Annotated in this window: 58 protein-coding genes (2 of these 58 running past the window's edge); 19 read left to right on the top strand and 39 right to left on the bottom strand. The window is 72.6% G+C overall.

From position 1 onward, the window contains the following. The 11 genes from QJ852_03945 to purD form a co-directional block, all read right to left on the bottom strand. Positions 1-1114: the 5' portion of an AMP-binding protein gene (locus tag QJ852_03945; protein ID WGX97594.1), read on the bottom strand. Its footprint begins 728 nt before the window's first position; 1114 of the gene's 1842 nt are visible here — the first part of the coding sequence; it begins with the start codon at positions 1112-1114; the stop codon falls past the left edge of the window. Continuing rightward, positions 1111-1893 carry an ABC transporter ATP-binding protein gene (locus QJ852_03940; protein WGX97593.1) on the bottom strand — a complete coding sequence of 261 codons (783 nt, stop codon included), beginning with the start codon at positions 1891-1893 and terminating at the stop codon, positions 1111-1113. The genes QJ852_03945 and QJ852_03940 overlap by 4 nt, the downstream gene beginning before the upstream one ends. Beyond that, complete coding sequence (locus QJ852_03935) at positions 1890-2678, bottom strand: ABC transporter ATP-binding protein (protein ID WGX97592.1); 789 nt, start codon at positions 2676-2678, stop codon at positions 1890-1892. Before QJ852_03935 ends, QJ852_03940 begins: the two co-directional genes overlap by 4 nt. Before the next feature lie 128 nt (positions 2679-2806). Beyond that, positions 2807-3301 carry an SRPBCC family protein gene (locus QJ852_03930; GenBank protein ID WGX97591.1) on the bottom strand — a complete coding sequence of 165 codons (495 nt, stop codon included), beginning with the start codon at positions 3299-3301 and terminating at the stop codon, positions 2807-2809. Beyond that, on the bottom strand, positions 3229-4668 hold the full coding sequence (gene purB / locus QJ852_03925; GenBank protein ID WGX97590.1) for an adenylosuccinate lyase: 1440 nt from the start codon (positions 4666-4668) through the stop codon (positions 3229-3231). Before purB ends, QJ852_03930 begins: the two co-directional genes overlap by 73 nt. A 65-nt stretch (positions 4669-4733) precedes the next feature. Next, complete coding sequence (locus tag QJ852_03920) at positions 4734-5300, bottom strand: Uma2 family endonuclease (GenBank protein WGX97589.1); 567 nt, start codon at positions 5298-5300, stop codon at positions 4734-4736. Positions 5301-5405: 105 nt separating this feature from the next. Beyond that, the gene (locus QJ852_03915; protein ID WGX97588.1) at positions 5406-6167 is read right to left on the bottom strand and encodes a hypothetical protein; all 762 of its coding nucleotides are present in this window, start codon (positions 6165-6167) and stop codon (positions 5406-5408) included. A gap of 96 nt (positions 6168-6263) precedes the next feature. Continuing rightward, on the bottom strand, positions 6264-6758 hold the full coding sequence (locus QJ852_03910) for a GNAT family N-acetyltransferase (protein WGX97587.1): 495 nt from the start codon (positions 6756-6758) through the stop codon (positions 6264-6266). Further along, positions 6751-7371 (bottom strand): hypothetical protein, encoded by a 621-nt coding sequence (locus tag QJ852_03905; protein ID WGX97586.1) that lies wholly within the window; start codon positions 7369-7371, stop codon positions 6751-6753. Before QJ852_03905 ends, QJ852_03910 begins: the two co-directional genes overlap by 8 nt. Before the next feature lie 54 nt (positions 7372-7425). Beyond that, positions 7426-7929: an N-acetyltransferase family protein gene (locus tag QJ852_03900; GenBank protein ID WGX97585.1), complete on the bottom strand. Its 504-nt coding sequence runs from the start codon at positions 7927-7929 to the stop codon at positions 7426-7428. After that, a complete protein-coding gene (purD, locus tag QJ852_03895; GenBank protein WGX97584.1) occupies positions 7922-9220 on the bottom strand; it encodes a phosphoribosylamine--glycine ligase in 1299 nt (432 codons plus the stop codon). The genes QJ852_03900 and purD overlap by 8 nt, the downstream gene beginning before the upstream one ends. A 110-nt stretch (positions 9221-9330) precedes the next feature. On the opposite strand from purD, the gene QJ852_03890 reads away from it, so the two are divergent. Next, positions 9331-11424 carry a protein kinase gene (locus QJ852_03890; GenBank protein WGX97583.1) on the top strand — a complete coding sequence of 698 codons (2094 nt, stop codon included), beginning with the start codon at positions 9331-9333 and terminating at the stop codon, positions 11422-11424. Between the two features lie 52 nt (positions 11425-11476). Here the strand turns inward: QJ852_03890 and QJ852_03885 are convergent, their stop codons facing one another. Beyond that, positions 11477-12775 carry an adenylosuccinate synthase gene (locus QJ852_03885; protein WGX97582.1) on the bottom strand — a complete coding sequence of 433 codons (1299 nt, stop codon included), beginning with the start codon at positions 12773-12775 and terminating at the stop codon, positions 11477-11479. A 215-nt stretch (positions 12776-12990) separates the two neighbouring features. On the opposite strand from QJ852_03885, the gene QJ852_03880 reads away from it, so the two are divergent. After that, positions 12991-13365: a nuclear transport factor 2 family protein gene (locus QJ852_03880; GenBank protein ID WGX97581.1), complete on the top strand. Its 375-nt coding sequence runs from the start codon at positions 12991-12993 to the stop codon at positions 13363-13365. Positions 13366-13439: 74 nt separating this feature from the next. Here the strand turns inward: QJ852_03880 and QJ852_03875 are convergent, their stop codons facing one another. The 3 genes from QJ852_03875 to QJ852_03865 all read right to left on the bottom strand — a co-directional run bounded on the left by QJ852_03875 (position 13440) and on the right by QJ852_03865 (position 16944). Further along, positions 13440-14900, bottom strand: a complete 1461-nt coding sequence (locus QJ852_03875; protein WGX97580.1) for a carboxyl transferase domain-containing protein — start codon at positions 14898-14900, stop codon at positions 13440-13442. A 74-nt stretch (positions 14901-14974) separates the two neighbouring features. After that, entirely contained in the window at positions 14975-15625 is a 651-nt protein-coding gene (locus tag QJ852_03870; protein ID WGX99526.1) for a response regulator transcription factor, read from the bottom strand. 38 nt (positions 15626-15663) lie between these two features. Beyond that, on the bottom strand, positions 15664-16944 hold the full coding sequence (locus tag QJ852_03865; protein ID WGX97579.1) for a sensor domain-containing protein: 1281 nt from the start codon (positions 16942-16944) through the stop codon (positions 15664-15666). Positions 16945-17075: 131 nt separating this feature from the next. On the opposite strand from QJ852_03865, the gene QJ852_03860 reads away from it, so the two are divergent. The 5 genes from QJ852_03860 (at position 17076) to QJ852_03840 (ending at position 22551) form a co-directional block, all read left to right on the top strand. Further along, the gene (locus QJ852_03860; GenBank protein ID WGX97578.1) at positions 17076-17819 is read left to right on the top strand and encodes an ABC transporter ATP-binding protein; all 744 of its coding nucleotides are present in this window, start codon (positions 17076-17078) and stop codon (positions 17817-17819) included. Further along, on the top strand, positions 17819-19702 hold the full coding sequence (locus QJ852_03855; protein WGX97577.1) for an FtsX-like permease family protein: 1884 nt from the start codon (positions 17819-17821) through the stop codon (positions 19700-19702). Before QJ852_03860 ends, QJ852_03855 begins: the two co-directional genes overlap by 1 nt. Next, entirely contained in the window at positions 19665-20558 is an 894-nt protein-coding gene (locus QJ852_03850; GenBank protein ID WGX97576.1) for a diacylglycerol kinase family protein, read from the top strand. Before QJ852_03855 ends, QJ852_03850 begins: the two co-directional genes overlap by 38 nt. Positions 20559-20577: 19 nt before the next feature. Further along, entirely contained in the window at positions 20578-22290 is a 1713-nt protein-coding gene (gene lysS / locus QJ852_03845; GenBank protein WGX97575.1) for a lysine--tRNA ligase, read from the top strand. Positions 22291-22377: 87 nt separating this feature from the next. After that, positions 22378-22551: a hypothetical protein gene (locus QJ852_03840; protein ID WGX97574.1), complete on the top strand. Its 174-nt coding sequence runs from the start codon at positions 22378-22380 to the stop codon at positions 22549-22551. On the opposite strand, the gene QJ852_03835 is transcribed toward QJ852_03840, so the two are convergent. Both QJ852_03835 and QJ852_03830 read right to left on the bottom strand, forming a co-directional pair. Further along, positions 22530-22922 (bottom strand): ArsR family transcriptional regulator, encoded by a 393-nt coding sequence (locus QJ852_03835; protein WGX97573.1) that lies wholly within the window; start codon positions 22920-22922, stop codon positions 22530-22532. The genes QJ852_03840 and QJ852_03835 overlap by 22 nt on opposite strands. Before the next feature lie 13 nt (positions 22923-22935). Further along, positions 22936-23358 (bottom strand): DUF3151 domain-containing protein, encoded by a 423-nt coding sequence (locus QJ852_03830; protein ID WGX97572.1) that lies wholly within the window; start codon positions 23356-23358, stop codon positions 22936-22938. Between the two features lie 57 nt (positions 23359-23415). On the opposite strand from QJ852_03830, the gene QJ852_03825 reads away from it, so the two are divergent. Continuing rightward, entirely contained in the window at positions 23416-24900 is a 1485-nt protein-coding gene (locus tag QJ852_03825; protein WGX97571.1) for a DHA2 family efflux MFS transporter permease subunit, read from the top strand. Positions 24901-24953: 53 nt separating this feature from the next. On the opposite strand, the gene QJ852_03820 is transcribed toward QJ852_03825, so the two are convergent. From QJ852_03820 to fbaA, 4 genes are read right to left on the bottom strand one after another with little or no spacing between them, the layout of a single operon-like run. Beyond that, the gene (locus QJ852_03820; protein WGX97570.1) at positions 24954-25292 is read right to left on the bottom strand and encodes a type II toxin-antitoxin system PemK/MazF family toxin; all 339 of its coding nucleotides are present in this window, start codon (positions 25290-25292) and stop codon (positions 24954-24956) included. Next, positions 25276-25473 carry a hypothetical protein gene (locus QJ852_03815; GenBank protein WGX97569.1) on the bottom strand — a complete coding sequence of 66 codons (198 nt, stop codon included), beginning with the start codon at positions 25471-25473 and terminating at the stop codon, positions 25276-25278. The genes QJ852_03820 and QJ852_03815 overlap by 17 nt, the downstream gene beginning before the upstream one ends. A gap of 45 nt (positions 25474-25518) precedes the next feature. After that, on the bottom strand, positions 25519-26808 hold the full coding sequence (gene ilvA, locus QJ852_03810; protein ID WGX97568.1) for a threonine ammonia-lyase IlvA: 1290 nt from the start codon (positions 26806-26808) through the stop codon (positions 25519-25521). Beyond that, complete coding sequence (fbaA, locus tag QJ852_03805) at positions 26805-27836, bottom strand: class II fructose-bisphosphate aldolase (protein ID WGX97567.1); 1032 nt, start codon at positions 27834-27836, stop codon at positions 26805-26807. Before fbaA ends, ilvA begins: the two co-directional genes overlap by 4 nt. 116 nt (positions 27837-27952) lie before the next feature. Here fbaA and QJ852_03800 point away from each other — a divergent pair, with 116 nt between their 5' ends. Both QJ852_03800 and QJ852_03795 read left to right on the top strand, forming a co-directional pair. Further along, positions 27953-28807, top strand: coding sequence for a hypothetical protein (locus QJ852_03800; protein ID WGX97566.1), 855 nt, complete (start codon positions 27953-27955; stop codon positions 28805-28807). Beyond that, entirely contained in the window at positions 28804-29301 is a 498-nt protein-coding gene (locus QJ852_03795; GenBank protein WGX97565.1) for a SigE family RNA polymerase sigma factor, read from the top strand. Before QJ852_03800 ends, QJ852_03795 begins: the two co-directional genes overlap by 4 nt. 16 nt (positions 29302-29317) lie before the next feature. Here QJ852_03795 and QJ852_03790 read toward each other — a convergent pair whose 3' ends face one another. Next, a complete protein-coding gene (locus tag QJ852_03790) occupies positions 29318-29965 on the bottom strand; it encodes a TrmH family RNA methyltransferase (protein ID WGX99525.1) in 648 nt (215 codons plus the stop codon). A gap of 85 nt (positions 29966-30050) precedes the next feature. Here QJ852_03790 and QJ852_03785 point away from each other — a divergent pair, with 85 nt between their 5' ends. After that, a complete protein-coding gene (locus QJ852_03785) occupies positions 30051-30794 on the top strand; it encodes a VTT domain-containing protein (GenBank protein ID WGX97564.1) in 744 nt (247 codons plus the stop codon). Between the two features lie 59 nt (positions 30795-30853). Continuing rightward, positions 30854-31288 carry a VOC family protein gene (locus QJ852_03780; protein WGX97563.1) on the top strand — a complete coding sequence of 145 codons (435 nt, stop codon included), beginning with the start codon at positions 30854-30856 and terminating at the stop codon, positions 31286-31288. 134 nt (positions 31289-31422) lie between these two features. Here QJ852_03780 and pyrE read toward each other — a convergent pair whose 3' ends face one another. After that, the gene (gene pyrE / locus QJ852_03775) at positions 31423-31968 is read right to left on the bottom strand and encodes an orotate phosphoribosyltransferase (GenBank protein ID WGX97562.1); all 546 of its coding nucleotides are present in this window, start codon (positions 31966-31968) and stop codon (positions 31423-31425) included. Between the two features lie 112 nt (positions 31969-32080). On the opposite strand from pyrE, the gene QJ852_03770 reads away from it, so the two are divergent. Next, positions 32081-33256 (top strand): pyridoxal phosphate-dependent aminotransferase, encoded by a 1176-nt coding sequence (locus tag QJ852_03770; GenBank protein WGX97561.1) that lies wholly within the window; start codon positions 32081-32083, stop codon positions 33254-33256. A gap of 47 nt (positions 33257-33303) precedes the next feature. Here QJ852_03770 and QJ852_03765 read toward each other — a convergent pair whose 3' ends face one another. Then, positions 33304-34410 carry a hypothetical protein gene (locus QJ852_03765; GenBank protein ID WGX97560.1) on the bottom strand — a complete coding sequence of 369 codons (1107 nt, stop codon included), beginning with the start codon at positions 34408-34410 and terminating at the stop codon, positions 33304-33306. Positions 34411-34535: 125 nt separating this feature from the next. Continuing rightward, entirely contained in the window at positions 34536-37133 is a 2598-nt protein-coding gene (clpB, locus tag QJ852_03760) for an ATP-dependent chaperone ClpB (GenBank protein ID WGX97559.1), read from the bottom strand. A gap of 463 nt (positions 37134-37596) precedes the next feature. Here clpB and QJ852_03755 point away from each other — a divergent pair, with 463 nt between their 5' ends. Then, on the top strand, positions 37597-39090 hold the full coding sequence (locus QJ852_03755) for a hypothetical protein (GenBank protein ID WGX97558.1): 1494 nt from the start codon (positions 37597-37599) through the stop codon (positions 39088-39090). An 80-nt stretch (positions 39091-39170) separates the two neighbouring features. Here the strand turns inward: QJ852_03755 and QJ852_03750 are convergent, their stop codons facing one another. From QJ852_03750 to QJ852_03700, 11 genes are all read right to left on the bottom strand, one after another. Further along, the gene (locus tag QJ852_03750; GenBank protein WGX97557.1) at positions 39171-40085 is read right to left on the bottom strand and encodes an Abi-alpha family protein; all 915 of its coding nucleotides are present in this window, start codon (positions 40083-40085) and stop codon (positions 39171-39173) included. A 34-nt stretch (positions 40086-40119) separates the two neighbouring features. Further along, on the bottom strand, positions 40120-41451 hold the full coding sequence (locus QJ852_03745) for a hypothetical protein (protein WGX97556.1): 1332 nt from the start codon (positions 41449-41451) through the stop codon (positions 40120-40122). Positions 41452-41602: 151 nt separating this feature from the next. Continuing rightward, entirely contained in the window at positions 41603-42052 is a 450-nt protein-coding gene (locus QJ852_03740) for a MerR family transcriptional regulator (GenBank protein ID WGX97555.1), read from the bottom strand. Next, a complete protein-coding gene (dnaJ, locus tag QJ852_03735; GenBank protein ID WGX97554.1) occupies positions 42052-43275 on the bottom strand; it encodes a molecular chaperone DnaJ in 1224 nt (407 codons plus the stop codon). Before dnaJ ends, QJ852_03740 begins: the two co-directional genes overlap by 1 nt. Before the next feature lie 144 nt (positions 43276-43419). Then, the gene (gene grpE / locus QJ852_03730; GenBank protein ID WGX97553.1) at positions 43420-43998 is read right to left on the bottom strand and encodes a nucleotide exchange factor GrpE; all 579 of its coding nucleotides are present in this window, start codon (positions 43996-43998) and stop codon (positions 43420-43422) included. Next, positions 43995-45863, bottom strand: coding sequence for a molecular chaperone DnaK (gene dnaK, locus QJ852_03725; GenBank protein WGX97552.1), 1869 nt, complete (start codon positions 45861-45863; stop codon positions 43995-43997). The genes grpE and dnaK overlap by 4 nt, the downstream gene beginning before the upstream one ends. A 133-nt stretch (positions 45864-45996) precedes the next feature. Further along, positions 45997-46770 carry a sulfite exporter TauE/SafE family protein gene (locus tag QJ852_03720; GenBank protein WGX97551.1) on the bottom strand — a complete coding sequence of 258 codons (774 nt, stop codon included), beginning with the start codon at positions 46768-46770 and terminating at the stop codon, positions 45997-45999. Then, positions 46767-47462 carry an HAD-IA family hydrolase gene (locus QJ852_03715; GenBank protein WGX97550.1) on the bottom strand — a complete coding sequence of 232 codons (696 nt, stop codon included), beginning with the start codon at positions 47460-47462 and terminating at the stop codon, positions 46767-46769. The genes QJ852_03720 and QJ852_03715 overlap by 4 nt, the downstream gene beginning before the upstream one ends. A 12-nt stretch (positions 47463-47474) precedes the next feature. Further along, on the bottom strand, positions 47475-48074 hold the full coding sequence (locus QJ852_03710) for a hypothetical protein (GenBank protein ID WGX97549.1): 600 nt from the start codon (positions 48072-48074) through the stop codon (positions 47475-47477). 42 nt (positions 48075-48116) lie between these two features. After that, positions 48117-48548 (bottom strand): nuclear transport factor 2 family protein, encoded by a 432-nt coding sequence (locus tag QJ852_03705; protein ID WGX97548.1) that lies wholly within the window; start codon positions 48546-48548, stop codon positions 48117-48119. A gap of 25 nt (positions 48549-48573) precedes the next feature. Continuing rightward, positions 48574-49059 carry a nitroreductase family deazaflavin-dependent oxidoreductase gene (locus QJ852_03700; GenBank protein WGX97547.1) on the bottom strand — a complete coding sequence of 162 codons (486 nt, stop codon included), beginning with the start codon at positions 49057-49059 and terminating at the stop codon, positions 48574-48576. Between the two features lie 46 nt (positions 49060-49105). On the opposite strand from QJ852_03700, the gene QJ852_03695 reads away from it, so the two are divergent. Continuing rightward, complete coding sequence (locus tag QJ852_03695) at positions 49106-49996, top strand: TIGR03619 family F420-dependent LLM class oxidoreductase (GenBank protein ID WGX97546.1); 891 nt, start codon at positions 49106-49108, stop codon at positions 49994-49996. Next, entirely contained in the window at positions 49996-51156 is a 1161-nt protein-coding gene (locus QJ852_03690) for a hypothetical protein (protein WGX97545.1), read from the top strand. The genes QJ852_03695 and QJ852_03690 overlap by 1 nt, the downstream gene beginning before the upstream one ends. Before the next feature lie 124 nt (positions 51157-51280). On the opposite strand, the gene QJ852_03685 is transcribed toward QJ852_03690, so the two are convergent. Next, positions 51281-52129: an aldo/keto reductase gene (locus QJ852_03685; protein ID WGX97544.1), complete on the bottom strand. Its 849-nt coding sequence runs from the start codon at positions 52127-52129 to the stop codon at positions 51281-51283. A 101-nt stretch (positions 52130-52230) separates the two neighbouring features. Here QJ852_03685 and QJ852_03680 point away from each other — a divergent pair, with 101 nt between their 5' ends. Next, positions 52231-53025 (top strand): SDR family oxidoreductase, encoded by a 795-nt coding sequence (locus QJ852_03680; GenBank protein WGX97543.1) that lies wholly within the window; start codon positions 52231-52233, stop codon positions 53023-53025. Further along, a complete protein-coding gene (locus tag QJ852_03675) occupies positions 53018-54175 on the top strand; it encodes a sulfotransferase (protein WGX97542.1) in 1158 nt (385 codons plus the stop codon). The genes QJ852_03680 and QJ852_03675 overlap by 8 nt, the downstream gene beginning before the upstream one ends. Positions 54176-54320: 145 nt before the next feature. Here QJ852_03675 and QJ852_03670 read toward each other — a convergent pair whose 3' ends face one another. Continuing rightward, positions 54321-54680 (bottom strand): VOC family protein, encoded by a 360-nt coding sequence (locus QJ852_03670; GenBank protein WGX97541.1) that lies wholly within the window; start codon positions 54678-54680, stop codon positions 54321-54323. Positions 54681-54826: 146 nt separating this feature from the next. Here QJ852_03670 and QJ852_03665 point away from each other — a divergent pair, with 146 nt between their 5' ends. After that, positions 54827-55309, top strand: coding sequence for a hypothetical protein (locus QJ852_03665; GenBank protein ID WGX97540.1), 483 nt, complete (start codon positions 54827-54829; stop codon positions 55307-55309). On the opposite strand, the gene QJ852_03660 is transcribed toward QJ852_03665, so the two are convergent. After that, positions 55290-56570, bottom strand: the 3' portion of a protein-coding gene (locus QJ852_03660; GenBank protein WGX97539.1) for a cytochrome P450. It continues 123 nt past the right edge of the window; only the last 1281 of its 1404 coding nucleotides appear in the window; its start codon lies off the right edge, out of view — the gene reads right to left on this strand; the stop codon is at positions 55290-55292. The two genes, QJ852_03665 and QJ852_03660, sit on opposite strands and share 20 nt — an antisense overlap.

Genomic DNA, 56570 nt, shown 5'->3' with positions numbered 1-56570 from the left:
TGAAGAACTGCAGCACCTCCGGGGCGATCGGGGCCGCGCCGCTGCTCGCGTGCCGCACGCGCCGCAGGCCGAGCCGGTCGCGCAGTGCGCGGTAGAACAGCACCCAGCCGACGGCGTACACCAGCCGGGTGCCGACCGTGTGCCGCCCGCCGGTGGCGGCCAGCCGCGCGCCGAGCCGGTCGGCGCGGCGCAGCCAGAAGGCGGCGTACCGGCGCTTGGCCCAGGTCGCGGAGTCGAGCTTGATCCGGGTGGTCGCGAGCAGCTTCTCCCAGATCCGCGGCACCGCGAAGAACAGCGAGGGCTGCACCTCGCGCAGGTTCTGGGGCACGGTCTCGATCGACTCGGCGAAGTTGACCTGGGTGCCCGCCCCGGCGTTGTACCAGGTCGTCAGCACCCGCTCCGCGACGTGGCACAGCGGGAGGTACGACAGGGTCAGGTCACGCGGGCCCGGCGGCGGGTCGGCGAACGGGCTGCGCTCGAGCACCGTCTCGAGGGCGAACTCCGCATTGCCGACGGTGAGCATCGCGCCCTTCGGCGGCCCGGTCGTGCCCGACGTGTAGACGAGGGTCATCACGTCGTCCGCCTCGGCCGCGTCGACGAGCGCCTCGACCGCGCCGGGGTGGGCGGCCCGGTGCTCCCGGCCGAGCTCGAGCAGCCGGGCCCAGGTCATCAGCCGCGGGTCGTCGTACGGCGAGAGGCCGCGCGGCTCGACGTACACGATCCGGCGCAGTCGCGGCACGTCCTCGACCCCGAGCGCCTTGTCGACCTGCTCCTGGTCCTCGGCGAGGTGGAGGCAGGCGCCGCTGTGGGAGAGCAGGTACGCCGTCTCCGCGGTCGGGTTGGTCGGGTAGAGGCCCACCGTGATCGCGCGGACGGCGACGGTCGCGATGTCGAGGAAGAGCCACTCCGGGCGGTTCTCGCTCTGCACCGACACCCGGTCGCCCGGACGCACGTCGAGTGCGAGCAGGGCGTGGCCGACGTCGAGGACGGTGTCCCAGTAGTCGGCCCAGGTGATCTCGTGCCAGATGCCGAGACGCTTCTCGCGCATCGCCACGCCCTTCGGCGTCGCCCGCGCGCGGTCGCGGATCCGGGTCACGACGGTGCGGGTGCTCATACCGACGCACCCCCGAGGTAGGCCCGGATCACGTCGGGGTCGCGCTGCACCTCGGCCGGCGTGCCCGTCGCGACCGGGGTCCCGAAGTCGACGACCAGGACCCGGTCGGCGATGTCCATGACCAGGCCCATGTCGTGCTCGACCATGATCATCGGGATCCGCAGCTCGTCGCGGATGTCGAGGATGTAGCGCGCCATGTCCTCGGTCTCCTCCAGGTTCATGCCCGCCACGGGCTCGTCGAGCAGCAGCAGTCGCGGCTCCATCGCCAGCGCCCGGCCGAGCTCGACCCGCTTCTGCACGCCGTACGGCAGCAGCCCGACCGGGAGCTTGCGCCACTGCTCGAGGTCGAGGAAGTCGACGATCTCCTCGACCCGGCGGCGGTGCCGCAGCTCCTCGTTGCGGGCCCGCCCGATCCAGGCCAGGGCGGCGAAGGTGCCGTAGCCGATGTGCTGGTGGCGCCCGAGCATCAGGTTGTCGAGGACGGTGAGGTTCGCGAACAGCTCGATGTTCTGGAAGGTGCGGGCCATGCCGAGCCGGGCGATGGCCGGCGGTCGCTTGCCCAGCAGCGAGGTGCCGTGCAGCCGGACCCGGCCCTGCTGCGGCCGGTAGACCCCGGAGAGCACGTTGAAGATGCTCGTCTTCCCCGCGCCGTTGGGACCGATCACCGCGAACAGCTCGTCCTCGCCGACCGTGAAGCCGACGCCGTTGACCGCCTTGACCGCGCCGAAGGACAGGTGGACGTCCTCGAACTCCAGGACGGCGCTGCCCGGGCCGCTCACGAGGCCCACCGCTTGCGCCGTCGGTAGTGCTTGACATTGCGGAACGACGACGCCACCTCGCCCTCGGCACCGAGCCCGAGGTAGAACTCCCTGACGTCGGCGTCCTCGCGCAGCTCGGCGGCGGGCCGGTCCATCACGACCCGGCCGTTCTCCAGGACGTAGCCGTGGTGCGCGATCTCCAGGGCCATCGTGGCGTTCTGCTCCACGAGCAGGATCCCGGTGCCCTGGCCGTTGATCTCGACGACGATGTCGCGGATCTGCTCGACGACCTTGGGCGCCAGGCCGAGCGACGGCTCGTCCAGCAGCAGGTAGCGGGGGTCCGACATCAGCGCCCGTCCGATGGCGAGCATCTGCTGCTCGCCGCCCGACAGCAGGCCCGCCTGGCCGTCGCGGCGCTCGCGCAGCACCGGGAACAGCCCGTAGACCCGCTCCAGGTTGGCCTTCAGGTTGCGCCGGTCGGCGTACGCCCCGACGCGGAGGTTCTCCTCGGCGGTGAGCTCCTTGAAGACCCGGCGGCCCTCCAGGACGTGCTTGATCCCCCGCCGGGCGAGCGCCGACGGGCCGAGCTGGCCGACCGGGTCGCCGTCGAGCGTCACCGTGCCCTTGCGGATCTCGCCGTCGTGGACGTCGAGCAGCCCGGACAGCGAGCGCAGCAGCGTGGACTTGCCGCCGCCGTTGGCACCCAGGAGCGCGACGATCCGGCCGTCCGGGACCCCGAGGCTCACCCCACGCAGGGCGAGCACGACGTCGTCATACACCACCTCGAGGTTCTGGACAGCGAGCACCCGCGCTCCCTCCGACTGTGACCGACATCACAAGTTCGGAGGAATGTAACGGCAGCGCCGCCGCTTGGACAGTGGTTACCGGCCAGTAGGTCCGGAATGTTACCGACGGTCGCAGGCAGCGGGTCGGATCAGTCGCCCCCGAGGGCCCGCGCCGCGCGGCGCAGGTCGGCCGCCACGGCCCGGCGAGCGGCGCGGGTCAGCACCGGGCCGAGACCCAGCCCGCGTACGGCGAACGCGGCGGTGACCACGCTCCGCCCCGCAGCCGCGGGGTCCGCGGCGAAGACCAGGTCCAGCCGGGCCCGGAACGGGCCGCACCGGCCCTCCTCGCCCCAGCGGTGCGGGCGCTCGGACACGGTGGTGCGCATCCGCGGCCGGATGCCGGGCACCACGGTGACGTCGGTCCAGGCGGTGTCGTCCGGCCGGACGTCGGCGACCGCGCGCAGCGAGGACTGCCAGGCGGGCCGGTGCCGCGGGTCGGCGAGATAGTCGAACGCCCGGTCCGCGGGGACCGGGAAGGGGACGACGATCCGCGCCGACGGAGGATCGAAGGTCAGAGGATCGCGCCCGGGTGGTAGTCGGCGGCACCGGGGTGCGCGGCCACGACCGCCTCGACCTGACGGCACACCGCCTGGGTCTGGGCGACCGCCGCACCGGTGAAGGTGATCGGGTCCGCCACCAGCGACTGCAGCTGCTCCTCGGTGAGGCCGAGGCGCTCGTCGGCGGCGAGCTTGGCGAAGACGTCGTTCTCGGCCTGGCCCTGGCGCATCGCGAGCGCGGTGCCGACCGCCGCCTCCTTGATCGCCTCGTGCGCGCTCTCGCGGCCGACACCGTTGCGCACCGCCGCCATCAGCACCTTCGTGGTGGCGAGATAGGGCAGGTAGCGGTCGAGCTCGCGCTGGATCACGGCGGGGAAGGCGCCGAACTCGTCGAGGACGGTCAGGAACGTCTGGAAGAGCCCGTCGACGGCGAAGAAGGCGTCGGGCAGCGCGACCCGTCGTACGACGGAGCAGGAGACGTCGCCCTCGTTCCACTGGTCGCCGGCGAGCTCGCCGACCATGGAGAGGTAGCCGCGGGTGACGACGGCGAGGCCGTTGACCCGCTCGCAGGAGCGGGTGTTCATCTTGTGCGGCATCGCCGACGAGCCGACCTGGCCCTCCTTGAACCCCTCCGTGACGATCTCGTTGCCGGCCATCAGCCGGATGGTGGTGGCGAGGTTGGACGGCGCCGCGGTCAGCTGGACCAGCGCCGAGAGCACGTCGAAGTCGAGGGAGCGCGGGTAGACCTGCCCGACGCTGGTCAGCACCCGGTCGAAGCCGAGGTGCTGCCCTACTCGACGCTCGAGCTCGGCGAGCTTGACCATTCCATCCGCGTCGCCGCCGAGCAGGTCGAGCATGTCCTGCGCGGTGCCCATCGGGCCCTTGATCCCGCGCAGCGGGTAGCGGCCGAGGAGGTCCTCGATCCGCTCCACGGCGATCATCAGCTCGTCGGCGACGGTCGCGAACCGCTTGCCGAGGGTGGTCGCCTGCGCGGCGACGTTGTGGCTGCGACCGGCCATCACGGTGGCCTCGTGCTCGGCGGCCAGGCGGCCGAGCCGGGCGAGGGTGGCGACCGCGCGGTCACGCAGCAGCGCGAGGGACTGCTTGACCTGCATCTGCTCGACGTTCTCGGTGAGGTCGCGGCTGGTCATGCCCTTGTGGATGTGCTCGTGGCCCGCGAGCGCCGCGAACTCCTCGATCCGCGCCTTGACGTCGTGGCGGGTGACCCGCTCCCGGTCGGCGATGCTCGCTAGGTCGACGTCCTCGACGACCTTCTCGTAGGCCTCGACCACGCCGTCGGGGACGTCGATCCCGAGGTCCTTCTGCGCCTTGAGGACGGCGATCCACAGCTGCCGCTCGAGGACGATCTTGTGCTCGGGCGACCAGATCGCGGTCAGGTCGGCGGCGGCGTAGCGGGTGGCCAAGACATTGGGTACGACGTTCGACGCGGTCACGGACGTTGATTCTCCCATCCCCGGAGACCAGGTCCGAATCGCATGCATCCGGCGGAGCCGCGGGCTCAGCCGCCGAGGATCGCGGCCAGGTCGAGCGGGACGACGCCGAACTCGCCGACGGTCACCTCACCGGTCGTTGTCTCCTCGTCGAGGTGCAGCAGGACGCTCCACTCGCCATCGGTGCTGGCCAGCACGTCGATGCTGTGCAGCCTGCGGTCGACGATCCAGTACTGCCCGACACCGCCGGCGACGTACTCCAGCGACTTGCGGAACAGGTCCTCGTTGCGGGTGCTCGGCGAGAGCACCTCCACCACCAGGATCGGCGGCTCGGTGACGTGGTGGCCCTCGGGCCGTCGCTCGGTGACGAGCAGGTCCGGGATCCGGACACGGTTGCGGGGCAGCCGCACCGCCACCTCGGCATAGACCTTGACGCCGGTCAAGGAGTGCCGCAGCAGGATCAGCAGGTTGGCCGCGGCGTCCTGGTGGTCGGGCGACCCGCTCATGTGGAACACGGCCTCGCCGTCGACCCACTCGACCTTGACGTTGTCCGGGAGCGCGAGCCACTCCTCGTAGGACATGGGGACGCGCCGGAGCCCGTCGGTCTCCTCCGCGGCTGCCACTGACACATCCATCCCCGCCATTCTGGCCCGTCGTCGGGCCCGGGGAAAGACCAGCACGGATGAGCGGAGCCTGCTGCCGCCCTCCACAGACATCACCGCAAGGAGGCGCGCACCGGCTCAGACGAGGACCACCGTGTCGACGTCGTCGAGCAGGATCCGGGTGCCGAGCTCGCGGTTCCACTCGACCCGGACGCCGTGCCGCTCCAGGACCGGGAGGACATCGCCGACCATCAGGTCGACGGTGAGGCGCTCGTAGGTCGCCTCCTTGTCGGCGTCCGACAGCGCGAGCCACTCCTCCTCGGTCATGAACGCGTCCAGGAACGCGCCGTAGCCGACGTACGTCGACCGCGAGCTGAGCAGACTCTCGGTGTCCTGTTGGTGGTAGTAGACGTAGCCGCGCCAGGTGCGGGAGTCGTCCCGCTCGTCGGCGATCTCCGCCGAGGCGCAGGTACCGCAGCACGAGAAGTTCTCCCGGGCCACGATGCCGGCGTCGGCGAGGGCGGCGAACGCCGACGTCAAGGGGAGGACGTCGTCCGGACCCCAGGACGCCTGCTGGGCGCGGCGCGCCGCCAGCACCGCCTCGAACGCGCGGTCGGCCTGCTCGTCACCGATCCCCTCGGCCGCGATCTCCTCGCCCCAGACGTCGAGAAGATCAGGCTCGGCGCTGGTGAGCACCCCGTCCCAGAGGAAGGCGCGCAGTCGCGTCTCGGTGTCCGCGGGGAGACCGAGGTCGCCGGGGAGGCGGAACCCCTCGGGCTGCTGGTTGAGGGGGTGGGCCGGCGGGTCGGGCTCCGGCAGCCGCGCCGGCCCCGCGTCTCCGGCCGTCTCGGTCGTGTCGTCGCCCGGCCTGCGCTTGCGGAACCTGTCGAAGATCCCCATCGGCTCGCTCCTCTGCCGCCGTCGCCACCCGCGGGCGACGCGCACGGACAGGGTACGGAGGCGGGGAACTCGGCGGCGACGTCATCCACGGGCGGGTCAGCGCCGCGGACGCACCAGGACCAGCTCGCCGTCCTCGGTGCTGCCCCGGATGCCGGTGAATCCGGTCTTGGCGGCGACCCGGAGGCTGGCGGCGTTGTCGGGCGCGATCGAGGCGCGGACCCGGACGCCCGCGGCGTCGGCGCGGGTGAGCAGGGCCGACAGCGCCTCCGTGGCCAGGCCGTAGCCGCGGGCGGCGGCGACCAGGCCGTAGCCGACCTCGACCTCGGGCACGTCGTCGGCCGCTGGCTCGGGCGGTCCGAAGAAGCCGATCGAGCCGATCACGAGACGCTGCTTGCGCGACACGATCGACCGCGGACCCCACGGATCGCCGTCACGCCACAGGGTCGCCGCGCCGCGGTCGTCCTCGCGGGGGAAGTCGTCGTGCCAGCCCGACAGCCGCGCGCCGGCACGGATCGCGCTCACCGTCGGCTCGTCCCAGAGGACCAGCTCGAGGCGCGCGGTCCCCACCCCGGCGGGGCGGTCATCAGTCATCGAGCGGCACCGCCCGGCCGTCGTACGCCGCCAGCCGCTCGGCGACCGTGGCCAGGTCGCCGCGCCACACGTCCTTTGGCCCCGGCGGCAGGATGTCGTCCCAGTCGACGGCAAAGGAGCCGCGGATCGACGACAGCCCGGCGGTGCGCGCCATGAACCAGGTGTGCAGGTGCTCGGCGCCGTCGCCGATGCGCTGCACGTGACAGCGCGCGATGTTCGGCAGTCCCTCGACGACCCGGGCGATCCGGACCGCGAGCACACCGTGCTCGGCGGCCATCGCGTCGTCGAGGTCCGGGAGGTCGAGGTGGGCCGACGGTTCCAGGATCAGCACCAGCGGCAGTCCGCTGCGCTCGGACAGGTGCCGCAGGCGCCACCGGTCGTTGGTCCAGATCACCCCGCGCGGCCCGTCGGCGCAGGCCGTGCAGTCGACCCCGCCCTCACCCTCGCGTGGCTCCTCCGGGCCCGGTGCCGCGAGCGGCTTGGCCGCCAGCGCACCGTCGACGACCTCCCACGGGAAGACGTCCCAGGAGGCGACGGACGGCAGCGGCACCCGGCCGTGCTCGTCGGCCACGGCCATCACGCGGGCATGGACCTGTTCGGCGGACTCAGCCATGGCGCCACTCTGCCACTCGCGCGCGGACCACCGACCACCGCGATCCACAGGCGCTCAGCCGGCGAGCCGGCGCTGCCACCACGCGATGTCGATCCATCGGTCGAACTTGCGACCGACCTCGCGCAGCACGCCCTGCCGCTCGAACCCGCACGCCCGATGCAGGCCCTCGCTCGCGTCGTTGGGCAGCGCGATGCAGGCCAGGACGGTGCGCATCCCGGCCGCCTCCAGGCGCGGCAGGAGCTCGCCGTACAGCGCACGTCCGAGGCCCCGCCCGGTCGCGGCCGGGTCGAGATAGACCGTCACCTCGCGGGTGCGGTCGTAGGCGCCGCGGTCGCGGAAGGGACCGGAGTAGGCGAACCCGAGGACCGCGCCGTCGGCGGCGGCGACGAGGAAGTGGTCGCCCGGATGCGCCGAGGCGAGCTTGCGCTCCCACGTGGCCCGTGGCGGCGGCGTGGTGTCGAAGGTGCCGTGACCCTGCCGGACCTCGCGGGCGTAGATCGCGGCGACCGCATCGAGGTCGGCGTCCCTCGCCTCGCGTACGGCGGGGAGGTCAGTCATCGGTGAGCGAGGCACCCTCGACCACGCCGAGCGGCTCCGCCGCGATGTCGGAGCGCCGCTGCATCCCGGGGAAGGCGATGAGGTCGGCGGCGGCGTACGCGCGGGCCCGCGCGTCGGCGATGTCGTACCCGACGGCCCGGACGGCCAGGACCCGCCCGCCCGCGGTGACCAGGTGCCGGTGCCCGGGGTCGCCCTCCTCGGGCGCGGCGACGATCGCCGTCCCGGCATGGATGACGTCGACATCGCTGACGCCGCCGGCGCGGCCGACCCCGGTGATGACGTCGCCCTTCGACGACGACGCGGGGTAGCCGGCGGAGGCGAGCACGACGGTGACCGACGCACCGTCGCGGAACCGCGGCGCCGCGACGTCGCCGAGCCGGCCCTCGGCCGCCGCATGCAGCAGCTCGCCGAGCGGGGAGGCGAGCAGGGCGAGCACCGGCTGCACGTCGGGATCGCCGAACCGGCAGTTGAACTCGATCACCCGCGGGCCGGCCGCGGTGAGGGCCAGGCCGACGTACAGGCAGCCGACGAAGGGCGCACCCCGGCGGGCCATCTCGTCGAGCGTGGGCTGCACGACCGTGTCGATCACGGTGGTCGCGAGGTCGGTGGGCGCCCAGGGCAGCGGGGAGTAGGACCCCATGCCGCCCGTGTTGGGGCCGCGGCCGCCATCGTGGATCCGCTTGAAGTCCTGCGCCGGCTGCAGCGCGTACGCGGTCGTGCCGTCGCACAGGGCGAACAGCGAGACCTCGGGGCCGTCGAGGAACTCCTCGATCACGACCCGGCCGCAGCCCGCCGCATGAGCGATCGCCTCGGCCCGGTCGCGGGTCACCACGACGCCCTTGCCCGCGGCCAGGGCATCGTCCTTGACGACGTACGGCGCCCCGAACTCGTCGAGCGCGGCGGCGACCTCCTCGGGGGTGGTGCAGGTCCGCGAGCCCGCGGTCGGCACGCCCGCCGCCGCCATGACCTCCTTCGAGAACGCCTTGGAGCCCTCGAGCATCGCGGCGGCCCGCGACGGGCCGAAGACCGCGACCCCGGCCGCGCGGACTGCGTCGGCGACCCCCGCGACGAGCGGTGCCTCAGGGCCGACGACCACGAGGTCGACGCCGGTCCGGGTCGCGAGGGCGGCGACGGCCGCGCCGTCCATCGGGTCGACCTCGTGCAGCGTCGCGAAGGCGCCGATCCCCGGGTTGCCCGGGGCCACATGGACCTCGCTCACCCCCGGGTCGCGGGAGAGCGCGAGGGCGAGCGCGTGCTCGCGGCCGCCGGTGCCGATCACGAGGGTCTTCACGGACGCCCAGCCTAGGCGGTCGGCGTCGGTCGCCGACGGTCGCGTGCGTGGTCACCGGGACTCTGGGGCACACTGACCCAGGTCTGACCACGATTCTCGGGGGGAATCTCATGCGTGTGCCCAGCGTCGGCGAGCAGTTCGGCCGCTACCAGCTGGACCGGGTTCTCGGCCAAGGCGGCATGGGCGTCGTCTTCGCGGCGACCGACCCGCGGCTGCGGCGGACCGTGGCGCTCAAGGTCATCACCGGCGTACTCGCCCGGTCCCCCGAGTTCCGGGCCCGGTTCCAGGCCGAGGCGGCAGCCCTCGCCCGGCTCGACTCACCCCACGTGACTGCGATCCACGACCACGACGAGGTCGACGGGACGCCGTACATCGTCACCCAGTACGTCGACGGCCGGGATCTGTGGAGCTGGCTGCGCGAGCACGGCGCGATGCCCGCCCCGCAGGCGCTCGAGCTCTGCGCGCAGCTCGCTCGCGGCCTGGCCGACGCGCACCGCGCCGGCGTCGTCCACCGCGACGTGAAGCCCTCCAACGTGTTGATCCGGCACCCCGGCACCGCCGACCAGCACGCCTATCTCTGCGACTTCGGCATCGCCCGCACGGACGGCGCCGACGGGGCCGACGGGGCCGAGGGCCCGGCACCGACCGCCGCGGGCACGGTCGCCGGCACCTGGTCCTATCTCTCCCCGGAGCGGACCGAGGGCCTGCCCGCGACCCCGTCGAGCGACGTCTACGCGCTCGGCTGCGTGCTCTGGGCGTGCCTGACCGGGCGCGAGCCCTACCAGGGCACCGACGCGCAGATCGCGCTCGCGCACCAGCAGGCGCCGGTGCCGCGGCTGCCCGGCACCGCCGGGTTCACCGCGGAGCTCAACGCGGTGCTCGGCAGGGCGCTCGCGAAGGACCCGGCCGACCGCTACCCCGACGCCACCTCCTTCCGCGCCGACCTCGAGCGGCTGGCGGCGGCCGCGCCGGCCGGCGTCGTCGAGGGCCCTGCGTCCGCGCCGGGAGCGGGCACCGTCGTACGCGACGCGGCCCCGCCTCCGCCTCCTCCCCCATCCGGACGGTCCCGGTGGTCCCTCGTCGTGGCGGGCGTCGTGGTGCTCGCCCTCGCGGCCGGCGTGACCGGCTGGCTCGTCGTACGCGACGACGACTCCCCGCCGGCGTCCCCCGACGGGGAGGAGCCGACCGCGACCGTGGCCGGCGACCTCACCGGCGACCGGTACGGCGACGTGCTGGTCCACCAGACCCGGTTCGAGGCCCTCAACCCGCTCTCCGTCTGGACCGTGCCGTCGTCCGGCCTGCAGTTCGGGTCGCCGCAGCGGGCCGGTGCCGAGGCCGGCCTGCCGAGGTTCGGCGACGTCGACGGCGACGGGCGCACCGACGTGGTCTGGCTCGACGAGGACGACGACCGGCTGAGCGTCGTGGTCGTGCCCGGCGCGGGCGAGCGGTGGACCACCGAGCTCGACCTCGACCCGGTCTTCGACATCAAGCCGTACAGCGCGAGCGTCGGCGACCTCGATGGCGACGGGAGGGACGACCTGGTCCTGTACGGCGACCAGACCGACGAGCTCGACGGCCTGCACGTCGCCCTGGCCCAGGACCGCGGGTTCGCCGCGCCGCGGCAGTGGTACTCCTCCGAGCTGTCCGACAGCAGCACCGTCGCCGGCGACTTCGACGGCGACGGGCGCGACGAGCTCGTCTACTTCGGCACCGACGCCGAGCGCAATGACGTACTACGGCTGCTCCGCCCCGAGGACGGCACCCTGGTGGCCGTCGCCGAGAAGGTGCTGGGCGGCAAGGCGGTCAACCCGCTGCTGGCCCAGTGGCTGGTCGGCGACGTCGACGGCGACGGTGCGGACGAGCTGGTCGCCCCGAACGCGACCGGCCGGGCGATCTTCGTCTACGACATCGCCGACGACGCCTTCGCGCCGCGCACGCGGTGGTTCCGCACCCGGATCTCGGTCGACGACGCGCGCAGGAACCTCTACGACAGCGGCCTCACCGGCCAGGCGCTCAGCGACGTCGACGGGGACGGCGACGCCGACCTGGTGCAGTTGCGCTACGCCGCCAACGACGGGACCGAGGACGACGGGCTGAACCTGTTCGTGCAGCTCTCCGACGGCTCGTCCTTCGGCGACCCGCAGCAGTGGGGCTCGCTGGCCTGCGCGCCGGAGTGCGACGACGGGTTCGAGCTCGTCGGGTGAGGTCGGGTGGGCCGGCCACGGCCGGCCCACCCGACGCCCGGATCGGGGCGGCTCAGCGCAGCGGGTGCCGGACGACCGCCTGCTCGCGCTCGGGGCCCACGCCGACGACCGAGATCCGCGCTCCGGAGCGCGCCTCGACGAACTCGACGTACTCCTGGGCGGCCCTCGGCAGCTCCTCGAAGCTGCGGCAGCCGGAGATGTCCTCGGTCCAGCCGGGGAGGTTCTCGTAGATCGGCACGGCATGGTGGAAGTCGGTCTGGTTGACCGGCATCTCGTCGTGGCGCACCCCGTCGACGTCGTACGCGACGCAGACGGGGAGCTCGGCGAGGCCGGTGAGCGTGTCGAGCTTGGTGAGCACGAAGTCGGTGACGCCGTTGACCCGGGCGGCGTACCGGGTGATGACGGTGTCCATCCAGCCGCAGCGGCGCGGGCGGCCGGTGGTCGTGCCGTACTCCCAGCCCGCCTTGCGCAGGAACTCGCCGTTGTCGTCGTGCAGCTCGGTCGGGAAAGGGCCCTCGCCGACGCGCGTGGTGTACGCCTTCGCGATCGCGATGACCTGGTCGATGCGGGTCGGCGGGATGCCGGTGCCGGTGCAGGCGCCGGCCGAGATCGCGCTGCTGGAGGTCACGAACGGGTAGGTGCCGTGGTCGACGTCGAGCAGCGTGGCCTGGCCGGCCTCCATCAGCACCACGTCGTCGCGGTCGAGCGCCTGGCTGAGCAGCAGCCCCGTGTCGCAGACGTAGGGCGCCAGGCGGTCGGCGTGGCTGCGCAGCTCCTCCACGGTCTGCGCCACGGACGGCGCGCGGCGGTTGTAGACCTTGGTCAGGATCTGGCCCTTGAGCTCGAGGGCGCCCTCGACCTTCTGGGTGAGGATCTTCTCGTCGAACAGGTCCTGGACCCGGATGCCGATCCGGTTCATCTTGTCGGCGTAGGTCGGGCCGATGCCGCGGCCCGTCGTACCGATCTTGCGGGAGCCGAGGAAGCGCTCGGTGACCTTGTCGAGGGTGCGGTTGTAGTCGGCGATGACGTGGGCGTTGGCGCTCAGCTTCAGCTGGCTGGTGTCGATGCCGCGGGCCTCGAGGCCGTCGATCTCCTGGAACAGGACGTCGATGTCGACGACGACGCCGTTGCCGATGACCGGCGTGCAGCCGGGGGTGAGGATGCCGCTGGGCAGCAGGTGGAGGGCGTACTTCTCAACGTCACCTGATTCTCGGCGAATGACGACGGTGTGGCCGGCGTTGTTGCCGCCGTTGAACTTGACGACGTAGTCGACCTGGCTGCCGAGGTGGTCGGTGGCCTTGCCCTTGCCCTCGTCGCCCCACTGGGCTCCGACGATCACGATTGCAGGCATCTTGGTTGCTCCTTCGCACGGACGGAGTCCCTCCGTCCGCGAGGACGGCTGCTCAACGCACCACTGGTTCTCTTGCTGGTGTCGGACAAGCAGGAAGCCCCGGCAAGACCGGGGCTCTTGCGGCGTCACGTTACCAAAACGCGACCTTGGGGCTAGATTCGGCGCAACGAGAACACGTTCTAGTTCATCCGACCGAACCGAACCAAGGAGCCGTCATGGGCGCCAGCCGCGAGACCATCCTCGAGACCATCCAGACCTACGTCGACCTCGTCGCCACCGGGGCCTCCGCCGACGTCGTCGCGCTCTACGCCGACGGCGCCACCGTCGAGGACCCGGTCGGCTCGGAGGTGCGCACCACCCGCGAGCAGATCGCCGAGTTCTACGCCGCCCTCGACGGCTTGGAGCAGACCGGGCGGCTGCTCTGCGCCCGGGTCGCCGGCAACGAGGCGGCGTTCTCCTTCGAACTGGTCACCAAGGCCGGCGACCAGACCTTCACGCTCGCGCCGATCGACGTGATGACCTTCGACGACGAGGGCCGGATCACCAGCATGCGGGCGTTCTGGGCCGGCGAGGACATGGTCGTCAGCTGAACCACCGACCCGGCGCGTTCAAACGCGCCGGGTCGGCGTCTCTCAGACGTTCAGACGCGCCGGGTCGGCGTCTCTCAGACGTTCAGATGCGCCGGGTCGGCGAGGCGGGCGGCAATCTCCGCCACGACCGCCCGGGCGAGCGTCTCGGGGGTGTCGTCGTCCCGCTCCGGTACGACGCCGTGGACGTTGCCGTCCGCGAGCAGGTCGAGCGCGCCGACCTTCTGATGGGCCGCCATCTCGGCCGCGTGGGACGGGTCGCCGTGGACGATGACACTGGCCCCCTCCGGCGGCAGCGGCGAGAGCCAGCCACGGGACGTGGCGAGGACGGTGCGCGCCGGGAGCAGGGCGAGCGCGCCACCGCCGCAGCCCTGGCCGAGGATCACCGACACGGTCGGGACCGTCATGGTGACCAGGCCCGCGATGCAACGGGCGATCTCACCGGCCATCGCGCCCTCCTCGGCAGACGGGGAGAGCTCGGCGCCGGGGGTGTCGATCACGGTGACGAGCGGGAGCCGCAGCTCCTCGGCGAGCTCCATCGCGCGCCGGGCCTCGCGCAGCGCGCCGGGGCCCATCGGTGTCGCGGGCGTCTGGCGGGAGCGGTCCTGGCCGACCAGCACGCACGGGCGGCCGTCGAGGCGGGTGAGGGCGATGAGGACGGTGTCGTCGCGCTCCCCCTCGTCGGTCCCCTTGAGGCGCAGGGTGCTCGCGGCGCCGTACCGGATCAGGTCGCGGACCCCCACCCGACCGGCCGCGCGCGTGGCCTCGATGTCCTCCCAGACCGGGCGGTCGAGCATCGTCCCCGCCTCGACCGGGGTACGCCGCTCCAGGCCGGCCTCGCCGGCCGGGTCGACGAGCACCCCCAGGGCGTGGTCGACCAGCGCCGGCAGATGCTCCGCCGGCACGACCGCGTCGATCACGCCGTGGGCGGCGAGGTTCTCGGCGACCTGCACGCCGGGCGGGAAGGGCCGACCGTTGAGCGCCTCGTAGACCTTCGGCCCGAGGAAGCCGACGAGTGCGCCCGGCTCGGCGACGGTCACGTGACCCAGGGAGCCCCACGACGCGTAGACACCACCGGTGGTGGGGTGGCGCAGGTGCACGAGATAGGGCAGGCCCGCCGCGCGGTGCTCCATCAGCGCCCGCGAGATCTCGACCATCTTCACGAACGCGCGGGTGCCCTCCTGCATGCGGGTGCCACCGGATGAGGTGCTCGCGAGCACCGGCAGGCCCTCGGCGGTCGCGCGGCGCACGGCCGCGGCGATCCGGGTCGCGGCGGCGACGCCGATCGAGCCGGCCAGGAAGCGGAACTCGTTGACCACGAAGGCCACCGGCCGGCCCCGGACGGTGCCGCGGCCGGTGAGCACCGACTCGTCGGTGCCGGCCTTCTCCGCCGCCGCCCGCAGCTCCGCCTGATAGGCCTCGTCGTGACCGCCGATGTCGACCGGGACGTCCCACGACTCGTAGGAGCCCTCGTCGAGCACCAGGTCGATCAGCTCACGTGCGGTCCAGCGGCGGGGCGTGCTCTCGGCCGTGCTCATGGACCGGATCCAACCACGCTCCCGCGGACCGTACGTCGGCAACTTCTGCCGAAGACCGGCGCCCTGGGTGGCGATCAGCCACGCAGATAGGTCAGGACAGCGGAGACCCGGCGGTCGCTGTCCGGGTCGAGGTCGAGCTTCGCGAAGATGTTGCCGACGTGCTTGCGCACCGCCGCCTCGCTGACGACGAGCGCGGCGGCGATCGAGCCGTTGGTGCGCCCCTCGGCCATCAGCGAGAGCACCTCGCGCTCGCGCTCGGTCAGCGCGGAGAGGGGGCCGTCGTCGCGCCGCCGGGAGAGCAGCTGGCGGACCACGTCGGGATCGACGACGAGGCCGCCGGCGGCGACCCGGTCGACGCTGTCGAGGAACTCCCGCACGTGGCCGACCCGGTCCTTGAGCAGGTAGCCCATCCCGCCGGTGCCGCCGCCGCTGTCGGTCTGGAGCAGGCCGTCGAGATAGGCGTCGGCGACGTACTGCGACAGGACCAGGATGCCGATGCCCGGGTGGTCGGCGCGGATCGCGGCCGCGGCGCGCAGGCCCTCGTCGGAGTGACCGGGCGGCATCCGGACGTCGGTGACGACGAGGTCGGGCGGATCCCGCCGGACGAAGGCGAGCAGTGCCTCGGCGGTCTCCACCGCGGCGAGCACCTCGTGTCCCGCGCGCTCGACGATGCCCACCAGGCCCTCCCGGAGCAGCGCCAGGTCCTCCGCGATCACCACCCGCAGCCGGCGCCCGCCGGTCAGGGAGCCCGTCAGCGATCCGGTCACGGGGCCTCGGTCCGGCACGGGCACTCCATCCTCACCTCGGTCGGCCCGCCCTCGGGGCTGCGTACGCCCAGGGTGCCACCGAGGGCGTCGAGCCGGGTCACCAGACCCGCCAGCCCGGTGCCCGCGCCGATCCGGGCACCGCCGACGCCGTCGTCGGTCACCGTCACCACGAGGTCGTCGCCGGCCAGCCAGCCGGCCACGCCGACCGTGCGCGCGCCCGCGTGGCGGGCCACATTGGTCAGCGCCTCGCTCACGACGAAGTACGCCGCCGCCTCGACCGGCGCGGGCAGCCGCGGCAGGTCGAGGCCGACCGTCACCGGCACCGGCATCCGGTCCGCGACCTCGCGCACGGCCGCCGCGATCCCGTGGTCGACCAGCACCCGCGGATGGATGCCGCGCACCGCCTCGCGCAGGTCCGCCAGCGCCGCCTCCGTCTCGCGGTGCGCCTGGCGGACCAGGTCGAGTCCCGGCCCCTCCGGCACGTCCAGCTCGGCGCGGCCCAGGGTCATGCTCAGCGCCACCAGCCGCTGCTGGACGCCGTCGTGCAGGTGCCGCTCGATCCGCCGGCGCTCGGTCTCGAAGGCGTCGACCAGGTCGAGCCGGGAGCGGCGCAGCTGGCGGATCCGGCGCTCCAGCTCCTCCTCGCCCGGCTCGAGCAGCAGCCGGGCGAGGGCGGCCTGGGCCGCGGCCATCGCGGTGACGACGTACGCGCTCAGCGCGTAGCTGAGGGGCGCCCCGATCAGCAGCAGGGGCAGCGCCTCGCCGGCGGAGTCCGGGGCCCACGCGAAGACGACCACCTGGTCGACCGCCGCGATCAGGGGCGCCACCACGAAGACGCCGGTGAGGAACACCGCGTTGAACGCGACCACCGCGTCGACCAGCCAGAGCAGGGTGACCAGCAGCACCACGTAGCCGGCCTCGCGGCCCGACGGCGGCTCCCGCCGCCGCTGCCGGACCCACGCCCGTGGACCGCCGGCGACCGGCGGGCGCGGCTCCCCCAGCGGTACGGCGCGCGGCTGCACCAGCCGGATCCGGCGCCGCTCCAGGGCCAGCACCGCGACCGCGACCAGCGGGATCGCGCCGATGAGGACGAAGCCGATCACCACGACGGCCGTGATAGCACCGGCCAGGAGCAGGGCGAGGAGGACGACCAGGAGGGCGAAGCCGACGACGGCCGTGCTCGCCAGGTAGGCCAGCGCGCGCCACGGCCAGGACGACAGCAGGAACCGCACCGGGTTGCCGCGCAGTGCACTCCAGGCGGACTCCGGTCGGGGCATGCGCCCAGCGTAGGGATCCGCGAGTACGCCGGCAGGGGCCCGGGCGCCCGCGCGAGGGTGGCGTCCGCGCTACCCCCGCTCTCGCGTCCGGGCCAGCGCGCGGCCGGCCGGCGCGCGGTTGGCTCGTCGTCATGAGCACCGCGACCCTCGCCCCGCCCGCGATCGTCCTCGACGGCGTCACCCGCAGCTACGGCTCCCGCGCCGGCCGGGTGGACGCGCTGCGCGGCGTCACCCACGCCTTCGCGCCCGGCAGCTTCACCGCGATCATGGGCCCGTCCGGCTCCGGCAAGTCCACGCTCCTGCAGTGCGCCGCCGGGCTGGACCGCCCCACGTCGGGGCGGGTCCTCGTCGCCGGCCACGATCTGGGCCGGCTCGACGAGGCCGCCCTGACCCGGCTGCGCCGCAGCGCGATGGGCTTCGTCTTCCAGGCCTACAACCTGCTGCCTGCACTCACGTCGTACGACAACGTGGCGCTGCCCGCCCGGCTCGCGGGCCGCCGTCCCGCCCGCGCCGAGGTGGCCGGCGCGCTGGCGCGGGTCGGGCTGGAGGCGCACCAGCGGCGGCGTCCCGCGGAGCTCTCGGGCGGCCAGCAGCAGCGGGTCGCGATCGCCCGGGCCCTGGTGACCCGCCCGCAGGTCGTGTACGCCGACGAGCCGACCGGGGCCCTCGACCGCACCACCGGCCGCCAGGTGCTCGAGCTGCTCCGCTCGACCGTCGACGCCGAGGGGTTGACCGTGGTGATGGTGACCCACGACCCGCTCGCCGCGTCGTACGCCGACAGCGTGCTCTTCCTCGAGGATGGACTCGTCGTCGGCCACCTCGCCCGGGGCACCGCGGCCCAGATCGCCGCGGCGATGAGCGAGCTGGAGCGGTGATGCCCGCCTCGCTCCACCTCGGGCTCAGCTCGGTGCGCCAGCACCGGGCGCTCTACGCCGGCTCGTTCGTCGCGGTCGCGCTCGGGGTCGCGCTGATCGCCGGTGTGGTCGTACTGACCGTCTCGATCGGCGACCAGGGCCCCGAGGTCCAGGACACGCTCTCGTTGCTCGGGGTGATGGCCGGCTTCGCCGGGTTCATGGCGATCTTCGTCGTGGCGAGCACCTTCGGCTTCGCCGTCACCGCGCGGCGGCGCGAGCTCGGCCTGCTGCGCCTGATCGGCGCCACCCCGCGCCAGGTACGGCGCCAGGTGCGCGTCGAGGCCCTCGTGGTCGCTGTCCTGGCAGCGGCCACCGGCGCGGCCCTGGGCCGCCTGGTCGCACTGGCGCTCGCCGTCCTGCTCGCCGCCCAGGGCGTCACGCCCGGCCGGGTCCCCCTCACCTGGGATCTGCTCCCCCTGCTGATCTCGGCCGGCTGTGGTGTCGTCGTCGCGCTGCTCGGCGCCTGGACCGCGGCCCGGCGCGCGGCGAAGGTGCCGCCCGCGCAGGCGCTGCTCGAGGCGACCGACACCGGCCGCCGGATCGGCGTGGTCCGCGGGGTCGTCGGCACGCTGTGCCTGGCCGGGGCCGGGCTGATGCTGGTCGGGATCCGGGCGGGCGACCCGGTGCTGGCGCTGATGCTCTCGATCTTCGTGCCGGAGCTGGTCGTCGTCGGCCTGGTCTGCTGGGGCCCCGTCCTGCTCCCCCTGCTCGTGCGGGCGCTGACCGTCCCCGTCCGCGAGCACCCCGTGCTCGGGCTGGCCCGCGCGAACGTGGGCGACCAGGCCCGCCGGACCACCTCGCTCGCCGCGCCGGTGCTGGCCATCTCCGCGATCGCGGGCTCGCTGATCCTCAGCCTGAGCTTCGCCGCGGACTGGGACCAGGGCATCACCCGCCAGCAGCTCGTCGCCCCGGTCGTCGTGACCGGCACGACGAAGGCGCCCACGGCACCGGCCGGCGCCGTCGTCGACGGCCGCAACACCGTCGCCGTGGCGACCGGCGGCGAGCTGGCGAGTGACTGGACGGCCGAGGGGATCGACCCCGCGACCGCCGTCGCCACCCGCGGCATCCGGACCCACGCGGGCGACCTGTCCCGGCTGACCGGCCGCACGATGGCGATCAGCCGGTCCGCGGTGTTCGACGCGGGGTTCGGGCTCGGCTCGCAGGTACGGGTGCGCTTCCCCGACGGTGCCCGGATGCGACTGCGGGTGGTCGCCGTCGTCGAGGACGCCGCCACGCTGCACGACGACCTGCTGCTCCCCCGGAGGCTGGCCCGGGCCCACGGCGCGAAGCCGACCGGCACCTGGTTCGTGCTGCCGGCGCCCGGCGCCGACGCAGCCCGACTGCGCACCGCGCTGGCCGGCTCCGGGGCCGGCGGCGGGGACGTGCTCAGTGCCGAGCAGTGGATCACCCGCATCGACCGGGCCCAGCGCGACCAGAACCAGGTCGGCCTCATCGCGATCCTCGGCCCGACCGGGCTCTACGCGGGCATCGCGATCGCCAACACCCTGCTCATGGGCAGCCTGCAGCGACGCCGGGAGTTCTCGGTCACCCGACTGGTCGGCGCCACGGCCGCCCAGGTGCGCCGGATGGTGCTCGCCGAGTCCGCCATGGTCGCCACCGCGGCCCTGCTGCTCGGTACGGCGGTCACCGTGACCGTCGCCGTGCTGCTGCGCGCCCCGATGACGGCCGGCCTCGACGACGTACCGCTGACGGTGCCGTGGGCGAGCCTGCTCGCCATCGCCGGCGCCTGCGCGGCGGTCACCGTCGTCGCGGCGGTGCTGCCCGTGCTGGGCCTAAAGTGGCTGCGTGGCCACCCCTCCGCTGCTGCTGATCACCAACAGTGACGCCGGGACGGCGGACCAGGAGGCGGTCGACGCCGCGCTCGCGGTGCTCCGTGAGAGCGCCGAGGTCGAGGTCCGCGGCACCTCGTCCCCCGAGGAGCTCGACGACGTGCTGGCCTCGGCCGGCCGACGCACCATCGTGGTGGCCGGGGGCGACGGCAGCATCCACGCCGTCGTCCAGGCGCTGCACACGCGGGGCGAGCTGGCCGGTCGGACGCTCGGGCTGATCCCCCTCGGCACCGGCAACGACTTCGCCCGCACCCTCGACCTCCCGCTGGAACCGGTGGCGGCCGCCCGGGTGATCGCCGGGGGCGCGACCCGCGCCACGGACCTGGTCGTCGACGACCGGGAGCAGGTCACCGTCAACAGCGTCCATCTCGGCGCGGGCGCCGAGGCCGGGAAGCGCGGCGCCCGGTGGAAGGCCCGGCTGGGCCGGATCGGCTACCCGATCGGCGCCCTGCAGACGGCCCTGAACCCGCCCAGCCTCCGGGTCCGGGTCGAGGTCGACGACGCGGTCGTGGTCGACGTGGACCGGCCGGTGCTGATGGTCGCGGTCGGCAACGGCGCCTCCGTGGGCGGCGGCACGGAGCTCACCCCGGACGCCGAGCCCCACGACGGCCAGGTGGACGTGCTGATCGCCACCCCGACCGGCCCGCTGGCACGGCTCGGCTATCTCGTCCGGCTGCCGTTCGCCCGGCACGAGGCGCACGGCGACGTGCGGATCCTGCGGGGCCGCACGGTCCGGGTGAGCGGCACGCCCTTCGACTGCAACAGCGACGGGGAGATCGACGGCCCGGTGCGCTCGCGGACGTGGCGGGTGCTGCCGGCGGCGTACGCGATGCTGGTTCCCGCGCCGTAGCGCCATAGGCTTGGGCGTCGTGGCACGAGGACAGCGCAACCAGCAGGACGGCCGGCAGCAGGACCCCAGCGACTGGGTGACCCGGACCGCCGACCTGGCGCTGCGTCACGCCGAGCAGGTCAACGGCGGCTCCCTGCCCGACCTGGTGACCTGCGCGTCCGGGATCAGCCCGTCCGGGCCGATCCACCTCGGCAACCTGCGCGAGTTCCTCACCGTCCACTTCGTGGCCGAGGAGATCCGCCGGCGCGGGATCAACGTGCGCCACCTGCACAGCTGGGACGACTACGACCGGTTCCGCAAGGTGCCGGCCGGCATCGACCCCGCCTGGAACGAGCACATCGGCCGCCCGCTGTCGGCCGTCCCCGACCCGACCGGGGAGTTCGCCAACTGGGGCGAGCGCTACAAGGCGCCGCTGCGGGCCGCGCTCGTCGAGATGGGCTGCGACATGGTCGAGGTCGACCAGACCGCGATGTACCGCTCCGGCACCTATCGTGAGCAGATCCTCACCGCGATCCGCAAGCGCGGCGAGATCGAGACCGTGATGGCCCGGTTCCGCACCAAGAAGGTCGAGGGCGCACAGGAGTCGACGGCCGAGCCGGATGACACAGACGCCGCCGGACAGGGTTCGAGCGATGACCTGTCCCGCTTCCCCTACAAGCCCTACTGCCGCGGCTGTGGCCGCGACACCGTCACCCTCACGTCGTACGACGACGAGACCACCGACCTCGCCTACACCTGCGACGTGTGCGGCGACTCCTATGTCACCAACGTCGCGACCCAGGACGAGGGCAAGCTGGTCTGGAAGGTCGACTGGCCGATGCGCTGGACCTACGAGGGCGTCCACTTCGAGCCCGGCGGCGTCGACCACGCCTCCCCCGGCTCGTCGTACACCGTCGGCAAGGAGATCGTCGGCCCGATCTTCGGCGGCTCCGCGCCGTCCTTCGTCGGCTACTCCTTCGTCGGCGTCGCCGGCATGCCGAAGATGTCGTCCTCCAAGGGCGGCGTCCCCACCGCGGCCGAGGCACTGCGGATCCTCGAGGCGCCGATCCTGCGCTGGCTCTACGCGCGCCGGCAGCCCAAGCAGGCCTTCAACGTCGACTTCGGGCAGGAGGTGCTGCGGCTCTACGACGAGTGGGACGCCCTCACGAAGAAGGCCGCCGTCCCCGAGAAGCGCGACGCCGCCGTCCTCGCCTGGGAGCGGGCCTCGGCCACCTCGACCGCCGGCACGCTGCCGACCCCGACGGTCGTCGTACCGTTCCGGATGCTGTCGTCGGTCGCCGACGTGACCGCGGGCTCGCGCGCGATCACCGCGCGCACCGTCGGCGCGAGCGAGGCCGACCTGGAGCCGCGGCTGTCGAAGGCGGCGACCTGGATCGAGTCGTACGTCGACCCCGAGGAGCGTACGACGGTCCGCGCGACCGCCGATGCCGCGCGGCTCGGGTCGCTCTCGGAGCAGGAGGCGCTCTGGATCGGGCTCCTGGTCAAGCGACTCGCCGCCGCCTACGGTGCCGACGACCAGCTCGACATGCTCACCACGGTGATCTACGGCGTACCCAAGATCGCGCGGGGGATGACCCTGGCCGACGCCCCCACCGACGAGGTGAAGGCCGACCAGAAGGCGTTCTTCAAGCTGCTCTACGAGCTGCTCGTCGACGCCGAGCGCGGCCCCCGGCTGCCCACGCTGTTCGCCGCCCTCGGCCACGACAAGGTGCGCTCGCTGCTCGTCCTCTGAGGCCCGTCTGCGGAAATCCTCGAAATCCGCGTGATGAACGCCGCCGGATCCCGTCCGGTAGGTGTACGTCTCGGAGAAGGAGATCCCATGCGGACCACCCAGCTGACCCGCAAGCACCGCGCGACCGAGCCCGTCCCGGCCGGCGAGCGTCCCACCGCCACCCGGGCGCACCGCGCCTCCCGGGCGAGCGACCTACCCATCGCGGCCGCCCTCGGCCTGATCCTGCTGCTCGCGGCCGCCTACCTGGCCGTCCGGTCCTGAGCCCGGAGCGACCAGGGCCGACTCACCGGCCGGATGCACCCCGCCGGCGCCACGGCCACCACCAGCGGCGGCGCGGGTGCTCGGGTGGCGATGACATCGTCGGGCTGCCGCAGCCGGCCGCGCTCGACCCGGCCGACGATCCGGTAGCGGGTCGCCGGGTCGAGTTCGCGCGCCTGTGTCCACATCGGCTCCGCGCCCGGCTCCGCGCTCATCCGCACCAGACCGGCCCGCTCGAGCTTGCGCAGATGGCCGCGGATCGAGCCCGGCGCGATGCCGGCGTCCGCGGCGAGCTGACCGACCGTCTTGGGCGTGTCGACCGCGAGGTAGACCCACCACACCCGGGGCCCCAGGCGCGGCAGGTCTCCCGCCATCGAGGTGCCTCGCTCAGCCGAGCAGCGCGTCGTACGCCGTCGGGCTGGAGTCGCGCAGGAAGGTGGCGCAGCGCTCCCACTCGTCGGTCTCGCCGATCGCGCGGGCGGTGAGGGCGAGCAGGGCGAGGGCGCGCAGGAAGCCGCGGTTGGGCTCGTGCTCCCACGGCACCGGACCGTGGCCCTTCCAGCCGTTGCGGCGCAGCAGGTCGAGCGAGCGGTGGTAGCCGACCCGGGCATAGGCGTAGACCGTGACGTCGTCGGCACCACCGTCGCGGGCCTGCTCGGCGAGGGTCGCCCAGGCCAGCGGCGACGACGGGAGCCGGCGGACGACGTCCGCGGGCTGGTGGCCCTCGGCGAGGAGCGCCTCGGCCGGGTCGACGGGCAGGTGCGTGGGGGGCGGGCCGGCCATCAGGTCGGCACCGGGTGTGATGCTCATGCTCCCATTCTGACCGGCGGGGAAGACCTGTCGGCGTTCGGGTGTTGACTGGTGTTCGTGACCAGTGACTCTCTCGGATCCGTCGCCCCGCCCGCTCCCGGACAGGCGACGACCAACCCCTGGCCGGCGCTGTGGGCGCTGGTCATCGGGTTCTTCATGATCCTGGTCGACCTCACGATCGTCACCGTGGCGACGCCGACGATCATCGAGGACCTCGATGCGTCCGTGAACGACGTGGTGTGGGTGTCGAGCGCCTACATGCTGGCCTACGCCGTCCCGGTGCTCATCACCGGCCGCCTCGGCGACCGCTACGGCGCGAAGTACCTCTACCTCATCGGTCTCACCGTCTTCACCCTCGCCTCGCTGTGGTGCGGCCTGACCACGACCGTGGAGGCGCTCATCGTGGCGCGGGTCGTGCAGGGCCTCGGCGCCTCGCTGATGACGCCGCAGACGATGGCGATCATCACCCGGATCTTCCCGCCGGCCCAGCGCGGCAGCGCGATGGCGGTGTGGGGCGCCACGGCCGGCGTCGCGATGGTCGTCGGCCCGCTGCTCGGCGGCGTGCTCACCGACGGCCTGGGCTGGGAGTGGATCTTCTTCATCAACCTGCCCGTCGGCCTGCTCGCCTTCGCGATGGCGTGGCGGCTGGTCCCCGCGCTGCCCACCCACGCACACCGGTTCGACTGGATCGGGGTCGCCCTGTCCGGCGGGGCGATGTTCCTGCTCTGCTTCGGCATCCAGGAGGGCCACCAGATGGACTGGGCGAGCTGGATCATCGCGATGATCGCCGGCGGCGGCGTCCTGCTGGTCGCCTTCATCGTGTGGCAGCGGCTCAACCGCACCGAGCCGTTGGTGCCGCTCGACCTGTTCCGCGACCGCAACTTCTCGGTGTCGACGATCGCGATCACCTGCATGGGGGCCACCGCCGCGTCCTTCGGCTTCCCGCTCATGCTCTACGCCCAGGCGGTGCGCGGCTACTCCCCCACCCAGGCGGCGCTGCTGATGCTGCCCATGGCGGTGATGTCGATCCTGCTCGCCCGGCTGGTCGGCCGGCTCTCGGACCGCCAGCACCCGCGCCGGGTGCTGGGCTTCGGGTTCGCGGCCAGCCTGGTCGGCTTCCTCGCGCTCGTCTGGCGCCTCGAGCCCGGCGTCCCGGTGTGGGAGCTCGCCATCCCGATGGCCCTGATCGGCGTCGGGAACGCCTTCATCTGGGCCCCGACCGCGACCACCGCCAACCGCAACCTGCCGATGCACCAGGCCGGCGCCGGCGCCGGCGTCTACAACGCCACCCGGCAGGTGGGCTCGGTGCTCGGCGCCGCCGCGATCGCCGTGATCATGGACAGCCGGCTGGCCCACTACCTGCCCGGGGCCGCCGCCCACGGCGAGGCCGGGGCCGCCCAGATCGCCGACCCGCGGGTGGCCGAGCTGTTCAGCCGGGCGATGCAACAGTCGCTGTGGCTGCCCGCCCTGGTCTATGTCGTCGGCCTCGTGGCGGTGATGTTCTACGAGAGGCCCCGGCACGAGGGCTTCGCGACGCACTGACCGTGCGCAGCGTCCGCGGGCCGCGCGGCGAGAGACGTGGTTCAGACACGTTCTCAGGCGTCGATGATGGTCGCGACGATTCCCCGGATCTGCCGCAGCACGACCGGGCCGACATTGCCGATCCGCGCCCCCACCCGCGGGGTGGCGACGGAGCGGATGTGCTGGCACTGCGCAGCGGACGTGGCGATGAGACCGTTGTGCTCATCAGGCTCGATGGCGACCTCGGCACCGCTGTCGCGGACCGTGCGGGTGAGGGGCACCACCTGGATGACGTTCGGCCCGCCCCGGAGGATGCGCTCGGCGGTCACCACGACAGCGGGCCTGCGCGGGCCCGCCTCGGCCCCGGTCGGAGTGCCGAGATCGAGCTCGACGACGTCACCCGGCGTCAGCATCGAGCCAGGCGAGCTCGTCCTCGCGGAGCGGCGCAGCGAGATCGGCGCCGATCACCTCTTGTTCGAGCAGCCGTACGGCACGGGAGACGGAGTCGATCACGGTCTCGCCGCGACGGGCGGCCAGATCGTTGAGCGCGTCGCGCGTGGCGCGGCTGACCCGGATCGTCGTCGTGTCGCTCACCCTCCCAGGGTAGCTCGCTGTAGACAACAAGGTCTACAGGTCGTCTCAGGAGAGCACGAACCCGAACAGCGGGCTGTCCGGCGGCACCTTCTCGACCCGCAGCCGCGACTCCGCCATCCGCGCCAGCAGCCCGGCGAGGTCGTCGGGCGACTGCATCTCGATGCCGACCAGCGCGGGGCCGGTCTCCCGGCTGTTGCGCTTGGTGTACTCGAACAGGGTGATGTCGTCGTCGGGCCCGAGCACGTCGTCGAGGAACCGGCGCAGCGCGCCCGGCTCCTGGGGGAACTCCACGAGGAAGTAGTGCTTGAGCCCCTCGTGGACCAGCGCCCGCTCGACGATGTCGGCGTAGCGCGAGACGTCGTTGTTGCCGCCCGACACCACCACGACGACGCGGCTGCCGGGGGCGAGACCCGCCGGGCTGTCGGCCGGCAGGCGCAGGGCCGCGGGGGCCAGGGCGCCGGCGGGCTCGGCGATGATGCCGTCGACCTGGTAGAGGTCGAGCATCTCCACGCAGATCAGCCCCTCGGGCACCGCCGCGATCGACAGGTCGACCAGAGCGCCCGCCTCGGCGACGGCCCGGTAGGTCAGGTCGCCGACCCGGCGCACCGCGGCGCCGTCGACGAACGGATCGACCGTGTCGAGCTCGACCGGGCCCCCGGCGTCGAGGGCCGCGGCCAGCGAGGCGGCGCCGGCCGGCTCGGCCGCGACGACGCGTACGCCGGGTAGCCGCTCGCCGAGCACGGTGAGGCAGCCTGCGATCAGCCCCGCCCCGCCCACGGGGAGCACCAGCGCGTCGGGCTGCCAGCCGAGCTCGGCCGACTGGGCCAGGATCTCGGCCGCCACGGTGCCCTGGCCGGCGACGATGCCGGCGTGGTCGAACGCCGGGACCACGGTGGCCCCGGAGGCCGCGGCGAAATCGGCGGCCGCGACCGCCGCGTCGTCGTACGCCTCACCGGCGATGACGACCTCGACCTGGTCACCGCCGAGGGCCGCGACCCGGTCCCGCTTCTGGCGTGGGGTGGTGCGCGGCAGGAAGATCGTCGCGTGCACGCCCGCGCGGGCGCAGGCGAAGGCGACGCCCTGGGCGTGGTTGCCGGCACTCGCGCAGGTCACGCCGCGTGAGCGCTCCTCCTCGGTGAGTCCGGCCAGCACGGTGTAGGCGCCGCGCGCCTTGTAGGAGCGGACCGGGGTCAGATCCTCGCGCTTGAGCCAGACCTCGAGGCCGGTGAGTGCGGAGAGCCGGTCGGCGCGCTGCAGCGGGGTGGGCGGGATGACCGGCCCGAGCAGGGCGGCCGCCCGGTCGACGTCGGCGGCGGTGGGGAGCGTCTGCGTCACCCGACGGTCTTGCCGGCCGAGCGCAGGTTCTCGGCAGCCTCGACGACGCGGGCGGCCATGCCGGCCTCGGCGGCCTTGCCCCAGGCGCGCGGGTCGTACGCCTTCTTGTCGCCGACCTCGCCGTCGATCTTCAGGACGCCGTCGTAGTTACGCAGCATGTGGTCGACCGCGGGACGGGTGAAGGCGTACTGCGTGTCGGTGTCGACGTTCATCTTCACGACGCCGTAGTCGACCGCCGCGGCGATCTCCTCGGCGCTCGACCCGGAGCCGCCGTGGAAGACCAGGTCGAACGGCTTCGCGTCGGCCGCGAGCCCGAGCTCGGCGACGACGGCCGCCTGCGCGTCGCGCAGGATCTCCGGGCGCAGCTTGACGTTGCCCGGCTTGTAGACGCCGTGGACGTTGCCGAAGGTGAGGGCGGTCAGGTAGCGGCCCTTCTCGCCGACGCCGAGCGCGCGCACCGTCGCCAGGGCGTCCTCGGCCGTGGTGTAGAGCTTCTCGTCGATCGCGCCGACGATGCCGTCCTCCTCACCGCCGACGACGCCGACCTCGATCTCGAGGATGATCCGCGCGGCGGCGGCCTTGGCCAGCAGCTCCTCGGCGATCTGCAGGTTCTCGTCGAGCGGTACGGCGGAGCCGTCCCACATGTGCGACTGGAACAGCGGCGCCTCGCCCCGGGCCACCCGCTCGGCGGAGATCGCGAGCAGCGGGCGGACGAACCCGTCGAGCTTGTCCTTGGGGCAGTGGTCGGTGTGCAGCGCGATGTTGACCGGGTAGCTCTTCGCCACCTCGGCGGCGTACGCGGCGAAGGCGACGGAGCCGGTGACCATGTCCTTCACGGAGGGGCCGGAGAGGTACTCGGCCCCACCGGTCGACACCTGGACGATGCCGTCGGAACCGGCATCGGCGAATCCCTTGAGCGCTGCGTTGAGCGTCTGGGAGGACGTGACGTTGATGGCCGGGAAGGCGAACGCGCCGGCCTTCGCGGCGTCGAGCATCTCGGCGTACTTCTCAGGGGTGGCGATGGGCATGCTGGCTGGCTCCTGCGCGGGGTCCGGTTACGTCCGTCTCAACCTACCGTGACAACCGATCCGCGTCGGCGTGCGTATCCGTGGTTGAGTGAATCGTCGCGACCCTCGGAGGACCCGTGCAGGACATCATCGACCGACTGCAGGCCGAGCTCGGGGAGCGGCCCACGCCGCCCTCCGGCTTCGAGATCGGTACGACGATCGGCGCCGGCCGCCGCGCCGTACGCCGTCGTCGGCTGACCCGGGGCGGGGCGGCCCTGGCCCTCGCGCTCGTCGCGGGCGGCACCGTGTGGGCAGTGAACGGCTCGTCGGGCGACGACGGCCAGGACCGGACGGTCCAGGTCGCGGCGGTCGCCGGGGTCCGCACCGACGACCTCCACGCGACCAGCGACCTGCCCGCCGACTTCCCCGTCGGGTACGACGCCCCGACGGGCGACCTGCTCGTGCAGCGCGGCTGGACCGTGGTCGACCGCGTCAACGAGCCGATCACCGGCAGTGAGCTCGACGACGACTCCCGCGTCGTCGCGTCGATCGCACTCGCCGTCCGCAACGGCGACCAGGTCGTCTGGACCCTGCTCTACAGGTCCGGGGCCGAGGACGACGGCAGCAGCACCTCCCAGAGCGGCCGCGGGGTCGCCGATCCCGAGGCGAGCGGCGTCTTCCCCGACCTGGACAGCTGGGTCGCCTACCAGGCCGACCTGCTCTTCACCGGCTCCACCGACCAGCTCGTCGCCTTCGACGACGACGGCCGGCTCGAGGCCCGGTACGGCGTCCGACTGGTCCGTCAGGGCGACCCGCTGACCTTCCTCGCCGACGGCGTGCCGGTCCGGCTGCGGGTCGGCTCGGAGCAGGTGTGGGGCGTGGCCCACCAGGTCGACGACCTGACGCTGCTGACCGTCGCCGATGACTACCCGGCGGCCGACGAGCGCGGCACCATGGCCGGCTTCGTCGACCACCTGCGGAGCAGCCGGTGAGGCGCGCCGAGCGCGAGGCGGCGTACGTCGAGTTCGCCACCGCTCGCCGCGACCGGCTGCGCCGCATCGCCTACGGCATGTGCGGCGACTGGCACCGCGCCGACGACCTGGTGCAGACCGCCCTGGTCCGCCTCTACGTCGCCTGGCCCCGGGTCTCCCGGCAGGGCACCGAGGACGCCTACGTCCGCAGGATCCTGCTCAACGCCGCCATCGACGAGTCCCGGCGCGCCGTACGCCGCGAGGTCCCGACCGACACCCTTCCCGACCTCGCCGCCGTTCCCGGCCTCGGCGTCGAGGAGCGCGACTCGCTCGTCGCCGCCCTCCAGGAGCTCCCCGTCCAGCAACGGGCCGTGGTCCTGCTGCGTCACTGGCTCGGGCTGCCCGTCGCCGAGGTCGCCGCCGAGCTCGGCATCTCCGAGGGCACGGTGAAGAGCCACACCTCGCGCGGCCTGGCCGCCCTGCGGGGACGGCTGGCGGAGGTCGAGACCGGCTGACATGCCGGCCCACTCCTCAGCCTCGCCAGGCCCCGTCGCCGCCGAGGTCGGCGTGCTGGCGGACCCATGCGTGCATGGCGATGGCCGCGGCCGCCGACGCGTTGATCGACCGGGTCGAGCCGAACTGGGCGATGGAGAAGGTCCCGTCGCAGGCTTCCCGCGCCCCCGCCGAGAGACCGGGCCCCTCCTGGCCGAACAGGAAGCAGACCCGCTCGGGCAGCACCATCGTCTCGAGATGCGCGGACCCCGGCAGGTTGTCGATGCCGAGGAGCGGGACGGCCGTCTCGGCCAGGTAGGCGTGCAGGTCGGCGACGCTCGAGTGGTGGCGGACGTGCTGGTAGCGGTCGGTGACCATGGCGCCGCGGCGGTTCCAGCGGCGGTTGCCGATGATGTGCACCTCGGCGGCGAGGAAGGCGTTCGCGGAGCGGACGATGGTGCCGATATTGAAGTCGTGCTGCCAGTTCTCGATCGCGACGTGGAAGCCGTGGCGGCGCCGGTCGAGGTCGGCGACGATCGCCTCGACGGACCAGTACCGGTAGCGGTCGACGACATTGCGCCGGTCGCCGTCGCGCAGCAGCGCCTCGTCGTACACCTCGCTCCCGGGCCCCTCGGGCCACGGCCCGGGCCACGGCCCGACCCCGACCTCGGGCTGCCCGTGGGGCATCGGGTCGTACGGCGCCCGCTCCTCCTCGACCACGAACCCGACCCTATCGACCAACCCGTTGGGCGGTGGCGGGTAGCGTGGCGCCGTGAACTCGCTGGTCGCGACCCCGCTCGTCGTGCCGATGCTGCTCGGTATCAAGTGGCTCGATCCCGAGTGGTTGCAACATGAGTACGGCACCATGTTCATCTGGATCGCGATCGGCATCGTCTTCGTCGAGTGCGGTCTGTTCTTCCCGTTCCTGCCCGGCGACACCCTGCTGTTCGCACTCGGGCTGTTCATCGCGGGCAGCAACAAGACCGGCTATTCGGTCGTCGGGATCTCCAACGAGCCGATCGAGCTGATCATCGCGATGGCCCTGCTCATCGTCGCGGCCTTCGCCGGCAATGTCGCGGGCTACGAGATCGGCCGCAAGCTCGGCCCGCCGCTGTACGAGCGCGAGGGCCGGATCCTCAAGAAGAAGTACTTCGACAACACCAGCGCCTTCTTCGACAAGCACGGCAACAAGGCACTCGTGATCGGCCGGTTCGTGCCGTTCGTGCGCACCTACATCACCGTCGTCGCCGGCGTGACCATGATGGAGCGCCGCCGGTTCTTCACCTGGAGCGCGATCGGTGCGGTCCTGTGGGTCGTCTCGATCACGCTGCTGGGCTACTTCCTCGGCGCCGCGATCCCGGCGCTCGGCGAGAACATCGACTACGTCACTCTCGCCATCCTCGCCTTCTCCGCGGTCCCGCTCGCGTGGGAGTGGTGGCGGCACAAGCGCCCCGCCGCGAAGCGCCGCAAGGAGCTCGCCGGCTCCACCGAGAGTCCGGTCGCCGAGGAGCGATGAGTTCACCCTGAGGTGACAGTCTTCCCGGCATCGAGTCCACCACGACACCGGGAGCAGCGATGACGATCAACCTCAACCCCTACATCAACTGGCGCGGCCGGGCCCGCGAGGCGATGGAGTTCTACCAGTCGGTGCTCGGCGGCGAGCTCACCGTGATGACCTTCGCCGACATGGGCGGCACCGCGATGGGCGTCGCCGAGGCCGAGGTCGACTGGGTCATGCACGCGTCGCTGGCGGTCTCCGACACCGTGCTCCTCATGGGCGCCGACCACCCCTCGCACGTGCCCGGCGAGCCGCAGACCCAGCAGGTCAGCATCAGCGGCCCCAGCGACGACGAGGCCACCCTGCGCTCCTGGTGGGACGGCCTGGCCGACGGCGCCACCATCCACCAGCCGCTGGAGAAGGCGCCGTGGGGCGACAGCTTCGGCATGCTGCAGGACAAGTACGGCGTCGACTGGCTGGTCAACATCGCCGGCGCGCCCGGCGCGAGCTGAGTCTGGTTGGTGCAGGAATCGCCGGTCGACCGGCGATTCCTGCACTGGGCGGCCGTTGCAACGCCCGCCCAGTGACAGAAGTGCCCGTCAAGTGCGACCCCGTGATGCGGATGTGACCGCGGGTGGCCGGGCCGTCAGACCTGGGCGGCGGCCCGGGCCTGGTCCAGTTCGGCCTTGGTCAGCACCGCGCGCACCTCGAGCTCGACGTCGGCGAGCGGGTTCTCCCCGGCGGGACTGCGATCGATCGCGCAGACCACGGTCTCGACCACGGCACCCCCCGAGCGCAGCGCGTTGGTCGCGTCGCGCACCGCGCCGCCGGTGGTGATGACGTCCTCGATCAGCACCACCTTGCGGCCGTCGTACGCCGGGCCCTCGGCCAGCTTCGCGGTGCCGTACTCCTTCGCCTTCTTGCGGACGAACACGACCGGCAGGCCCACGAGCTGGCTGACCGCGGTGGCGATCGGGATACCGCCCATCTCGAGGCCGCCGAGCACCTCGGCGTCGGCCGGCAGCAGTTGCGCGACCTCACGCGCGACCCGGGCGAGCAGCAGCGGGTCGGCCTCGAAGAGGTACTTGTCGAAGTACTCGTTGCTCACCTGGCCCGAGCGGAGCACGAACTCGCCCGTGAGGCGGCAGGTGGCGTCGATGTCGGCGGCGAGGTCGGTGTCGGTGGTCGTCACGGTCCTGAGGCTATTGCCTCCCCGGCTCCGCGTCCCGATCAGGTCACGCAGGTCACCGACGGCGCCCGGAGCCCGACCTCCGGGAGACCCCTCGGCAGTAGGGTCGGGTCTCGTGCACCGTCCTGCTGCCCAGCGCGTCGCCGGGATGGGCGCGACCATCTTCGCCGAGATGTCCGCCCTCGCCGCCCGGACCGGCGCCGTCAACCTCGGTCAGGGCTTCCCCGACACCGACGGCCCTCCCGAGCTGATCGAGGCCGCCGTCGCCGCACTGCACGGCGGGGCCAACCAGTACGCCCCCGGCATCGGCGTCCCCGCGCTCCGGCAGGCGATCGCCCGGCACCAGCAGCGGCACTACGACATCGAGCTCGACCCCGACCGGGAGGTCGTGGTCACGACCGGCTGCACCGAGGCGATCGCCGGCACCCTGCTCGGACTCGTCGACCCGGGCGACGAGGTCGTGGTGCTCGAGCCGTACTACGACTCCTACCCGGCGATGATCGAGTTCGCCGGCGGCGTACGGCGCCCGGTGACGCTGCGCGCGCCGGACTTCCGCCTCGACCCGGCCGAGCTCGAGGCCGCGGTGTCGGCGCGGACCAAGCTGATCCTGCTCAACACCCCGCACAACCCCACCGGGCGGGTGCTCGACGCCGACGAGCTGGCCGCCGTGGCCCGGGTGGCGATCGAGCACGACCTGATCGTCGTGACCGACGAGGTCTACGAGCACCTCACCTTCGACGGCCGGCGGCATGTGCCGATCTCCACGCTGCCCGGGATGGCCGAACGGACGCTGACCCTGTCCAGCGCCGGGAAGTCCTGGTCGGTCACCGGCTGGAAGGTCGGCTGGGCGACCGGGCCCGCGGCCCTCGTCGGGGCGATGACCGCCGCCAAGCAGTGGCTGACCTTCACCTCAGGCGCTCCCCTGCAGCCCGCCGTGGCCGCGGCCCTCGACGCCGGCGACGCGTTCCCGACCGGTCTGGCCCACGACCTCCGGGAGCGGCGCGACCAGCTCGTCTCCGGGCTCCGTGCGGCCGGCCTGACGACCTACGTCCCCGAGGGCACCTACTTCGCGACCACCGACGTGCGCGAGCTGGGCTGGGCCAGCGGCGGCGACTTCTGCCGGGCACTGCCCGAGCGGGCCGGCGTCGTGGCGATCCCGTCGGAGGTCTTCTACGACGCCCCGGACGGGCCCGGTGGCGGGCGTCACCTGGTCCGCTGGGCGTTCTGCAAGCGGCCCGAGGTGATCGCCGAGGCGGTACGCCGGCTCAGCGCTGCCGACCTGGCGCGCTGACCACGGACCCGGACCGTCCACGGGCCCGGCTCAGCCGGCGGACGGACTCACCGCCCGGCGTACCAGCGCCCGACCTCCGGACGGACCAGGAGCCAGACCGTGCCGGCCGTAGCCGCGACCAGCATCACCAGCGGCCAGGCGCCGAGCGCCAGCGCGAGGGCCAGGAAGGTGGCGGCGGCGGCCGAGATGGCGAGCGCGATCCGGGCCCAGTTCTGGCCGGCGAACGCCAGGCCGGCGAGCGCGCCGGCCGCGAGGGTCCACACGATCAGCCCGGCGATGAACACATAGAGGATGGCGACCAGGTCCTGCTCGCCGAGCTGGGACTCCTCGATCAGCTGGGGCTGCTGGCGCTGCATCTCGGCGTACAGGTCCTCGCTCTGCGAGGGCAGGACGGCCGCGAGCACCGCCAGGACGACGAGCACCAGGCCCGAGGTCACCCAGGTCAGCGAGCAGGCCGCGACCAGGGCCCGGGGGCGGATGCCCCGCTGGACGGCGCGGTGCCCGCCCGGCGGCAGCGGCGCCGGTCCGGTCAGGACGGGGGCCGCCGGTGGCTGCTGGGCGCCGGCGGCCGGCGGCGAGGGCCACCCGGACGCCGGTGGGGCGGGTGAGCCGGTCGGGCCGGTCGGGCCGGTCGGGCCGGTCGGGCCGGTCGGGGGCTGCGCGGGCGTGCTCGGCGGGCGGAGTCCGGCGAGCCGGGCGGCGCGGCGCTCCTCGTAGCGCTGGATCCACGGGCGGCCGGCGTACCAGTCGCGGGTGGGCTGCAGCCAGAGCAGCGCGATGCCGGCGAGCACCATCGGCGCGAGGAAGCCGGCCGTGGCCAGGCCCCCGACGAACAGCAGCGGCGAGAGCGCGGTCAGGGCGATCCGCGCGCTCGCCGAGCGCTTGAACACCTGGATGCCGAGGATCGTCGAGGCGGTCGCGGCGCCTGCGCCGATCAGGCACAGGACGCGGATCAGCGTCGCCAAGGTGTCGACGCTGATGCCGAGGTCGCCGGTCATCGGCTCGGTCAGGATCCGATCGAGCTCCTCCTGCACCTCCAGGGTGTGGAGCGTGGAGACCCGCTGCCAGGCGGCGAGGACGACGAACACCGAGCCGCCGATGATCAGCGCACCCGCCAGCGTCGCCTGTCCCGGTCGGGGCTGCTCGTCGCTCATGGGTCCCATTCCACCAGACCGCCCCACAGGTCACACCGGACGGGCGGTTCCTGCACTTGTCGGGCGTTGCAATGCCCGACAAGTGCAGGAATCACCGGTCGACCGGTGATTCCTGCACCAGGCGATCAGGCCCCTGCGGTGAGCACCAGCCCGTCCTCGCCCCGGTCGACGCTCACCGACCCGCCGTCGGCGATCTCGCCGCCGATCAGCATCCGGGCGAGCGCGTCGCCGATGGCGGTCTGGACCAGCCGCCGCAGCGGCCGTGCGCCGTACGCCGGGTCGTAGCCGATGTCGGCCAGCCACCGCCGGGCCTCGGGGGTGACGGTCAGGGTCACCCGACGGGCGGCGAGCCGCGCCTCGAGGAACCGCAGCTGCAGCTCGACGATCTGCGCGAGGTCGTCACGGGAGAGCGCATCGAAGGTGACGATCTCGTCGAGGCGGTTGAGGAACTCCGGCTTGAACGCCTGCCGCACCACGCCCATCACCGCCTCCTTCTGCGCGGCCGGGTCCATCGCCGGGTCGACGAGGAACTGCGAGCCGAGGTTGGAGGTGAGGATCAGGATCGTGTTGCGGAAGTCGACCGTGCGGCCCTGGCCGTCGGTGAGCCGCCCGTCGTCGAGCACCTGCAGCAGGACATCGAACACCTCGGGGTGCGCCTTCTCGACCTCGTCGAGCAGGACGACGGAGTACGGGCGCCGGCGGACGGCCTCGGTGAGCTGACCGCCCTGGTCGTAGCCGACATAGCCCGGAGGGGCACCGACCAGCCGCGCGACGGAGTGCTTCTCGGCGTACTCGCTCATGTCGATCCGCACGATCGCGCGGTCGTCGTCGAACAGGAAGTCCGCCAGCGACTTGGCGAGCTCGGTCTTGCCGACACCGGTGGGGCCGAGGAACAGGAAGGAGCCCGTCGGCCGGTTGGGGTCGGAGATCCCGGCCCGCGCCCGGCGGACGGCGTCGCTGACCGCGCGGACGGCGTCGGCCTGGCCGATCAGCCGGGCGCCGATGGCCAGCTCCATGTCGAGCAGCTTGGCGGTCTCGCCCTGCAGCAGCCGTCCGGTGGGGATGCCGGTCCAGGCCTCGACGACCTCGGCGATCTGGGTCGCGCCGACCTCCTCGCCGACCAGCTTCTCGCCGGCCGCGACGGCGTCCTCCGCCGCCTCGACGACCTTGATCTGCTGCTCCAGCGCGGGGATCTGGCCGTAGAGGATGGCACTGGCCCCGCCGAGGTCGCCCTCGCGCTGCAGCCGCTCGGCCTCGATCCGCAGCTGGTCGAGCTGCCGGCGCAGGGCACCCTCGCCCTCCAGCTCGGACTTCTCCCGCTCCCAGCGGACCTCGAGCCCGCGCAGCGACTCCTCCTTGTCGGCGAGGTCGGCGCGCAGCGCCTCGAGGCGGTCCCGGGAGGCGTCGTCGGACTCCTTGGCGAGGGCGAACTCCTCCATCTTCAGCCGGTCGACCTGGCGACGGAGCTGGTCGATCTCCTCCGGGGAGGACTCGATCTCCATCCGCAGCCGCGAGGCCGCCTCGTCGACGAGGTCGATCGCCTTGTCGGGCAGTTGACGGCCGGAGATGTAGCGGTCGGACAGGGTCGCGGCGGCGACGAGGGCGGCGTCGGTGATCCGCACGCCGTGGTGCGCCTCGTACTTCTCCTGGATGCCGCGCAGGATCTGGATGGTGTCCTCGACCGAGGGCTCCCCGACGAAGACCTGCTGGAAGCGGCGCTCCAGGGCGGGGTCCTTCTCGATCGACTCGCGGTACTCGTCGAGCGTGGTGGCCCCGATCATGTGCAGCTCGCCGCGCGCGAGCATCGGCTTGAGCATGTTGCCGGCGTCCATCTGCGAGTCGCCGCCGGCGCCCGCGCCGACGACGGTGTGCAGCTCGTCGATGAACGTGATGACCTGGCCCTCGGACTGCTTGATCTCGTCGAGGACGGCCTTGAGCCGCTCCTCGAACTCGCCGCGGTACTTCGCGCCCGCGACCATGCCCATCAGGTCGAGCGAGAGCACCCGCTTGCCCTTGAGCGAGTCGGGGACGTCGCCGGCGACCACCCGCTGGGCGAGCCCCTCGACGACGGCGGTCTTGCCCACGCCGGGCTCGCCGATGAGAACCGGGTTGTTCTTGGTGCGGCGCGAGAGCACCTGGATGACCCGGCGGATCTCCTGGTCCCGGCCGATCACCGGGTCCAGCTTGCCCTCCTCGGCGGCGGTGGTGAGGTCGACGGAGTACTTCTCCAACGCCTCGTACGTCGCCTCGGCGTCCTGCGAGGTCACCCGCCGGTTGCCGCGCACGGCGGTGAGCGACTCACGCAGGCTGTCGGCGGACAGCCCGGCGTCGGTCAGCACCTGCTGTGCGCTGGACTCGACAGTGGCCAGGCCGATCAGCAGGTGCTCGGTGGCGACGTACTCGTCGGTCATCGAGCGGGCCAGGTCGAGCGCGGAGGCCAGGACCCGGGTCAGCCCCGCCGACCCGGCGGGCTGCTTGACGGTGGCGCCGCTGGCGCGCGGCAGCGCGTCGCGGGCGGACGAGGCGGCGTGCACGAGCGCGGACACGTCGACGCCCGCCTTGGCCACGAGGTGGGCGGCGGTCCCCTCCTCCTGCAGCAGGAGGGCGACGAGCAGGTGGATCGGCTCGACGCTGGTGTTGCCCGCCGTGGTCGCGGCGAGCTGGGCGGCCTCGATCGCCTCGCGGCTGCGCGTGGTGAACTTGTCGGCCCCGAATTGGCTCATGTGCAGAGTCTCTCCTGTGTCGTCGGGATGATCGAGTTACTATCACAACGTCAGGAAAGTTGAGTCTGTTCCACTCAACTCGGGCTAGTTTTCGGGTGTGAGAATCGCCGGTCGACCGGCGATTCCTGCACTTGACGGCCGTTGCAACGCCCGACAAGTGCAGGAACAACCGGTCGACCGGCGATTCCTGCACCCCCTACCCGTGCCGCGGGGCGCATCCCCGCCCGGGGGGCCGTGTTGCCGACGCCGATCACCCGGGCGCCACCGTCGGCCGGGGCCGCGTCATCACAGTCGACCCGGGCCACCTCGCTCCCCGAGCGGGACGCGACCCCACATCGCGCTGGCCACAGGGTCGACTGCGCCGGACCACGCTGGCACACCCGGGACCCTCACTTCCGATTGTTTCGGTAGCACCCGGACGTGAAACGGCACGCGGGCCGGCGCGGTGCGGCACGATGGCCGGGTGGCTCGGCACACCGACGAGATCGACGACCCGACCCCCCTCGCCGGGGCGAGGATCGACGTCGCGGCCCGGATCGGGTGGCTGCTGCGCACCAGCCGGGTGGTGGCGGGGGTGCCGCTGCGCGAGTTCGCCGCCCGCACCGCGAACGGCTCCCGTCTCTCGCCCGCGACACTGTCCCGCGTCGAGACCACCGGGCGGCGCAGCGGCGTGGTCGTGGCGGCGTACGAGCAGGCCCTCGGGCTCCCCCACGGCCACCTGCGCGCGCCCGTCGACGTGCTGTGCCGGACCTTCGCCTACGCACCCGCCGACACCGAGCCCTACGCGCCGGAGCCGACGCTGGACGGCTTCACCGCCGCCGTCGACGCCGTCCAGTCGGACGAGGCGGACGCCCACGACTGGCTGCGCTTCGCGGAGTACCACCTGCGCACGCCCTTCGGCATGGCCGCCCACACGATCCGTCCGCTCCTCATCCGCCTGGTCGACGAGGTGGGCCGCTCGGCCGGCCTCGGCTACCAGCTGCGCTACGAGGCGCTGAGCAAGCTGCGCTGCAGTCCGTACGCCGACCTGGTCGCGCAGATCGTGCGGGAGGCGGTCGAGCAGCCCGGCATGCAGCGCCCCGCCGACCTGCTGAGCGCGGTCACCGAGCACCCGACCCCCGAGCTGGTCACCTGGTGCGGGGAACTGCTCACCCACGAGTCCTGGGTGATCGCGCGGGCGGGCTGCCTGGGCATCCAGAACATGCGCAGTGTCGGCGGGCTGCGCCGGGCCGACTGGCTACCGCTGGTCCCCGTCTTCGCCGCCGCATGCGACGCGGCGCTCGGCGACCCGCTGCGACAGCCGATCCTCAGCGCGACCCTGGCCTGCTGCCCGCCCGAGTTCCGCTCGGCGGTCCGCGACCGGCTCACCGCCGCGCTGGTCGAGCCGCGGCGCGCGGCGACCTGGAGCCGGACCCGCCGCAACCGCCACTTCAGCTACGCCGCGGGCCTGGCCGCCGAGGTCGCGGAGACCGGCCCCGGCGAGGCGATGCTCGCCCGGCTGCTGTTCGAGGTGCTCTACGACTTCCGGGCGACCCATGTGACGACGTCGTCCTTCCTGCTCGTCGCCTCGCCGTTCGCCGACGACGTCCGCGAGCTGATCTGCCGCTCCGCGCTGGAGGGACCGGACGAGATCACGCGGCACGGCGCGGCCTTCGCCTTCGCGAACCTGATGATCCCGTTCGAGACGGCCGATCCGGCGCCCTGGCTGGCGTCCGACGACGAGGTCCTGCGCGGCGCGGGCCTGAGCATCTGCGGGTTCGCCGGCGTCCCGCTCGACGGCGCCCTGCTCCGTGAGCTCACCCGGCGCGACGACCAGATCGGGTACGCCGCGCTGTTCGCGGCCGGCATGGCCCAGCAGCCGGAGCTGGCCGAGCTGGCGGTCGCGACGCACCTGCCGCCCGCCGTACGGGCGGCGGCGTCGTGGTGGCGCGCCGCGGGCGGGCGCATCGTCGGCTGAGCGACAGGCTCGGACCCGTCAGGTCGAGCGGGCATCCGCAGTCGTCGACCGGGCGACGGGCTCGACCCACCAGGCACCGCTCAACCGTCGAGCTCCGGGGGCGCCTCGTGCTCGGGAAGGTCCTCGCTCGCAGCGGTCACCTCGTCGACCAGCGCCAGCTTGCAGAACTCCTCACCGAAGGGCGTGAGGTGCACGCTGCGCCGCACCACCTTGGCGAACTTGACCGAGTGCATCGCGGCCAGCACGTCGGGCTGGGCCTCGAGCACCTGGTACTCCAGGTGGTCGCGCACCGGCTCGCGGGAGAACCACACCAGGCCGAGCCGGAACAGGTTGTTGAGGTACGACGGCACCTGCTCCAGGTAGCGCAGCCCGGCCCGAGGGCCGACCATGTTGAGCCCGGGCGCGATCAGCTGGCTGCTGACCATGCCGATCGGGCCGCCGGTGCGGACGTCGACCGAGGGTTGGGGGCCGTCGCGCAGCAGCATCACGAGGATCCGCGCCTCATCGGGCGCGAGCTCGTCGAGGATCCGGTCGAACGCCGGATGCCGGTCGTCCTTGCTCCACACGTCGCGGGAGCGCTCGAGCAGGTCGTTGCCGCGCTCGCGCAGCGACTGGGGGCGCGAGGCGAGCACCTGGCCGTCGACCACCGGGGAGGCGACCACCTCGCGGGGCCGCTCGGCACTGCCGCCGAGCGACTCGCCGGCACGCAGCAGGGCGGTCGCGACGGGCACCCCGTCGGACACCTGCTTGGCGACCTCGCCGAGCGCACCGACGTACGAGCCGACGTCGCGGATCAGCGAGGCGGCCTCGTCGCGGCTGGTCACCGCCCGGCCGACGCGCATCCAGTTGCGGGTCGTCGTGCGCAGGCCCCAGCCGGCGGTGTGCAGCGCCGCCGAACCGGCCACCCGGGCCAGTCCCGGCAGCGACTCCGCCACGGCGGGTCCGGTCAGCGCGGGCAGGCGTGGCAGGCCGTCCTTGTCGAGGTCGTCGGTCATGTCCGCCTTCCGCTCATGCCGGGGTAGGGCTCCGTCACGGCGGGAACCCGGGGAGCCAACCCCAATTGAAGATGCCGAGATGGAGGAAGCCGCCGGCGGCCCCCATGATCGCGCCGTGGGCATAGAGCATCCACTCGTCCTCCTTGATCGCCGCGCGCATCATCTCCACGAAGTCCTTCGGCGGGAGCTCCTTGGTGCGGCGCGCGATGAGGACCCGGATCTTCTCGGACTGCTGCTTGCTGAAGCCCGGGTCGCGGAACGGGGTGATGGTGCGGCCGACCGCCTCCTTGGCGAAGGAGTCCTTGATGCTGTCGTAGCGCCGTCCGCCCATCGCGACGTTGACCGCGCCGCGCAGCGGGCCGGCCGCCTTGTCGATCGCCGGTCGCATCGCGGTCGCGATCATCTGCCGGGTGCGGTCGCCCCGCGGGCCGTCCATGAGGAAGTCGCCGATCCGCTCCAGCGTGATCACGTCCTCGGCGATGATCCGGGCGTAGACCTCGGCGCACTCGTCCTGGCGCCGCAGGAACAGGCCCTGCACCTTGATGCCGAGGATCCGCTTCGCCTCCGGCGGGTCGAAGATCAGCCACATGCCGAGCAGGTTGGTGGTCCAGCCGACGACGATGCCGAGCAGGGGCAGCAGCCACCAGATGTGCCAGGTCTGGTCGACGATCGCCACCGGGATGCCCAGCAGGAAGCCGAAGATGAAGCCGAAGGCGACCATCAGGTTGAGCTCGCGCTGCCCGACGTCCTTGAAGACCCGGACGACCAGCTCGGGGTTCTTGCGGAAGTGGTCGATGACCATGATCTTCGGGTCGAGCAGCTGGTTGATGTGGACGCCGATCTCGTCGGTGATCGTCTTGACGACACCCGGCAGCTGTGCCTGGACCCGGTCGATGACCGCCTGGCGCACGGGACGGGGCAGGTCGCGCCACAGCCGGGGGTGCTCGCGCATCATCACCTCGTCGACCAGCGCCGGGAGGTCCGGGCGGAAGACGTTGACGATGTGCTCGGCGATCTGGTCGGGCTCGAGCTGGGCGTAGAACTCGGCCGGCGTACCGAGCTTGGCGATCACCTTGTCGACCGCGATGCTGCCCATCTTCGCGGCCCGGGCGGGCACGATGCCCTGCCAGCCGAGGCCGCCCTCCATCCAGCCCGGGATCTCCTGCACCTTGCGCGGCAGGATGCCGGCCACCTCCCGCAGACCGGGGACCCGGACGCCGTAGAAGTTGATCGGCTTGAAGAGCATCCACAGCCCGGACCAGTTGATCAGCCAACCGATGATCCCGGTGAAGAACGGGATCGAGACGAACGCGAACCAGTCGACGTGGTCGGCCCAATCCCGGAGCCAGTCCAGCACTGCGTCCACACGCACCTCTCGTCCCGTGGAGTCCCGCCGCGCCCCATGCCCACGGACGGTCCCGACGGGTGGAGGTTAACGCCTGTGGGGACAACCGCCCTAGAGATCTCAGGTCACGGTGTCACAGCAACCGGCGCGCCCGGCGACGGGCATGCCCGGGTCAGGGGTTTCGGCGCCAGACCACGACGGACTGGCCGACGGCGGCGCCCGGCAGCGCGGGAAGGTTCGACCGCGGCATCGCGGGGCGGGCGGCGGCCGCCTGCCGGAGCGCCTCGTGGGCGGCTTCCAGCTCGGCGACCAGCTCGGCGTTGCGCGCCCGCAGCGCGGTGACGGCGTTCTCCAGGTCGAGGATCCGCTTGACACCCTCGATACCGATGCCGGACGCGGTGAGCTGCGCGATCTCGCGCAGTCGCTCGATGTCGCGGTAGGAGTAGCGGCGACCGCCACCGCCCGTGCGGCCGGGCGTGATCAGCCCGACCCGCTCGTAGGTCCGCAGGGTCTGCGGGTGCAGGCCGCTGAGCTGCGCCGCGACGCTGATGACATAGACCGCGTCGTCCTCGCCCGGAGGGCCGAGGGAGCCCGGCCGTCCGGGCACGTCGCGGCCCACCATCAGCTCACGTCCTGACGTCGGTCGCTGCGCTCCCCGCCGGCCCCGTCAGCACCGTCGGCGAACAGTCCCGAGCGCAGCCGGGTGTCGGCGGTCGCGGCGGCGTAGGCCTCCAGGGCCTCCTTGGCCTCGGCCCCGAGGCTGCTCGGCACCTGCACCTCGACCGTGGCCAGCAGGTCGCCCCGCGTGCCGTCGGCCTTGGCCGCCCCCTTGCCCCGCACCCGGAAGGTACGGCCGTTCGGTGTGCCGGCGGGGACCTTGAGGGTCACCGGGGCGCCGCCGAGCGTAGGGATCCTGATCTCGGCACCGAGGGCGAGCTCGGCGAACGACACCGGTACGTCGACGGTGAGATGCTCGCCCTTGCGGCCGAAGACGCGGTGGCCGGTGACCTTCACCGTGACGTAGAGATCGCCGGCCGGGCCGCCGTTCTCCCCCGGCACGCCCTTGCCCCGCAGCCGGATCCGCTGCCCGTCCTTCACCCCGGCGGGGATCTTCGCCTGGATGGTGCGGGTGTTGCGGCCCAGGCCGGAGCCGTGGCAGGTCGGGCACGGGTCGTCGTAGACGAGCTGGCGACCACCGCAGGTCGGGCAGGTCTCGTTCATGGAGAACGCGCCGCCCACGGACGCGGTGACGAACCCGCTGCCGTCGCAGGTCGGGCACACGTGCGGCTGGGTGCCCGGCCGGCCGCCGGTGCCGTGACAGGTCGCGCAGGCGCCGTCCGAGCTGACCCGCAGCGACACCGTGGCGCCGTCGAGCGCCTCGGTGAAGCCGATGGTCGCGGTCGTCTCGAGGTCGGCACCGCGGGTGGCGCGCGGAGCGCGCGCCCGACCCCGGCCCCCGCCGAAGAGGTCCCCGAAGAGGTCGCCGAAGCCGCCGCCACCACCACCCGCGCGGTCGCGGAGCAGGTCCTCGACGTTGACGCCGCCGCCGAAGCCGCCGGCACCGCCGAAGCCGGCTCCGGCGGGGAAGCCGCCGCGGCCGAACATCTCGCGGGCCTGGTCGTACTTCTTGCGCTTCTCCGCGTCGCCGATGACGTCGTACGCCTCGGCCACCGCCTTGAACTTGTCGTGCTTGGCGGAGTCGCCGGGGTGCGAGTCGGGGTGGTTGGCGCGCGCGAGCTTGCGGTAGGCCTTCTTGATCTCGTCCTGCGTCGCCGACTTCGCGACCCCGAGCTCCTTGTAGAAGTCCTTGGTCGCCCAGTCGGACCGGATCCCGTCGTCACTCATCGCCCACCCTCCTCTCGTTGACTTTCCTCGAACTCACCGTTGACTTGCGTCAAACTCACCGTTGAGTTGCCGCGAACTCCCCCTCGACCTGCCCTGAGAGGCAACTCAAGCCCGAGTTCGCGGAAACTCAACAGCACCGGCATCTCAACCGTCGGCCGGGTCGACCACCAGCACCTGCGCGGCGCGGACCACCCGCTCGCCCATCTTGTAGCCGGCCTTGGCGATCACCTTGCACGTGGTGACCTCGACCTCGGCGTCGGTGCCGATGTGCGAGAGGGCCTCGTGGATGGTCGGGTCGAAGGCGTCGCCGACCTCGCCGAACTTGGTCAGGCCCAGGCCGGCGACCACCCGCTCGAGCTGCTCGGCCACGGCCTTGAAGCCGCCCTCGAGCGGCTCGTGGTCGCGGGCCCGGTCGATCGCGTCGAGGACGTCGATGATCGGCGTGAGCGCGGCGTACGTCGCGTTCTCGCGCAGTAGCTCGCGATCGCGCTCGACCCGGCGCTTGTAGTTGAGGAACTCCGCCTGCAGCCGCTGCAGGTCGAGGGTGCGCTCCTCCAGCTCCATCTTGGTGACGGTGAGCTCGTCGGCCTCGGGGGTCGCCTCGGCGTCGGTCTCGCCGGCCTCGGCAGCGGGGACCTCGGCGTCGGGCTCCCGGCCCTCGGGCGAGGGAGCCGCAGTCTCCTGCAGCTCCCCCTCCTCCGGGTTCGGCTTCTCGTCGGTCACTTGGCGTCGCCCTCGGTGCTGTCGGGGTCCTCGTCGACGATCTCGGCCTCGACGACGTCGTCGTCCGACTCACCGGTCGCGCCGGTGGTGCCCCCCGCCGCGGCGGAGTCGGCCTCGGCGGCGGCGTACATCGCGGCGCCCATCTTCTGGCTGGACTCGCCGAGCTTGGAGATGGCGGCGGTGAGGTTCTCGGGGTCGGTCTCCTCGGTGGCCAGCGCCGTCTTGAGCGCCTCCACGTCGGCGGCGACCTCGGTCTTCACGTCGTCGGGCAGCTTGTCGCCGTTGTCGGCCAGGAACTTCTCGGTCGTGTAGACCAGCTGCTCGCCCTGGTTGCGGACCTCGACGGCCTCGCGCCGCTTGGCGTCCTCCTCGGCGTACTGCTCGGCCTCCTTGACCATGCGGTCGATGTCGTCCTTGGACAGCGCGCTGCCGCCGGAGATCGTCATCGACTGCTCGCGGCCGGACGCCTGGTCCTTGGCGGAGACGTGGACGATGCCGTTGGCGTCGATGTCGAAGGTGACCTCGATCTTCGGCACGCCCCGCGGAGCCGGCGGCAGGCCGGTCAGCTCGAAGTTGCCGAGACCCTGGTTCTGCGACCAGATGGCCCGCTCGCCCTGGGCGACCTTGATCTCGACCGACGGCTGGTTGTCGTCGGCGGTCGTGAAGATCTCGGACCGCTTGGTCGGGATCGTGGTGTTGCGCTCGATCAGCGTGGTGAAGACACCGCCCTTGGTCTCGATGCCGAGGCTGAGCGGGGTGACGTCGAGGAGCAGCACGTCCTTGACCTCACCGGCGAGGACGCCGGCCTGCAGGGCCGCGCCGACCGCGACGACCTCGTCGGGGTTGACGCCCTTGTTGGGCTCCTTGCCGCCGAGCATCTCCTTGACCAGCTCGGTCACCGCGGGCATCCGGGTGGAGCCGCCGACGAGGACCACGTGGTCGATCGCGGAGAGCGCGACGCCGCCGTCCTTGAGGACGTTCTGGAAGGGCGCCTTGGTGCGCTCGAGCAGGTCGGCGGTCAGCCGCTGGAACTCCGAGCGGGTGAGTCGCTCCTCGAAGTGCAGCGGGCCGTTCTCGCCGTGGGTGATGTAGGGCAGGTGGATCGTGGTGTCGCTCGAGGAGGACAGCTCGATCTTCGCCTTCTCGGCGGCCTCCTGGAGGCGCTGTGCGGCGATCTTGTCGGCGGACAGGTCGACGCCGTTGGCGTCCTTGAACTTCTTGACCATCCACTCGACGATCGCGTTGTCCCAGTCGTCGCCACCGAGGTGGTTGTCGCCGCTGGTGGCCTTGACCTCGACGACGCCCTCGCCGATCTCGAGGAGGGACACGTCGAAGGTGCCGCCACCGAGGTCGTAGACGAGGATCGTCTGGTCGTCGCCCTTGTCGAGGCCGTAGGCCAGCGCGGCCGCGGTGGGCTCGTTGACGATGCGGTCGACGGTCAGGCCCGCGATCTCGCCGGCCTCCTTGGTCGCCTGGCGCTGCGCGTCGGAGAAGTACGCCGGGACCGTGATCACCGCGTTGGTGACGGTCTCGCCGAGGTAGGCCTCCGCGTCGCGCTTGAGCTTCTGCAGGATGAACGCCGAGATCTGCTGCGGCGTGAAGTCCTTGTCCACCGGGTCACCGATGGCTTGCGTCCAGTCGGTGCCCATGTGGCGCTTGACCGACCGGATGGTGCGGTCGACGTTCGTGACCGCCTGGCGCTTCGCGACCTCGCCGACGAGCACCTCACCGCTCTTCGCGAAGGCGACGACGGACGGCGTGGTCCGCGCTCCCTCCGCGTTGGCGATGACCGTGGGCTCGCCGCCCTCGAGGACCGCGACGACGCTGTTCGTCGTACCGAGGTCGATGCCGACAGCTCGTGCCATGTGTGTTTCTCCTCCGTGCGTGACGATCGTGATGCAAGTTAGTTGAGCCGGATGGACTCAAGTCTGACACAGGCTCCAACGGCGGGGTCCGGCGGGTTGTTCCCGGGCCGGCGAGAAACCTCGGGGACCGGCCTCAGCGGACCAGCATCGCCACCGACGCGGTGCTGCCGGCCGCCACCACGAGGGCCCGCAGGACCGCCGCCGGGAGCCGGCGGGCGACCCGGGCGCCGACGTAGCCGCCGACGATCGAGCTCACCGACAGCAGCGCCACGGCGCGCCAGTCCACCTCGGCGACGACGACGAACACGGCGGCAGCCACGAGGTTGGAGGCCAGCAGCGCGGTGGTGCGGATCCCGGCGAGCACCCGCAGGTCGATGTCGAGCGCGAGGGCGAGCGTCGCGAGCATCATCACCCCGGCCCCGGCGCCGAAGTAGCCGCCGTAGACCCCGGTCAGCACCACGAACCCGGTCGCCGGGGTCGAGAGCCGCAGCCGCGGGCGCAGCTCGCCGCCGGCCCGGGCGCGGCGGTCGGCCAGCCAGGCGGAGAGGCGCGGCTGGATACCGACCAGGAGGCAGGTGCCGAGGATCAGCCACGGCACGATCGCCTCGAAGACACCGGGCGGCAGGGCCAGCAGCAGCGCCGCGCCGGCGGCGCCCCCGAGGCCGGTCAGGACCATGACCGCCACCGTGACCCGGGGCTGGACGCGCAGCTCCTCGCGGTAGCCGAGGCCGCCGCCGACGCCCGAGGGGACCAGGCCGATCGTGTTGCTCACGTTCGCGACCACGGGCGGCAGTCCGACCGCGAGCAGCACCGGGAAGCTCAGCAGCGACGCGACGCCGACCGTGGTGCTCAGCACCCCGGCGCCGAGTCCGGCCAGGACGACGACGAGCTGGTCGAGGCCGCTCACGCGGTCGGTGGCGCCGGCCGCCCGGCCCCGAGCGCGCCGACGACGTCGGCGAGCTCGCCGGCGTCCGCCACCTCGACCGACGGCTCCGGGCCGTCCGGGTCGACCGCATGACCCGGGCGGGCCAGCCGGACCACGGCGATCCCGGCCTCCAGCGCGCCGCGCACGTCGCGCGCCGACGCGGCGACGTGGACCAGTCGCTCCGGCGCCACGGCCCGTACGGCGGCCAGGTAGATCTCCGGGGACGGCTTGAAGGCGCCGAGCCGCTGCGAGGTCAGCAGCAGGTCGGGGTCGACCAGCGCCGCCGCCCGGGACCGCCGCGCGAGGTGGTCGTCGACGTTCGACAGCAGACCGACGCGGGCGACGGCGGCGAGCCGGCGCAGGCCCTCGGCCACGTCGGGCCACAGCGGCCAGTCGCCGACGGCGTCGTGCAGCCGGGCCAGGTCGCCGCCGGCGCTCCCCGAGTCGAGGCCGAGCTCGTCGTACGCACGGCGCAGCGCCTCCCGCGACACCTGGGTGAAGGTCCGCGGAGCACGCGCCTCCCGCTGCAGCCCCTTGTTGTGGCGGTCCCAGACGTCGTACAGCACGGTGCCGTCGAGGCCCCACCCCCGCTCCTCGGCGATCCGGCCGAGCACCGCCCCGGCGCCCGTGCGGGTGTCGGTCGCCGCACTGAACAGGTCGACGGTGACGATCATCGCGCGGCCCGCTCAGCCGACGGTGACGCTGATCTCGTTGCTCGTCGTGCCGCTGTCGCGGTCGACGACACGGAAGCGGTTGACGCCGCTGACGCCGGTGAAGATGTAGCTGGAGAAGGTGCCGTTGGTGACGCCGACACTGGCCGGGAAGTCGGCCCAGTCGCCGTTCTCGAAGCGCTGGACCCACAGGATCGCGCCCTCGCCGCCCGGGTACACGCCGCTGAAGTAGATCCGCTCGCCGCTGGCGACGGACGTCGCGAGCGCCTGCAGCGAGATCTGGCCGGCGGCGCTCTCGCTGGTGAGCTCGGTGGTCGGCTCGTCCTCGGGGACGGCGGTCTCCGCGTCGCCGGTCGGTTCGTCGGTGTCCTCGGTGTGCAGCGTGACCAGGGGCCCGGTGGCCTCGTCGGTCTCCACCGGGGTCGGCAGGTACATCGACTGACGGACCGTCGACTCCCCGGCCGCGTCGCCGTCGTCAGCCCCGATGCCGAGCACCTTGGTGCCGACCAGGGCCACGACGCCCAGGATCAGGCCGACACCGAGCCCGACCGCGATCAGCGCCACCAGCCCGTTGAGCACGGGACGTTCGGCAGGGGGCTGCTGCTGGTCGCTCACCCGACCATTGTCCAGACGGGCCCGAAAAACCCGAAACCGCGCTCAGAACCCGCGCGTCCAGACCACCTGCTCGTGCAGCCGGCGCGAGCGCCAGCCGTCCGTCGTACGCACGAACGTGTGCCGGTAGCGGCCACCGACCTCGACGACCCGCTCCCCGCCCCTGCCGTCCGCGATCCGCATGGGGTTGTGGAAGTAGGCGGTCACGTCGGCCTCGTCGCGGGTGCCGGCGAAGTCGACGGCGACCTGCCCGACCAGGTGCACGCGGTGCTGCGAGAAGCCGGGCAGCGCCTCGGCGAGCCACGCCTTGACGACCGGGTAGCTGTCGACGACGCCCCCGCTCTCGGTGTAGTCGATGTGGGCGTCGGGCGTGAACACGGTGTCGAGGGCGTCGAAGTCGCCGTCGTCGACGGCGAGGGTGTAGCGGGTGATCGCGTCGGTGATCTCGGCGCGGTCGATCAGCTCCTGCAGGTCCACGGTGGGCTCCTCGGTCGGGTCGGGGTCAGCGCGGCTCGAGGACGACGACCGGGATCTCCCGGTCGGTCCAGGCCTGGTAGTTGTCGAAGTCGGCGTAGAGGTCGACCAGGCGCGGCCACAGGGCGGCGCGCTCCTCGGCACCGGCGACCCGGGCCCGGACCGCCCGGCTCCGCTCCCCCGGTACGGCGACCGTGGCGTCCGGGTTCGCGACCAGGTTGTGGAACCACTGGGGGTTCTTCGGCAGCCCGCCCTGGGAGCCGACGACGACCAGGTCCGGCCCGTCGGCGAGGTAGAGCAGCGGCGTGGTGAAGCGCGCACCGCTCTTGCGCCCGACGTGGTCGAGCAGCAGCACCGGGACCGGCTTCCGCCAGCCCGCGCCGATGCGCCACTTCGCGCCGATGCGGCCATTGGTGAGCCGGTAGATCCGCACATTGGCCTTGGCGCCGTACTTGATGATCTTCGCGACGATCGGCTTGTCGAGGCCGTCGGGCTTCGGCTTGGTCGCTGCCATGGAACTCACTCTGGCAGAAATGTAGAACAGGTTCTAGTGTTGCGGGATGCGCTTCTCCTTCGCCGAGGGCATGACCCACGCCGACTACTACGCCCCGCTCGCCCAGGCCTGCGAGGCGACTGGCTACACGTCGATGACCATCGCGGACAGCCTGATCTACCCGCAGGAGTCCGACTCGAAGTACCCCTACACCGACACCGGTGACCGCGAGTTCCTCCTCGGCAAGCAGTTCATCGAGACGTTCATCCTGTGCAGCCACCTCTTCGCCGTGACCAGCAGCCTGCGGCTCACGCCGTTCGTGCTCAAGCTGCCGATCCGGCCGCCCGTGCTCGTCGCCAAGCAGGCGTCGTCGCTGGCGTTCCTGTCCGGCAACCGGCTCGGCCTCGGCGTGGGGCTCTCCCCGTGGCCCGAGGACTTCGCGGCCATGGGCGTGCCGTGGGAGAGGCGCGGCAAGCGGATGGACGAGTGCATGGACATCCTGCGCGGGCTCACCCAGCCCGGCGACGAGCCGACGTTCTTCGGCTACCAGGGCGAGTTCTACGACATCGAGCCGCTCCAGCAGTGCCCCGCCCCGACCGAGCGGATCCCGCTGCTCGTCGGCGGGCACTCCGACGCGGCGCTGCGGCGCGCCGTACGCAAGGGCGACGGGTGGATGCACGCCGGCGGCGACGGCGAGGAGCTCGACCGGCTGCTGACCCGGCTCGCCGAGATCCGAGCCGAGGAGGGCGACACCCGCGACGACTTCGAGGTGCACGTGATCTCCTACGACGCCTACACCGTCGACGGCGTCAAGCGGCTCGAGGACAGGGGGGTCACCGACTGCATCGTCGGCTTCCGGGTCCCCTACATCAAGGGGCCCGACACCGAGCCGCTGGAGACGAAGATCAAGCACCTCGAGCAGTACGCCGAGAACGTCATCGCGAAGGTGAACGGCTGATGTCCGCCTCCCTCGACCTGACCCAGCCGCTGCGGGACGCGATCGCCGAGGCCGAGGAGCTGATCGCGAACGCGCCGTTCATCGACAGCGAGGCCGACCGGATCGAGGGCTACGAGTACCTCGCCGGACGGATCCGGATGGCGATGCAGACGGCCTTCGACTACGACCTCGAGCAGCCGCTGTTCATCAACCCGACCCACCAGTTCTCCCGGCAGGGCCTGGACAATCCGGACGCGATCTACTTCAACGCCTACCTGCGCGAGGGCGTCGAGTACGTCGTGCGCGGCCGGCGGGGGACCTCGGCCGACCTGTCCTTCCAGGTGATGGGCGGCGCCTACAGCGCCGACTCGGCCGCCACCTCGATGATGGCCTTCGACGAGCGCGAGCTGGAGATCGGGCCGGACGGCTCCTTCGAGTTCACCTACGTCGCCGAGCAGGGCGCGAAGACGCTGATCGTGCGCGAGGTCTTCAACGACTGGGACACCGAGGAGCGCGGCACGCTCACCATCGAGCGCCCCGACACCCTCGGCCGGCCGCGCCGGGAGCCGACCGCGGACCTGCTGCGCCGGCAGTACGAGATCGCGGCGCGCTCGCTGATCGGCTCGATCCAGACCTGGTTCGCCTTCCCCCACTTCTTCCAGTACAAGGAGCCGGTCAACACGTTGACCGTCCCCGCTCCGACGCCGGGCGGCTTGTCGTCGCAGTTCTCCTCGATCGGCCACTACGGGCTGGCCGAGGACGAGGCGATGATCGTGTCCGTCCCCCGCTGCGACGACTGCACCTACCAGGCGATCCAGATCGGGTCGGACTGGTATGTCTCGACCGACTACGAGACGCACCAGACCTCGCTGACCAAGGCCCAGGCCGTCACCGACGACGACGGCGTGATGCGGTTCGTCATCTCCGAGCGCCCACCCGGGCCCGACGGCGCCCCGGTCGCCAACTGGCTGGAGACCACCGGCCATCGCACCGGCCCGATCATGCTCCGCTGGCAGCAGCTCACCCGCTCCCTCGCGGCCTCCGACGGACCGAGCGTCGAGATCGTGCCGGTGGCCGAGGTCCCGAAGCACCTGCCCGGCCTGGCCGCACTGTCGGTCGAGGAGTACGCCGCCCGGATCACCGCCCGGCAGCGGGCCGTCGCGCGCCGGATGATCTCGTAGCGCGGCGGCACCCACCGGGCGTCGTACCCGGCATTCGGGTCGTCATTGGGAGGCTCTGACGACTCGAATGCCGGGTATGACGCCCGGCGGGCGGTGGGGGGATCCGGCGGGGCCCAGGTGGGGATCAGTCGGGGATCCAGTCGAAGGTGTCCGGGTTGGGGCCCTGACGGCCCGCCTCGCCCTTGTCGAGCCCGGCGAGGGCGGCCACCTCGTCGGCGGTGAGCGCGAAGTCGAAGATCTCGGCGTTCTCCGCCAGCCGGGCCCTGCTCAGCGACTTCGGGAAGACGATGTCGCCGCGGTCCAGCGCCCAGCGCAGCAGCACCTGGGCGGGCGTCTTGGCGTACCGCTCGGCCAGCGCCGTCACCGCCGGGTCGTTCAGCTCGCCGCCGCCCTGACCGAGCGGGGACCAGGCCTGGACGTGGGCGCCGTGGCCCGTGGTCGCCGCGCGGACCGCGTCGTTGGCGAAGTAGGGATGCGCCTCGACCTGGTTGACGGCCGGGACGACGCCGGTGGCCTCGACGATGCGATCGAGGTGGCCGGGCTGGAAGTTGGAGACGCCGACCGAGGTGGTCAGGCCGGCCTCGCGCAGCTCGAGCAGCGCCTCCCAGGTGGAGACGAAGTCGCCGTCGTACCGCGTGGGCAGCGGCCAGTGGATGAGGAACAGGTCGACCTTCTCCAGACCGAGCTTCTCGAGGGAGACCCGGAGCGAGTCCTTGGCCGCGCCCGGCTCGTGGCGGTTGTTGTTGAGCTTGGTGGTGACGTAGAGGTCCTCGCGGGCGAGGCCGGACCGTGCGATGGCGGCGCCGACACCCTCCTCGTTGCCGTACATCTGGGCGGTGTCGACGTGGCGGTAGCCGAGCTCGAGGGCGTCGGACACCACGCGCTCCGCGTCCCCCGGCGGCACCTGCCACACGCCGACGCCGAACTGGGGGATGGAGGTCTGGTCGTTGAGGTCGATCCGCGGAGTGCTCACCTCCGTTCCAACGACTCCCGTCCGCGACTATTCCGCCGGTCGGCCACGGCGGCAGCAGGAACCCCTTCCCGAAAACTGAAACACGTTCTACTCTGTGCGCCATGGTGGATCTGCTGACCGACAAGGTCGTCGTGCTCTCCGGCGTCGGGCCGGGCCTCGGACGCTCCCTCGGCGAGGAGGCGGCCAAGATGGGCGCCGACCTCGTCCTGGTGAGCCGGACCCCGAAGCGGCTGGAGAAGATGGCCGAGGTGGTCCGGTCGTACGGGCGCCGGGCGCTCGTCGTACCGACCGACATCACCGACGAGGACCAGCGCAAGGCGCTGGTCGAGGCGGCGCTCGACGAGTTCGGGAAGGTCGACTGCCTGATCAACAACGCCTTCGGCATCCCGCCGATGGACCCGATCAGCACGCTCGACCTCGACGGCCTGCGCACCGCCAACGAGACCAATGTGTTCGCGCCGCTGCGGCTGTCCGCCCTGTTCGCCGACGCCCTCGCGCAGAGCGAGGACAAGATCGGCGGCTCGGTGATCATGGTCAACTCCTGCGTCATCTACAGCAGCCAGCCCGAGTACTCCGGCTACAAGCTCTCCAAGGGCACCCTCGAGCACCTCGCGCAGTCGCTCGCCACCGAGCTCGGCCCGCGCGGCATCCGGGTCAACAGCGTGGCTCCGTCGTACATCTACGAGGACGTCAACAAGGCCTACTTCGACTGGATCGCGCAGGAGTCGGGGCGCACGCACGAGGACGTGTACGCCGAGAAGGCGGCGCCCACCGACCTGAAGCGGCTCGCCACGCCCGACGAGGTCGCCCGGGCCACGCTGTTCCTAGCCTCGGACCTCGCCTCGGCCGTCACCGGCCAGATGCTCAACGTCGACTGCGGCGAATTCCATGCCTGAGCCCCGCCAGCGCGCGGACGTCGGCAGCTTCGAGGACATCTGCGCCGCCGCCACCCGCACCACCGGCCTGAGCGACTTCGGCTTCGCGGACGCCCCCGGCCACGAGGAGGCGTTCCGGATCCTCGTCGAGGACCTCGGCTCCGCCGAGGCCGGACTGACCGGCGCGGGCAACTACTTCATGCGCTCGCAGGTCAAGAGCGCCCTGGTCGCGCGCCTGCTCACCGAGGCGCGGTTCGCCGAGTTCCCCCAGCACGCCGACGTCGCGATCGAGCGGCCGATCTTCGTGGTCGGCCTCCCCCGCACCGGTACGACGGCCCTGAGCCGGCTGCTCTGCGCGGATCCCGCCCACCAGGGCCTGGAGATGTGGCTGACCGAGTTCCCCCAGCCCCGCCCTCCGCGGGACACCTGGGAGGACGACCCGATCTTCACCGCCATGCAGGCGGCGTTCCGGGAGCACCACGTCACCAACCCGGAGTTCATGGGCATCCACTACTCCGACGCCACGGAGCCCGAGGAGTGCTGGCGGGTGCTGCGCCAGACCGGCAAGTCACTCGGCTTCGAGTCGCTGGCCCACGTGCCGGCGTACTCCCGCTGGCTGGCGACGCAGGGCTGGACCGACGCCTACGAGCGGCACCGCCGCAACCTGCAGCTGATCGGCCTCAACGACCAGGACCGGCGCTGGGTCCTCAAGAATCCGTCGCACCTGATCGCGCTCGACGCGCTGCTGGAGGTCTACCCCGACGCGCTGGTCGTGATGACCCAGCGCGACCCGGTCACCTCGGTCGCCTCGGCCTGCTCGCTGTCTGCGGAGGCCACCGACGGTCACTCGACGACCTTCGTCGGCGAGACCCTCGGTCGCGACCAGCTCGGCCACCTCACCCGGCAGTGGGACGCCTTCTGGCAGGCCCGCGAGAAGCACGACGAGAGCCAGTTCTTCGACGTCGACTACCGCGGCTTCGTCCAGGATCCGGTCGGCACCGTCGGCGCGATCTACGACGCGTTCGGGCTCACCTGGAGCCAGGCGGCGCAGCAGGAGGTGCGCCGCATGGACGAGGAGTCGCGCAGCGGTGCGCGCCGGCCCTCGCACAGCTACGACCTCTCCGACTACGGCATCACCGAGGACGAGGTGCGGGCCTCCTTCACCCGCTGATCCCATCGACCCGGCGCATCTGAACGCCTGAGAGGCATCGACCCGGCGCGTTTGAACGCGCCGGGTCGATGCTCACGAGGGCGAGCGCGATCTCCGACACGCTCACGCCAGACACGCGTGGCGGCGAGCGCGATCTCCGACACGCTCACGCCAGACAGAGACAGAACGGGTGACCCGCGGGGTCGAGGAAGACCCGGAAGGACGTACCGGGCTGGTGGGCGTGCCTGGTCGCGCCCAGCGCGAGGGTCGCCGCCTCGGCCTCGTCGAGGTCGTCGACGTCGACGTCGAGGTGGACCTGCTGGGGCACCTCCTGGCCGGGCCACTGCGGGGCCCGGTAGTCGTCGACCTGCTGGAAGTGGATGGGGTGGTCGCCCGGCGACACGGTCGCCCAGGTGCCGTCGGGGTCGACCTCGGCCGGGAGGTCGAGGAGGGCGCCGTAGAACGCGGCGAGCGCCTTCGGATCCGGGCAGTCGAGGACGAACTGGGGATTGCGTGCGATGGCCATGTCCCGACCCTAGGAGACCCCGTGGACATCCTCGGGTGCCACGGACGACGCCGGGCGGTCCTTCCGACACCGCTCCGCAGGCTCCCGTCCACAGATCCGCGGGACCGACGTTTGTCCACAGCGCCGCGGTGCCGAGGCTGCCGCGCATGAGCCACACCGTGTCCCTCGCCGTCCCCCGCCGCTGGTCCACCCGCGATGCCCCCGCGCCCGGCATCGTGCTGGTCGCCCGAGCGCCCGCCCCGACCGGGTCCGGCTTCACCCCCGAGCTGGTCGTGCGCACCTGCCCGGTCGACCGGTCGACCTCGCTGCCCGAGTGGCGCACCGCCGCGATGGCGGTGCTCGCCGGGCAGCTCGTCGATCTCGAGGTCGAGGACGCCGACACGTTCGACCTCGGGGACGAGCCGGTCGCCTACCACCGGTTCTCCCACCGCCTGGGCGGCGCCGACGGGGTCGACGTCCTGTGCGACCAGTGGGCCTGGCTGCGCGACGGGGTCGGCGTGGTCCTGACCGGGAGCGTCGCCCGGGCCGACTACGGCGACTACTACGACCTCTTCGAGGACGTCGCCGCGACCGTCGAGCTGGCGCCCGGCACGGGATCGACCGACGGGCTCAGCGAGCGCGCCGGCTGACCCGGATCCGCGCACCTCGGCGCGGCACGCTGGTGATATTGCGGACCTTGGGCACCTCGGTGCCGACGGCGGCGACGTCGTAGGCGGCGAAGACCTGGCGGAGCACCTCGACGCCCTCCATCAGCGAGAACCCGGCGCCGATGCAGCGCCGGACGCCGCCGCCGAACGGGATCCACACGTTCAGCGCCGGGACGTCGTCGCCGAGGAAGCGCTCCGGACGGAACACCTCGGGGTCGGGGAAGTTCGACTCGCGCTGGTGGCTGACCACGATCGACGGGCCGACGGTGGTGCCGCGGGGCAGGTCCCAGCCGCCGACCTTGGCCGGCTGCATCAGGGTGCGCACGACCATCGGGATGATGGGATGCAGCCGCATCGATTCCTTGAGCACCGCCTCCAGCCAGGCGTCATCGCCCTCGTCGACCGCGCGCTGCGTGCGGGCCAACAGGTCCGGGCTGCGGCCGACCTCGACCAGCGCCCACGACAGCGCCGACGCGGTGGTCTCGTGCCCGGCCAGCAGCAGCGTGACCAGCTGGTCGCGCAGCTCGACGTCGGAGAGGCCGCTGCCCGGGTCGTCGGCGTCGTGCGCGGCGAGCAGCCGGGAGAGCACGTCGGAGCGGTCGGCGAGGTCGGTGGCGGTACGACGCTCGCGGATCTCGGCGTACATCAGCCGGTCGAGCTCGACCTGGTTGTCGACGGTGCGCCGCCACGGGCCGAGCCGCTGCAGCCGTGGATAGGCCCAGCCGAGCAGGATCGCCGGGCTGATCTCGACCGTCCGGTTCACCGCGGGCCGCAGCCGGGCCAGTCGGCCCTCGTCGGTGACCCCGAAGACGACGCGCAGGATCACCTCGAGGGTGAGGGCGTTCATCCGCTCCAGGGCCCGGAACTCCTCGCCCTCGCGCCAGCTCGCGACCTCGTCGGCGGCGACCTCGGCCACCATCGACCGGTAGCCGCGCAGCGCATGGCCGAGGAAGGCGGGCATGAGCAGCTTGCGCGCGCGGTGGTGCTCACCGGAGTCCTGGAGGAGCAGCGAGTGCTCACCCATGATCGGACCGAGGATCGCGTTGCCGCGACCGGCGTGGAAGACCTCGGGGTCCCCGGCGAAGATCTCCTTCGTCACGGCGGGCGAGGTGAACAGCACCAGCGGGCGGTTGCCGGGGATCAGGTTGAGGGTGAACGCCTCGCCGTACCTGCGGTGCAGCCAGGGGTGGAACCAGTGCCGGAACCGCATCAGCGCCACCGTCTGGGCGAACGCCGGCCACCG

Source organism: Nocardioides sp. L-11A (assembly GCA_029961745.1).
Taxonomy (GTDB): domain Bacteria; phylum Actinomycetota; class Actinomycetes; order Propionibacteriales; family Nocardioidaceae; genus Nocardioides.
This window is presented reverse-complemented; position numbering and strand designations above follow the sequence as displayed.

Bases quoted from the DNA above. Each gene is read 5' to 3' on its own strand.
- QJ852_03885 (WGX97582.1), bottom strand. From the start codon at position 12,775: ATGCCTGCAATCGTGATCGTCGGAGCCCAGTGGGGCGACGAGGGCAAG.
- QJ852_03700 (WGX97547.1), bottom strand. From the start codon at position 49,059: ATGGCAGCGACCAAGCCGAAGCCCGACGGCCTCGACAAGCCGATCGTC.
- QJ852_03750 (WGX97557.1), bottom strand. From the start codon at position 40,085: ATGACCGACGACCTCGACAAGGACGGCCTGCCACGCCTGCCCGCGCTG.
- QJ852_03890 (WGX97583.1), top strand. From the start codon at position 9,331: ATGCGTGTGCCCAGCGTCGGCGAGCAGTTCGGCCGCTACCAGCTGGAC.
- QJ852_03835 (WGX97573.1), bottom strand. From the start codon at position 22,922: ATGGCGGGAGACCTGCCGCGCCTGGGGCCCCGGGTGTGGTGGGTCTAC.
- QJ852_03780 (WGX97563.1), top strand. From the start codon at position 30,854: ATGACGATCAACCTCAACCCCTACATCAACTGGCGCGGCCGGGCCCGC.
- dnaK (WGX97552.1), bottom strand. From the start codon at position 45,863: ATGGCACGAGCTGTCGGCATCGACCTCGGTACGACGAACAGCGTCGTC.
- QJ852_03860 (WGX97578.1), top strand. From the start codon at position 17,076: ATGAGCACCGCGACCCTCGCCCCGCCCGCGATCGTCCTCGACGGCGTC.
- QJ852_03820 (WGX97570.1), bottom strand. From the start codon at position 25,292: ATGCTGACGCCGGGTGACGTCGTCGAGCTCGATCTCGGCACTCCGACC.
- QJ852_03915 (WGX97588.1), bottom strand. From the start codon at position 6,167: ATGGGGATCTTCGACAGGTTCCGCAAGCGCAGGCCGGGCGACGACACG.
- QJ852_03670 (WGX97541.1), bottom strand. From the start codon at position 54,680: ATGGCCATCGCACGCAATCCCCAGTTCGTCCTCGACTGCCCGGATCCG.
- QJ852_03665 (WGX97540.1), top strand. From the start codon at position 54,827: ATGAGCCACACCGTGTCCCTCGCCGTCCCCCGCCGCTGGTCCACCCGC.
- QJ852_03865 (WGX97579.1), bottom strand. From the start codon at position 16,944: ATGCCCCGACCGGAGTCCGCCTGGAGTGCACTGCGCGGCAACCCGGTG.
- dnaJ (WGX97554.1), bottom strand. From the start codon at position 43,275: ATGAGTGACGACGGGATCCGGTCCGACTGGGCGACCAAGGACTTCTAC.
- QJ852_03740 (WGX97555.1), bottom strand. From the start codon at position 42,052: ATGGTGGGCCGCGACGTGCCCGGACGGCCGGGCTCCCTCGGCCCTCCG.
- fbaA (WGX97567.1), bottom strand. From the start codon at position 27,836: ATGCCCATCGCCACCCCTGAGAAGTACGCCGAGATGCTCGACGCCGCG.
- QJ852_03680 (WGX97543.1), top strand. From the start codon at position 52,231: ATGGTGGATCTGCTGACCGACAAGGTCGTCGTGCTCTCCGGCGTCGGG.
- QJ852_03875 (WGX97580.1), bottom strand. From the start codon at position 14,900: ATGAGCACGGCCGAGAGCACGCCCCGCCGCTGGACCGCACGTGAGCTG.
- QJ852_03715 (WGX97550.1), bottom strand. From the start codon at position 47,462: ATGATCGTCACCGTCGACCTGTTCAGTGCGGCGACCGACACCCGCACG.
- QJ852_03920 (WGX97589.1), bottom strand. From the start codon at position 5,300: ATGGATGTGTCAGTGGCAGCCGCGGAGGAGACCGACGGGCTCCGGCGC.
- QJ852_03695 (WGX97546.1), top strand. From the start codon at position 49,106: ATGCGCTTCTCCTTCGCCGAGGGCATGACCCACGCCGACTACTACGCC.
- QJ852_03905 (WGX97586.1), bottom strand. From the start codon at position 7,371: ATGGCTGAGTCCGCCGAACAGGTCCATGCCCGCGTGATGGCCGTGGCC.
- QJ852_03855 (WGX97577.1), top strand. From the start codon at position 17,819: ATGCCCGCCTCGCTCCACCTCGGGCTCAGCTCGGTGCGCCAGCACCGG.
- QJ852_03910 (WGX97587.1), bottom strand. From the start codon at position 6,758: ATGACTGATGACCGCCCCGCCGGGGTGGGGACCGCGCGCCTCGAGCTG.
- QJ852_03900 (WGX97585.1), bottom strand. From the start codon at position 7,929: ATGACTGACCTCCCCGCCGTACGCGAGGCGAGGGACGCCGACCTCGAT.
- QJ852_03690 (WGX97545.1), top strand. From the start codon at position 49,996: ATGTCCGCCTCCCTCGACCTGACCCAGCCGCTGCGGGACGCGATCGCC.
- QJ852_03675 (WGX97542.1), top strand. From the start codon at position 53,018: ATGCCTGAGCCCCGCCAGCGCGCGGACGTCGGCAGCTTCGAGGACATC.
- QJ852_03880 (WGX97581.1), top strand. From the start codon at position 12,991: ATGGGCGCCAGCCGCGAGACCATCCTCGAGACCATCCAGACCTACGTC.
- QJ852_03765 (WGX97560.1), bottom strand. From the start codon at position 34,410: ATGAGCGACGAGCAGCCCCGACCGGGACAGGCGACGCTGGCGGGTGCG.
- QJ852_03840 (WGX97574.1), top strand. From the start codon at position 22,378: ATGCGGACCACCCAGCTGACCCGCAAGCACCGCGCGACCGAGCCCGTC.
- QJ852_03790 (WGX99525.1), bottom strand. From the start codon at position 29,965: ATGCCCCACGGGCAGCCCGAGGTCGGGGTCGGGCCGTGGCCCGGGCCG.
- QJ852_03830 (WGX97572.1), bottom strand. From the start codon at position 23,358: ATGAGCATCACACCCGGTGCCGACCTGATGGCCGGCCCGCCCCCCACG.
- clpB (WGX97559.1), bottom strand. From the start codon at position 37,133: ATGAGCCAATTCGGGGCCGACAAGTTCACCACGCGCAGCCGCGAGGCG.